This is a genomic window from Aliibacillus thermotolerans, from assembly GCF_027853235.1.
Lineage (GTDB): Bacteria > Bacillota > Bacilli > Bacillales > Marinococcaceae > Aliibacillus > Aliibacillus thermotolerans.
Map to the genome: position 1 here is coordinate 1 of NZ_WKJG01000024.1, position 55,764 is coordinate 55,764.

At 41.3% G+C, this 55,764-nt stretch carries 55 protein-coding genes, 1 tRNA gene, 2 rRNA genes and 1 pseudogene; 3 read left to right on the plus strand and 56 right to left on the minus strand.

Going from position 1 to position 55,764, the window contains the following annotated elements; translation table 11 throughout:
- The 37 genes from GJS40_RS02005 to ispE form a co-directional block, all read right to left on the minus strand.
- Window positions 1–87: ribosomal RNA gene (locus GJS40_RS02005) — 16S ribosomal RNA — on the minus strand; the annotation flags it as partial.
- A gap of 368 nt (window positions 88–455) precedes the next feature.
- Entirely contained in the window at window positions 456–1,946 is a 1,491-nt protein-coding gene (lysS, locus tag GJS40_RS02010; RefSeq protein WP_270895731.1) for a lysine--tRNA ligase, read from the minus strand.
- A 77-nt stretch (window positions 1,947–2,023) separates the two neighbouring features.
- Window positions 2,024–3,025: a tRNA dihydrouridine synthase DusB gene (gene dusB, locus GJS40_RS02015; protein WP_270895733.1), complete on the minus strand. Its 1,002-nt coding sequence runs from the start codon at window positions 3,023–3,025 to the stop codon at window positions 2,024–2,026.
- Between the two features lie 14 nt (window positions 3,026–3,039).
- Window positions 3,040–3,573 (minus strand): 2-amino-4-hydroxy-6-hydroxymethyldihydropteridine diphosphokinase, encoded by a 534-nt coding sequence (gene folK, locus GJS40_RS02020; RefSeq protein WP_270895735.1) that lies wholly within the window; start codon window positions 3,571–3,573, stop codon window positions 3,040–3,042.
- The gene (gene folB, locus GJS40_RS02025) at window positions 3,570–3,932 is read right to left on the minus strand and encodes a dihydroneopterin aldolase (protein ID WP_270895737.1); all 363 of its coding nucleotides are present in this window, start codon (window positions 3,930–3,932) and stop codon (window positions 3,570–3,572) included. The genes folK and folB overlap by 4 nt, the downstream gene beginning before the upstream one ends.
- Window positions 3,925–4,704 carry a dihydropteroate synthase gene (folP, locus tag GJS40_RS02030; protein ID WP_270895819.1) on the minus strand — a complete coding sequence of 260 codons (780 nt, stop codon included), beginning with the start codon at window positions 4,702–4,704 and terminating at the stop codon, window positions 3,925–3,927. Before folP ends, folB begins: the two co-directional genes overlap by 8 nt.
- A gap of 59 nt (window positions 4,705–4,763) precedes the next feature.
- On the minus strand, window positions 4,764–5,648 hold the full coding sequence (gene pabC / locus GJS40_RS02035) for an aminodeoxychorismate lyase (protein WP_270895820.1): 885 nt from the start codon (window positions 5,646–5,648) through the stop codon (window positions 4,764–4,766).
- Between the two features lie 14 nt (window positions 5,649–5,662).
- Window positions 5,663–7,072 (minus strand): anthranilate synthase component I family protein, encoded by a 1,410-nt coding sequence (locus tag GJS40_RS02040; RefSeq protein ID WP_270895739.1) that lies wholly within the window; start codon window positions 7,070–7,072, stop codon window positions 5,663–5,665.
- 131 nt (window positions 7,073–7,203) lie between these two features.
- Window positions 7,204–8,133: a cysteine synthase A gene (gene cysK, locus GJS40_RS02045; protein WP_270895741.1), complete on the minus strand. Its 930-nt coding sequence runs from the start codon at window positions 8,131–8,133 to the stop codon at window positions 7,204–7,206.
- 126 nt (window positions 8,134–8,259) lie between these two features.
- Window positions 8,260–9,147: an Hsp33 family molecular chaperone HslO gene (hslO, locus tag GJS40_RS02050; RefSeq protein ID WP_270895743.1), complete on the minus strand. Its 888-nt coding sequence runs from the start codon at window positions 9,145–9,147 to the stop codon at window positions 8,260–8,262.
- Window positions 9,144–9,944 (minus strand): type III pantothenate kinase, encoded by an 801-nt coding sequence (locus GJS40_RS02055; protein WP_270895745.1) that lies wholly within the window; start codon window positions 9,942–9,944, stop codon window positions 9,144–9,146. The genes hslO and GJS40_RS02055 overlap by 4 nt, the downstream gene beginning before the upstream one ends.
- An 80-nt stretch (window positions 9,945–10,024) precedes the next feature.
- A complete protein-coding gene (gene ftsH / locus GJS40_RS02060) occupies window positions 10,025–12,058 on the minus strand; it encodes an ATP-dependent zinc metalloprotease FtsH (RefSeq protein ID WP_270895746.1) in 2,034 nt (677 codons plus the stop codon).
- A 73-nt stretch (window positions 12,059–12,131) separates the two neighbouring features.
- Window positions 12,132–12,674: a hypoxanthine phosphoribosyltransferase gene (gene hpt / locus GJS40_RS02065; RefSeq protein WP_270895748.1), complete on the minus strand. Its 543-nt coding sequence runs from the start codon at window positions 12,672–12,674 to the stop codon at window positions 12,132–12,134.
- A 134-nt stretch (window positions 12,675–12,808) separates the two neighbouring features.
- Window positions 12,809–14,224, minus strand: a complete 1,416-nt coding sequence (gene tilS, locus GJS40_RS02070) for a tRNA lysidine(34) synthetase TilS (protein WP_270895750.1) — start codon at window positions 14,222–14,224, stop codon at window positions 12,809–12,811.
- A 62-nt stretch (window positions 14,225–14,286) separates the two neighbouring features.
- Window positions 14,287–15,273, minus strand: a complete 987-nt coding sequence (locus GJS40_RS02075; RefSeq protein WP_270895752.1) for a protein kinase domain-containing protein — start codon at window positions 15,271–15,273, stop codon at window positions 14,287–14,289.
- The gene (locus GJS40_RS02080; protein ID WP_270895822.1) at window positions 15,233–15,973 is read right to left on the minus strand and encodes a vWA domain-containing protein; all 741 of its coding nucleotides are present in this window, start codon (window positions 15,971–15,973) and stop codon (window positions 15,233–15,235) included. Before GJS40_RS02080 ends, GJS40_RS02075 begins: the two co-directional genes overlap by 41 nt.
- An 86-nt stretch (window positions 15,974–16,059) precedes the next feature.
- Complete coding sequence (gene spoIIE / locus GJS40_RS02085; RefSeq protein ID WP_270895754.1) at window positions 16,060–18,555, minus strand: stage II sporulation protein E; 2,496 nt, start codon at window positions 18,553–18,555, stop codon at window positions 16,060–16,062.
- Window positions 18,556–18,866: 311 nt separating this feature from the next.
- Window positions 18,867–18,943 (minus strand) — tRNA-Met (locus GJS40_RS02090).
- A gap of 199 nt (window positions 18,944–19,142) precedes the next feature.
- A complete protein-coding gene (locus GJS40_RS02095; RefSeq protein ID WP_270895756.1) occupies window positions 19,143–19,550 on the minus strand; it encodes a S1 domain-containing RNA-binding protein in 408 nt (135 codons plus the stop codon).
- A 151-nt stretch (window positions 19,551–19,701) separates the two neighbouring features.
- A complete protein-coding gene (locus GJS40_RS02100) occupies window positions 19,702–20,079 on the minus strand; it encodes an FtsB family cell division protein (RefSeq protein WP_270895758.1) in 378 nt (125 codons plus the stop codon).
- Window positions 20,076–20,666: a spore cortex biosynthesis protein YabQ gene (gene yabQ, locus GJS40_RS02105; RefSeq protein ID WP_270895760.1), complete on the minus strand. Its 591-nt coding sequence runs from the start codon at window positions 20,664–20,666 to the stop codon at window positions 20,076–20,078. Before yabQ ends, GJS40_RS02100 begins: the two co-directional genes overlap by 4 nt.
- On the minus strand, window positions 20,663–20,959 hold the full coding sequence (yabP, locus tag GJS40_RS02110; RefSeq protein WP_270895762.1) for a sporulation protein YabP: 297 nt from the start codon (window positions 20,957–20,959) through the stop codon (window positions 20,663–20,665). The genes yabQ and yabP overlap by 4 nt, the downstream gene beginning before the upstream one ends.
- A gap of 96 nt (window positions 20,960–21,055) precedes the next feature.
- A complete protein-coding gene (locus GJS40_RS02115; RefSeq protein ID WP_270895764.1) occupies window positions 21,056–21,313 on the minus strand; it encodes an RNA-binding S4 domain-containing protein in 258 nt (85 codons plus the stop codon).
- On the minus strand, window positions 21,300–22,790 hold the full coding sequence (yabN, locus tag GJS40_RS02120; RefSeq protein ID WP_270895765.1) for a bifunctional methyltransferase/pyrophosphohydrolase YabN: 1,491 nt from the start codon (window positions 22,788–22,790) through the stop codon (window positions 21,300–21,302). Before yabN ends, GJS40_RS02115 begins: the two co-directional genes overlap by 14 nt.
- 7 nt (window positions 22,791–22,797) lie before the next feature.
- Window positions 22,798–24,396, minus strand: a complete 1,599-nt coding sequence (locus GJS40_RS02125) for a putative polysaccharide biosynthesis protein (protein ID WP_270895767.1) — start codon at window positions 24,394–24,396, stop codon at window positions 22,798–22,800.
- Between the two features lie 106 nt (window positions 24,397–24,502).
- On the minus strand, window positions 24,503–25,042 hold the full coding sequence (gene spoVT / locus GJS40_RS02130) for a stage V sporulation protein T (RefSeq protein WP_270895824.1): 540 nt from the start codon (window positions 25,040–25,042) through the stop codon (window positions 24,503–24,505).
- Between the two features lie 152 nt (window positions 25,043–25,194).
- Entirely contained in the window at window positions 25,195–28,752 is a 3,558-nt protein-coding gene (gene mfd / locus GJS40_RS02135) for a transcription-repair coupling factor (RefSeq protein WP_270895769.1), read from the minus strand.
- Window positions 28,753–29,296: 544 nt separating this feature from the next.
- Complete coding sequence (locus GJS40_RS02140) at window positions 29,297–29,530, minus strand: anti-sigma-F factor Fin family protein (protein ID WP_270895770.1); 234 nt, start codon at window positions 29,528–29,530, stop codon at window positions 29,297–29,299.
- 67 nt (window positions 29,531–29,597) lie between these two features.
- Window positions 29,598–30,152 carry an aminoacyl-tRNA hydrolase gene (gene pth / locus GJS40_RS02145; protein WP_270895772.1) on the minus strand — a complete coding sequence of 185 codons (555 nt, stop codon included), beginning with the start codon at window positions 30,150–30,152 and terminating at the stop codon, window positions 29,598–29,600.
- A 144-nt stretch (window positions 30,153–30,296) separates the two neighbouring features.
- Window positions 30,297–30,938, minus strand: a complete 642-nt coding sequence (locus GJS40_RS02150; RefSeq protein WP_270895773.1) for a 50S ribosomal protein L25/general stress protein Ctc — start codon at window positions 30,936–30,938, stop codon at window positions 30,297–30,299.
- Between the two features lie 141 nt (window positions 30,939–31,079).
- Window positions 31,080–32,504, minus strand: coding sequence for an NAD-dependent succinate-semialdehyde dehydrogenase (locus GJS40_RS02155; RefSeq protein ID WP_270895775.1), 1,425 nt, complete (start codon window positions 32,502–32,504; stop codon window positions 31,080–31,082).
- Window positions 32,505–32,664: 160 nt separating this feature from the next.
- A complete protein-coding gene (locus tag GJS40_RS02160) occupies window positions 32,665–33,615 on the minus strand; it encodes a ribose-phosphate diphosphokinase (protein WP_270895777.1) in 951 nt (316 codons plus the stop codon).
- A 34-nt stretch (window positions 33,616–33,649) separates the two neighbouring features.
- Window positions 33,650–35,014, minus strand: a complete 1,365-nt coding sequence (gene glmU / locus GJS40_RS02165) for a bifunctional UDP-N-acetylglucosamine diphosphorylase/glucosamine-1-phosphate N-acetyltransferase GlmU (protein ID WP_270895779.1) — start codon at window positions 35,012–35,014, stop codon at window positions 33,650–33,652.
- 126 nt (window positions 35,015–35,140) lie between these two features.
- Window positions 35,141–35,431: a septation regulator SpoVG gene (spoVG, locus tag GJS40_RS02170; RefSeq protein ID WP_270895781.1), complete on the minus strand. Its 291-nt coding sequence runs from the start codon at window positions 35,429–35,431 to the stop codon at window positions 35,141–35,143.
- 153 nt (window positions 35,432–35,584) lie between these two features.
- The gene (locus GJS40_RS02175) at window positions 35,585–35,959 is read right to left on the minus strand and encodes a RidA family protein (RefSeq protein ID WP_270895782.1); all 375 of its coding nucleotides are present in this window, start codon (window positions 35,957–35,959) and stop codon (window positions 35,585–35,587) included.
- Window positions 35,937–36,797: a pur operon repressor gene (gene purR, locus GJS40_RS02180; RefSeq protein ID WP_270895784.1), complete on the minus strand. Its 861-nt coding sequence runs from the start codon at window positions 36,795–36,797 to the stop codon at window positions 35,937–35,939. Before purR ends, GJS40_RS02175 begins: the two co-directional genes overlap by 23 nt.
- A gap of 194 nt (window positions 36,798–36,991) precedes the next feature.
- Window positions 36,992–37,855, minus strand: a complete 864-nt coding sequence (ispE, locus tag GJS40_RS02185; protein ID WP_270895786.1) for a 4-(cytidine 5'-diphospho)-2-C-methyl-D-erythritol kinase — start codon at window positions 37,853–37,855, stop codon at window positions 36,992–36,994.
- Window positions 37,856–38,986: 1,131 nt separating this feature from the next.
- On the opposite strand from ispE, the gene GJS40_RS02190 reads away from it, so the two are divergent.
- Window positions 38,987–39,121, plus strand: a complete 135-nt coding sequence (locus GJS40_RS02190) for a hypothetical protein (protein WP_270895787.1) — start codon at window positions 38,987–38,989, stop codon at window positions 39,119–39,121.
- A 149-nt stretch (window positions 39,122–39,270) separates the two neighbouring features.
- On the opposite strand, the gene GJS40_RS02195 is transcribed toward GJS40_RS02190, so the two are convergent.
- The 7 genes from GJS40_RS02195 to metG form a co-directional block, all read right to left on the minus strand.
- The gene (locus GJS40_RS02195) at window positions 39,271–39,459 is read right to left on the minus strand and encodes a small, acid-soluble spore protein, alpha/beta type (protein ID WP_270895788.1); all 189 of its coding nucleotides are present in this window, start codon (window positions 39,457–39,459) and stop codon (window positions 39,271–39,273) included.
- 137 nt (window positions 39,460–39,596) lie between these two features.
- Complete coding sequence (locus GJS40_RS02200) at window positions 39,597–39,833, minus strand: Veg family protein (protein WP_270895790.1); 237 nt, start codon at window positions 39,831–39,833, stop codon at window positions 39,597–39,599.
- Window positions 39,834–40,058: 225 nt separating this feature from the next.
- Entirely contained in the window at window positions 40,059–40,937 is an 879-nt protein-coding gene (yabG, locus tag GJS40_RS02205; RefSeq protein ID WP_270895791.1) for a sporulation peptidase YabG, read from the minus strand.
- A 124-nt stretch (window positions 40,938–41,061) separates the two neighbouring features.
- On the minus strand, window positions 41,062–41,931 hold the full coding sequence (gene rsmA / locus GJS40_RS02210; protein ID WP_270895792.1) for a 16S rRNA (adenine(1518)-N(6)/adenine(1519)-N(6))-dimethyltransferase RsmA: 870 nt from the start codon (window positions 41,929–41,931) through the stop codon (window positions 41,062–41,064).
- Complete coding sequence (rnmV, locus tag GJS40_RS02215) at window positions 41,894–42,508, minus strand: ribonuclease M5 (protein ID WP_270895794.1); 615 nt, start codon at window positions 42,506–42,508, stop codon at window positions 41,894–41,896. The genes rsmA and rnmV overlap by 38 nt, the downstream gene beginning before the upstream one ends.
- 27 nt (window positions 42,509–42,535) lie before the next feature.
- Window positions 42,536–43,303, minus strand: a complete 768-nt coding sequence (locus GJS40_RS02220; RefSeq protein ID WP_270895796.1) for a TatD family hydrolase — start codon at window positions 43,301–43,303, stop codon at window positions 42,536–42,538.
- Window positions 43,304–43,321: 18 nt separating this feature from the next.
- Window positions 43,322–45,310 carry a methionine--tRNA ligase gene (gene metG / locus GJS40_RS02225; protein ID WP_270895797.1) on the minus strand — a complete coding sequence of 663 codons (1,989 nt, stop codon included), beginning with the start codon at window positions 45,308–45,310 and terminating at the stop codon, window positions 43,322–43,324.
- Window positions 45,311–46,639: 1,329 nt separating this feature from the next.
- Here metG and GJS40_RS02230 point away from each other — a divergent pair.
- Window positions 46,640–46,930: an AbrB/MazE/SpoVT family DNA-binding domain-containing protein gene (locus GJS40_RS02230; RefSeq protein ID WP_270895799.1), complete on the plus strand. Its 291-nt coding sequence runs from the start codon at window positions 46,640–46,642 to the stop codon at window positions 46,928–46,930.
- A gap of 184 nt (window positions 46,931–47,114) precedes the next feature.
- Here GJS40_RS02230 and rsmI read toward each other — a convergent pair whose 3' ends face one another.
- From rsmI to GJS40_RS02280, 10 genes are all read right to left on the minus strand, one after another.
- Window positions 47,115–47,981 (minus strand): 16S rRNA (cytidine(1402)-2'-O)-methyltransferase, encoded by an 867-nt coding sequence (rsmI, locus tag GJS40_RS02235; RefSeq protein ID WP_270895800.1) that lies wholly within the window; start codon window positions 47,979–47,981, stop codon window positions 47,115–47,117.
- Window positions 47,962–48,255, minus strand: coding sequence for a GIY-YIG nuclease family protein (locus tag GJS40_RS02240; protein WP_270895802.1), 294 nt, complete (start codon window positions 48,253–48,255; stop codon window positions 47,962–47,964). The genes rsmI and GJS40_RS02240 overlap by 20 nt, the downstream gene beginning before the upstream one ends.
- Window positions 48,242–48,979: a tRNA1(Val) (adenine(37)-N6)-methyltransferase gene (locus GJS40_RS02245; protein ID WP_270895826.1), complete on the minus strand. Its 738-nt coding sequence runs from the start codon at window positions 48,977–48,979 to the stop codon at window positions 48,242–48,244. Before GJS40_RS02245 ends, GJS40_RS02240 begins: the two co-directional genes overlap by 14 nt.
- A gap of 128 nt (window positions 48,980–49,107) precedes the next feature.
- A complete protein-coding gene (gene yabA, locus GJS40_RS02250; RefSeq protein ID WP_270895804.1) occupies window positions 49,108–49,464 on the minus strand; it encodes a DNA replication initiation control protein YabA in 357 nt (118 codons plus the stop codon).
- 20 nt (window positions 49,465–49,484) lie between these two features.
- Window positions 49,485–50,303, minus strand: a complete 819-nt coding sequence (locus GJS40_RS02255; protein ID WP_270895806.1) for a PSP1 domain-containing protein — start codon at window positions 50,301–50,303, stop codon at window positions 49,485–49,487.
- A 1-nt stretch (window position 50,304) separates the two neighbouring features.
- On the minus strand, window positions 50,305–51,294 hold the full coding sequence (holB, locus tag GJS40_RS02260; RefSeq protein ID WP_270895807.1) for a DNA polymerase III subunit delta': 990 nt from the start codon (window positions 51,292–51,294) through the stop codon (window positions 50,305–50,307).
- A 24-nt stretch (window positions 51,295–51,318) separates the two neighbouring features.
- Complete coding sequence (locus GJS40_RS02265) at window positions 51,319–51,648, minus strand: cyclic-di-AMP receptor (RefSeq protein WP_270895808.1); 330 nt, start codon at window positions 51,646–51,648, stop codon at window positions 51,319–51,321.
- 132 nt (window positions 51,649–51,780) lie between these two features.
- Complete coding sequence (gene tmk / locus GJS40_RS02270) at window positions 51,781–52,425, minus strand: dTMP kinase (RefSeq protein ID WP_270895810.1); 645 nt, start codon at window positions 52,423–52,425, stop codon at window positions 51,781–51,783.
- Between the two features lie 9 nt (window positions 52,426–52,434).
- A complete protein-coding gene (locus GJS40_RS02275) occupies window positions 52,435–53,880 on the minus strand; it encodes an aminotransferase class I/II-fold pyridoxal phosphate-dependent enzyme (protein ID WP_270895811.1) in 1,446 nt (481 codons plus the stop codon).
- Between the two features lie 75 nt (window positions 53,881–53,955).
- Entirely contained in the window at window positions 53,956–54,150 is a 195-nt protein-coding gene (locus GJS40_RS02280) for a sigma factor G inhibitor Gin (protein ID WP_270895813.1), read from the minus strand.
- Between the two features lie 122 nt (window positions 54,151–54,272).
- Between GJS40_RS02280 and GJS40_RS02285 the strand changes: the two genes are divergently transcribed.
- Window positions 54,273–54,944, plus strand: a complete 672-nt coding sequence (locus GJS40_RS02285) for a hypothetical protein (RefSeq protein ID WP_270895815.1) — start codon at window positions 54,273–54,275, stop codon at window positions 54,942–54,944.
- Between the two features lie 69 nt (window positions 54,945–55,013).
- Here GJS40_RS02285 and GJS40_RS02290 read toward each other — a convergent pair.
- Window positions 55,014–55,318: pseudogene (locus GJS40_RS02290) on the minus strand (KipI antagonist); the annotation flags it as partial.
- Window positions 55,319–55,639: 321 nt separating this feature from the next.
- Window positions 55,640–55,756, minus strand: a 5S ribosomal RNA gene (gene rrf, locus GJS40_RS02295).
- Window positions 55,757–55,764: the final 8 nt, after the last annotated feature.

Consider the following 55,764-nt stretch of genomic DNA (forward strand, 5'->3'; position numbering starts at 1 on the left):
GGGATCCAATAGGTGCACGCGCTCGACTTGCATGTATTAGGCACGCCGCCAGCGTTCGTCCTGAGCCAGGATCAAACTCTCCATGAAAGTTGATCTTGCTCTTTTTAAAATACTTCATTCCTCTAATGAAAAGAAGAAATTGACAGACGCTTGACTTTCATTCAATTTTCAAAGGACACATCCTGTCATTTTTTGACGACTTCTTTATACTATCACTGCTCTTTTTCGAAGTCAAGAGGTTTTTTATTTCTTCGCCGCCTCTCGACGACAGATAATAATATACCATTGCTTTCTTTTTTTCGCAACCCCTTTTTTTATTATTTTTTTAAAATCAGCTTATCCATCAGTTCTAAACAGGTGCTGGATGTTTTTCGCGTCCTAATAAAAAAACAGATAAAAGAAAGCACGTTTCATAGGAACCCATGAAACAATGCTTTCCTATTGCACATAAAAAATCATTCACTTTGCTTGCGCATTTGTGGGAATAAAAGAACGTCACGGATGGAAGGAGAATTGGTCAAAAGCATCACTAAGCGGTCCATTCCGATTCCTAATCCCCCGGTAGGAGGTAGTCCGTATTCCATCGCTTCTAAATAATCCTCATCCATCATGTGTGCTTCATCATCACCTTGTTCTCTTTCTTTCACTTGTGCTTCAAATCGTTTACGTTGATCAATTGGATCATTTAATTCAGTGAATGCATTGGCATGTTCTCGACCTACAATAAAAAGTTCAAAGCGATCTGTAAAGCGTGGGTCTTCATCGTTTTTCTTCGCTAATGGAGAGATTTCCACCGGGTGTCCATATACAAACGTTGGTTGGATCAGTGTATCTTCCACGAAGTGCTCAAAAAATTCATTCATAATGTGACCAACCGACATCGATTCTTTCACAGGAACTTGATGGTCATTTGCGAGCTGATGTGCTTCTTCGTCACTCATCTTTTTCCAAAAATCTACACCTGTCACTTCTTTTATAGCATCCGCCATGTGTAGCCTTTGCCACCGAGGAGCGAGATCTACTTCGTGCTCACCGTATGTTATCTTCGTTGTTCCTAGCACATCTTCCGCGATGTGAGCAATTAAGTTTTCGGTTAGCTCCATGATGTCTTGATAGTCTGCATAAGCTTCATACAATTCCATCATAGTGAATTCCGGATTATGACGAGTGGATATCCCTTCATTACGAAAAACTCGACCAACTTCATATACTTTTTCTAACCCGCCAATAACCAGTCGCTTTAAGTGAAGTTCTAGCGCAATTCGAATGTAGAGATCCATATCTAATGCGTTATGATGAGTGACAAACGGACGAGCAGCAGCTCCTCCCGGAATAGAATGAAGCATCGGAGTCTCCACTTCTAAATAACCACGTTCATCAAGATAACGCCTCATAGATTGCATAATTTTACTGCGGGTAATAAAAGTATCCTTTACTTCCGGATTGACAATGAGATCCAAGTAGCGTTGACGATACCGTTGCTCTACGTCCTTTAATCCATGGTACTTGTCCGGCAATGGACGCAGTGATTTCGATAAAAGTTCATAAGAGGATGCGCGAACGGATAGCTCTCCTACTTTCGTTTTAAAAGCTGTTCCTTTGACACCAACGAAGTCACCGATATCCGTTTGTTGAAATAATTCATAGGCTTCTTCTCCAACTTCGTCTTTACGAACGTAAATTTGTATTTGTCCGGTTACGTCTTGAATGTGCGCGAAACCGGCTTTTCCTTTTCCTCGTTTTGTCATCAATCGTCCGGCAATTGTTACTTTAATCGCCTTTTCTGCTAGTTCTTCTTTTGTATAACGATCAAACTGAGCGATCATCTCTTTTGTCGTATGGGTTCGTTCATATCGACCACCAAATGGGTCTTTTCCTTTTTCACGAAGGGCTTTTAACTTCTCTCTCCGGACAGTCATTTGATCATTTAATTCTTCTTGGTTCAATGTATTCACTCCTCAATCATTTCGAACAAACTTGCGACAGGGACTGTCCAATGGAGGCAGTCCCTGTATATCAACCATTAAGATATTGCAGTTACTTGCTGTTCTTGAGCTTCTAGCGCATCCACATAATCGTATAGTACTTTCTTTATTTCTTCTTTCGTGTTCAATTGATTAATCTGCGCTCTCACTTTGTTATTACCACGCATCCCTTTCAAGTACCACGCTGCATGTTTACGCATTTCTTGAATAGCGACTTTTTCTCCTTTCAGCGCAATCAAACGATCCATATGAATCATGCATACATCTATTTTTTCGCGAGGGGTCGGTTCCGGAGCGAGATCTCCAGTTTCTAAATAATGAATCGTGCGATATAACATCCACGGATTGCCAAGCGCCGCACGTCCAATCATTACTCCGTCAACACCTGTTGTATCTAACATGCGTCTCGCATCTTCTGGTGTCTTGACGTCTCCGTTGCCAATAACCGGGATATCTACGGCTTGTTTCACTTCTCGAATAATATCCCAATTAGCCACTCCCTCGTACATTTGTACTCGTGTCCGTCCATGAACTGCTACAGCTTTTCCTCCAGCAGCTTCCACCGCTTGCGCATTTTCTACCGCAAAAATATGGTCCTCATCCCAACCGATTCTCATTTTTACCGTCACAGGTTTATCCACTGCTTGAACGACTACTTTCACCATTTCATATATTTTATCCGGATCAAGAAGCCAACGAGCACCAGCGTCACATTTTGTTACTTTCGGAACGGGACAGCCCATATTAATGTCGATAATATCGGCATTTGTTTGTTTATCTACTACTCGCGCTGCTTCTGTTAACGTTTTTTTATCTCCACCAAAAATTTGTAAGCTAAGTGGCTTTTCCCTTTCATCGACGTACAACATTTTTAATGACTTTTCGTTTTTGTGCAAAATGGCTTTATCACTCACCATTTCAGCACAAACGAGCCCTGCACCAAATTCTTTCGCAATCAAACGAAATGCTGGATTACAAACTCCGGCCATTGGCGCTAAGACGACTTGATTTTTCATCGTAATATCTCCTATTTTTAGCAATCTATACACCTCCTCTACATACTTTTTATTCGATCTATTTCCACGCCCATTTGGTGTTTCCAAAGGACAACCGTTTCTTTTTCTCGTTTCGGTAGCGCATTGGCTAAGGTGCGCACCGAACACGATTGGGTCGGTACGTACGCATCCGCTGCAATTTCCACTAACGGAATGAGCACGAATGCTCGCTCATGCATTCTTGGATGTGGTATCAATAAATCATTCATCCTAATATTTTCATCATTGAAGAGTAAAATGTCAAGGTCTATTGTTCTTGGTCCCCATCGTACCGTTCTTACTCGTTTTAGCGCAGATTCAATACGTTGTGTAACGTGTAACAATGCGTGAGGAGAGAGCGTCGTATGAATTTCCGCTACCAAATTTAAAAACTTTCCTTGATTCGTAAACCCCACCGGATCGGTTTCATAAATGGAAGAGAATTTAGTCACTTGAATATTTTCGTGGCTTTCCAGCTGTTTTAATGCTGTTGTTAAATAAAAATAGCGATCACCGATATTTGAGCCAAGTCCAATATATACACGATGTGTCATGCTCTTTCCCTCGTCATTTCAATCGCAACATAATCGTAATGTCCTGGGATAGGTGGATTTTTCTTCATTACTTTTACAGTCACTCGCTTGACGATCGAAAACTTGTCCAAAACCGCTTCGCAAATTTTTGCTGTGACAGTTTCCACCAGGTCATACGTTCGTTCTTCCACAATCTCCTTAGTCGCCTCATAAGCTTCTGCATAATTAACAGTTTTTGTTACGTCATCGGTTTCAGCAGCTTCTGACAAATCAGCTTCCATCACAAGATCCACAACAAACATTTGACCTAGTTTATTCTCTTCTGAAAAGACACCGTGGTATGCGTAAAACTCCATTCCTGAAAGATGAATTTTATCCAATGGTCTCTACCTTCCCTTTTCCAAGCATCGCATCCATCATTTTGACTGTTCTTGCCATTTCTAACACATCATGGACGCGCACGATATCACAACCACGTTCAATTCCTAGACTAACCGTTGCCCCGGTTCCTTCTACTCGCTCATCGACAGGAAGTTGCAACGTTTTAGCGATCATTGATTTTCGCGATGTTCCTAATAGAACGGGATAGCCTAAAGTGGTGAATTCTTCCAAACGTCTCATCACTTCAAGATTTTGTTCATACGTTTTGGCAAAACCAATACCCGGATCAAGAATAATTTGATCATCCTTCACTCCGGCACGGTGGCAAATGGCAATGCTCTCCTCTATGTCTTTTAACATGTCGGTCATAATATCCCCATAATCCATGTTATCGCGATTGTGCATTAAAATAATCGGTACATTATGCTTTGCAGCAACATATGCCATTTCAGGATCTTTTTTCGCTCCCCAAATGTCATTAATCATTGCTGCTCCGGCACGAAGAGCTACGTCTGCTGTTTCTGCTTTGTACGTGTCAATCGAAATCGGAACGTCTACTGCTTCTTTTACTCCTTCAATAATCGGTAAAACTCGGGAAATTTCTTCTTTTGCTTCTACTTTTTCAAAACCTGGTCGAGTCGATTCTCCCCCAATATCGATCATATCCGCGCCGTCGGCAACCATTTGCTTTGCTCTTTCCACCGCTTTTTCTTTTTTATTGTACTTCCCTCCATCGGAAAAAGAGTCGGGAGTTGCATTTAAAATGCCCATGACGTACGTTTTTTTGGAAAAATCTAATGTCCATTGTTTTGCTTTTATCACATGTCGAGTCACTTTCTTTCATCCTTTCCGTCCAATAACTCTTTTGTTTGCCATAACGATGTGCAATAGGTTGTATATTCCTTTTGTAAAAAAGATACGAGTGAATCGGTCGAAGTCGAGTAACGATGCTGGTCCACCGCTGTTAACCGAACAATTCCTTGAATAGAATTGGCGGCAAAAGCTTCTTCTGCTTCAATGAGAAATGAAGGTTCAAAACGCCCTTCTCTCACGTATATCCCATGTTTTTTTGCTAGCGTTAAAATAAACTCCCTCGTGATCCCTTTTAAAATACCAGTTTCCACGCTTGGAGTATATATTGTGCCATCTTTTACCCAAAAAACGTTCGACACCACCCCTTCTGCCACATGTCCGGAAGCAGTTAAAAAAATCCCTTCCACGTCCGTTTCCTCCCCGATTTCCCGTTTCCCAAGCACATTGTTAAAAAAATGATGAGATTTAAGTCTCGTATGTCCTTCCGGTGTATTTCGACGTATGGACAACAGTTGACCTCTTTTCACCGGGAAAGTAGCAGCAAAAGAAGGGAGGGGTTTCATGTAAATAATCGTTTGCGGAGACGTATATTTCTCCGTCGTTAGTCCAAGGGAATCCATTCCTGCCGTAATATTATATCGAACGTAAGCATTGTTCCACTCATTTGCTTCTAACGTCATATGAAGAGCTTTCAATACAGCCTGGCGATCGTACGACCAAGCAATGTTCATTTCCCGAGCACTTTTTTCTAATCGGTAAAAATGGTCATCAAGAAGAAAAGGATGTCCGTCAAATACGCGAAAAGTTTCAAACAGACCGAGCCCATACATCAGTCCGTGATCCATGATGGAAAGCGTTGCCTCTTCCACCGGTTGTACTTCGCCATTCAGATACACGTACAGAACGATCACGCCTCCTATTCTAACAATTCTCTTTCACTCATTTCTTTTGCTTTCCATAATGCTTCTGCTTTCCGCAAGCATTCCATATACTCTGCTTTCGCATCCGACGCCTCAACGACTCCCGCTCCGGCTTGGACAAAAGCTGTCCCATCTTTTGCAAGCAACGTACGAATCAAAATATTAAACATGGCATCTTGTTGAAATCCAATCCAGCCGACAGAGCCAGTATAAAAACCGCGCGGCACCGGCTCTAGTTTGTCAATTATTTCCATCGTTCCTTCTTTTGGGATACCTGTAATCGTTCCCCCTGGAAAAACTGCTTTCATCATACCATAAACGTCTTGCTTATCCTTGAGCTTTCCTACAATATTGGATACTAAATGCATGACGTGGGAATATCGTTCAACGACCATCTTTTCATCTACTTGAATCGACGTTTTTTCACATATTTTTTCAAAATCTGCTCGTTCCACCTCGATGAGCATCTCATGTTCTTCTCGCTCTTTTTTCGTCATGACTAATTCTTTTTCCAGTAATTGATCTTCCTCTTCCCCCTTCCCCCGAGGGCGCGTGCCACCAATCGGGCGAGTGACAATTTCATTTCCCCTTTTTCTCATTAACAGTTCGGGTGAAGCGGACACGATTTGAAAGTGAGGGGTATGAAAATAACCCATATACGGAGAAGGATTCATTTCTCGCAATTTTTCATAAATATGAAGGGGAGGGGTGAGGAGCGGTTCTTCTTCCCGAATGGATATATTTACTTGTTTCGTTTCTCGGTGAGCAATATACGTTTTGATTTCGTGAACTGCCTCTTCAAAAGCAGCAGCAGAAAAAGAAGATTTTCGTTTTTTCGGTTGTTTTTTGTACAAATTGTTCCACGTGAAACATGGAGGATGTTGCCATTTCTTTTTCTCTTCTTGTAATCTCTTTTCTACTGATTCCTTTTTTTCCATTTCATCGTGAACGACCATCAGATAAAGTTGTTTCTCATGATGATCAAACACTGCCATGCGAAACGAAAGGACGAAATAAAGAAGCGGGAAAGCAGACTCTTGTTTTCGTCCGCAACCATAATCGTAACTAATGACCCCTACCACCCCCCCTTGGAAGTCCGGGAGCGTTTTGTTCGGGATAAAAGAGATGTGAGACAGCCATTGAAAAAGCACTTGCAGTGGGTCTCCCTCTTTTACAATCGTTTCTTTTCTTGTCTGAATTTGTAGTTGTCCTTCTTTTTCGGTGAGTACCATCGTCGGATGTAACAACGCAATGCTAAAACGGCCCCGCTTCCCACTTTCTAATAAGACGTGATGAGTCTCATGAGCAGTAAGCGCGCGGTACGTTTCATAAAATTGATTTTCTGGATAAGAAAAGTGGATTCCGCTTACTGTATATGTAGAATCTGGCGAGAGACATTCGTTCATAAAAACCTCCAATGATAAAAATCACTTTTTTATCAGTATAAAAGAATTAGTATCATTTCGGTAGTTTTTTCAACAAAAATAAAATAACACCAACGTGATGGCTTCATCTTTCGCTGGTGTTATTTTTATCATTATTCTTGATCTTCAAATTGATAGAGCGGTGTACTTAAATAGCGTTCTCCGTTACTTGGAATGACTGCGACGACTTTCTTCCCTTTTCCTAATTTTTTCGCTTCTTGTAAAGCGGCATAAATCGCTGCACCGGAAGAAATACCGCCAAGGATTCCTTCTTCTCTCGCTGCTCGTCTTGCGTACTCAAAAGCTTGTTCTGTGGTAACCGTAGTGATTTCATCATAAATTTCGGTGTCTAAAATCTTTGGAACAAAGCCCGCACCTATCCCTTGAATTTTATGCGGTCCTTTTTTACCGCCGCTAAGCACCGGGGAATCGGCTGGTTCTACTGCAATAATACGCAAGTCAGGGAATTTCTCCTTCAGCACTTGTCCAGCACCTGTAATTGTTCCCCCTGTACCGATTCCGGCCACGAAAGCATCTAGTTGGCCGTCCACTTGTTCTAACAATTCCGGTCCAGTTGTTTCGCGATGAATGTCAACGTTCGCTTCATTTTCAAACTGTTGAGGCATAAAATAACCGTTTTCTTTTGCTAATGCTTCAGCCTTTTTAATCGCACCGCCCATACCTTCTGCTCCCGGTGTAAGAACGAGTTCTGCTCCGTATGCTTGGAGGAGATTCCGACGTTCTATACTCATCGTATCCGGCATCACTAAAATAGCACGATACCCTTTGGCCGCAGCTACCATTGCGAGCCCAATCCCTGTGTTGCCGCTCGTTGGCTCGATAATCGTATCTCCTTCTTTCAATTTCCCTTCTTTTTCAGCAGCTTCAATCATGGAAAGCGCAATCCGGTCTTTGACACTGCTTCCCGGATTCATAAATTCCAATTTCAAATAAACATCTGCCTCATCTGCGCCAGTTAGTCGATTCAATTTCACAAGTGGTGTACGACCTATCAGTTCCGTAATATTATTTGCTACCTTCACACGAATCTCCCCCTAATTCCTAGTAAATTCATTTGTTTTATTGAAATTATATTATAGCTAAAAAAGAATGTCAATGTTCTAGAAAAAATTTCTGACAAATCTTCCTTCATCACACGTCCATTTTCCTCAATGCTTTCGTTTGTTTGCTTGGTCACGTAGCGACAGTAAGTCCTCTTTGGAAAATTGATAAATCTCATTACAGAAATGACATTGTGTTTCGGCCCCACCGTCTTTTTCAATCATGTCATCTAATTCTTCTGTTCCTAAAGAAATGAGTGCATTCGCGATTCGTTCTTTTGAACAGTGACAAGAAAACTCCACCGGTTGTGTCTCCAATATTTCAACGGAATTACCAAAGATAACATGGAGAATCTCTTCCGGAGTCTTTCCTTTTTCAATGAGTTTTGAAATAGGCGGCATATTCGCAATTTGTTGTTCTAATTGATCCACTACTGACTCTTCTGTTCCCGGTAAAAGTTGTACAATAAATCCACCTGCCGCTTGAATCGTATTGTCAGGGTTTACAAGTACCCCTAAACCAACGGAAGATGGTACTTGTTCAGAAGAAGCGAAGTAATAGGTAAAGTCTTCTCCTAACTCTCCAGATACAATTGGTACACTGCCGGTAAAGTGCTCTTTTAATCCTAAGTCTTTGACAACAGAAAACATCCCATTTGTTCCTACTGCCCGAGCAACATCTAACTTTCCATGTTCATTTAAATCAAAATGAACTTGCATGTTGTGTGCGTATCCTCTCGTTTTCCCTTGGGCATTACTATCGACAATAATCGGCCCCATCGGACCGCCGCCTTCGATTTTAATCGTCAGTTTATCTTCTCCTTTCAGCATGGCTGCCATCATCGTACCACCGGTCATCGCTCGTCCTAACGCTGCGGCTGCTGTTGGCCATGCTTGGTGGCGTCTTACCGCTTCATTCACCATGTCCGTTGTAGAAGTCGCATAAGCTCTCACTTGGCCATCAAAAGCAAGCGCTTTAACTAAATAATCATTCATTTTCTTTTGTTTCCTTCCTTTCTTTTTTCATTGTTGTTTTTTGTATAAATATAATAAAGCCCTTTTAACGTTAAATATGGATCCACTTTTTGAATCGTTTCTGATACTTGTGATACTAAGTGAGCCATCCTTCCTGTTGCAATGACAGACGGATTGCTGTTTGTTTCTTTTATCATATAACGGACAATGCCGTCCACTTGACTGGCACATCCGTAATAGATCCCGGACTGCAACGCATGAATCGTATTTGTGCCAATAATGCGCGCAGGCTTTTTAATTTCAATTTTTGGCAACTTTGAAGCTTCATGAAAAAGTGCATCCACTGATACACCGATTCCCGGTGAAATGGCCCCTCCTAAATATTGTTTCTTTTCATCGACGTAACAAAACGTCGTAGCTGTTTCCCCTAAGGCAACAATAATGACCGGGGCGGGATATTGCTGCATTGCTGCCACGGCATTCACAATGCGGTCTGTTCCGACTTCCCGAGGGTTGTCATAGCGAATATTCAGACCTGTTTTTACACCGGGCCCAACAATTATTGGATGTTGGTGGAGGTAGTGCTCACACATAAGAATAAGCGTATCGGTTAAAGGAGGTACAACGGATGAAATAATCACACCTTCTACCTCCGAAATATTGTAATTTGCATGGTGAAATAATTGCAAGATCTGTAAACCGTATTCATCTTCCGTCCGTCTTTCCTCCGAAGTAAGGCGCCAATGTTGGAGCAACTCTCCCGATTGGAACAACCCTATGTTCATATGCGTATTCGTCGCATTGATAGTAAGAATCACGCTTTTTTCTCCCTTCTTTTTACCCTTATCATATCCAAATAGGTGAGAAAAAGGGACGCCTGTTTCGTGAGGCATCCCTTTTACAACTTGTCGTCTTTTTTATCTGTTGCATCTGGAGTATCTGTGTTTGACGAAGCTTCCTGATGACGCTCGTCATTTTCATCACTTGACTCTGCTGTTTTCGATTGAATATTCACTTTCATTTCATCCTCAGCGGAAGAATCGTCTCCGAATGCACCGACTTCATCATCACTTTTATTCGTGTGATGGTCGTCCGGTAATTTACCGTGTTCAACGAGAGATTCAATTTGCTCAGCGTCTAATGTTTCGAGTTCAAGCAATTTTTGCGCCACTAACTCCAACTTGTCTTTATGCTCCGTTAAAATTTCTTTACAGCGCGTATGACATTCTTTAATGATGCGTTGAACTTCTAAGTCAATTTCATGAGCAATCGCATCACTGTAGTTTTGTTCGTTTTGAATGTCACGACCTAGAAACACTTGACCTCCGGAACTAGAGCCGAATTGAAGCGGACCGAGCTTCTCACTCATTCCGTATTCCATCACCATTTTGCGCGCAATATCTGTCGCCCGTTGGAAGTCATTATGAGCGCCGGTACTTACTTCCCCAAACATAATTTCTTCAGCAACGCGACCACCTAAAAGCCCGACAATTTTATCTAAAAGCTCTGGTTTTGTCATAAAGTAGCGATCTTCTTTCGGTAACATGACCGCATAACCACCCGCTTGACCACGAGGGACGATCGTTACTTTGTGAACGAGATCGGCATTCTCTAGTTTCACACCAACAACGGTATGACCAGCTTCGTGGTGTGCGACGATGTTCTTTTCTTTTTTAGAAATAACACGACTTTTCTTTGCTGGACCTGCAATCACGCGGTCAATTGCTTCCTCTACATGAGTCATGCGAATTTTTTTCGCATCGGTTCTTGCCGCGAGAAGTGCTGCTTCGTTTAATAAGTTTTCTAAATCCGCTCCAGAGAAACCAGGGGTACGTTGTGCAATTGATTTTAAATTGACATCGTCCGCAAGTGGTTTGTTGCGCGCATGGACATGTAAAATTTCTTCCCGACCTTTGACGTCAGGTCTTCCAACCAAAATTTGACGGTCAAAACGTCCCGGGCGTAACAAAGCCGGGTCAAGGACGTCTGCGCGGTTTGTCGCTGCAATAATGATGATTCCTTCATTTCCTTCGAAACCATCCATTTCCACAAGCAATTGGTTCAACGTCTGCTCTCTTTCATCGTGGCCACCTCCAAGACCTGCTCCACGTTGACGACCGACGGCATCAATTTCATCAATGAAGATGATACAAGGTGAATTTTTCTTCGCATTTTCAAACAAGTCCCGGACACGAGAAGCACCGACACCAACAAACATCTCCACAAAGTCAGAACCACTGATGGAGAAAAACGGAACTCCTGCTTCTCCTGCCACCGCACGAGCAATCAACGTTTTCCCTGTCCCCGGCGGGCCGACAAGAAGCACCCCTTTTGGAATACGCGCCCCGATATTAGCATACTTCCGAGGGTCTTTTAAGAAATCAACCACTTCGATCAGTTCTTGTTTTTCTTCGTCTGCTCCCGCTACGTCCTTAAAGCGGACTTTTTTCTTATCTTCTTGGACGAGCTTCGCTTTACTTTTACCAAAGTTCATCACCCGTCCGCCGCCGCCTTGAGCTTGGCTTAATAGGAAGAAGAACAAGATGAAAATAATAACAAAAGGAATAATGGAGGTAAAGAAGGTTACCCACGCACTCGGTTCTTCGGCAGGTTCCGTTTGTAATTGTAACGGTCCTCCATCTGCTCCTTGAGCTGTCATCAAACGTTGGGTATTTTCTTCAGAGATTGGCAAATACGTTTGGAAGCCTGCCTCTCCTTCCGCTGGATTTGCTTCTTCTCCTTCTACTAAGTACACTTCTCCTTCCGGCTGAAGCGTCACGGAGACAATTTCGTTATTATCAAGTTTTGTCCAAAACTCATCTGTCGTCATGATATTCATTTCTGCTTGATCATCACTTAGGAAACTAATAATTCCTATAATGACCAAAAATAAAAGCAAATAAAAAATGGTATTACGAAAAATCCGGTTCATACCTGACCTCCTCCTGCGGGCGTAAACAACTTAAACTTCAATAATCGTACCATATTTATTTCATATCCCACAATCAAGACTCCTTATAAATTTCAGGCTTTAATATACCGATGTAGGGGAGGTTTCGGTACCTCTCACTGTAATCCAGTCCATATCCTACCACAAATGCATCAGGAACTGTAAAACCAACGACATCCGGAACAAGATCTACTTGACGACCACTTGGTTTATCAAGTAAAGTGACGATTTTTACAGAATTTGCTCCTCTATGTTGAATCAGTGAGATTAAATAGTTTAACGTAATGCCACTATCAATTATATCTTCCAAGATAATGACATCTCGCCCTTCCACCGATGTATCTAAATCCTTAATAATTTTCACTTCTCCACTGGTAACCGTTCCCGAACCGTAGCTGGACACATCCATAAAGTCAATCTCTACGTGCGTGTCCATTTGTCTCGTGACATCGGCCATAAATGGAAGTGCACCTTTTAACACACCAATGACTAATGGAAATTTGCCTTCATATTCTTTCGTTAACTGATTTCCAATCTCTTGTACTTTTTGTTGTAATTCTTCTTCACTTATTAAAATTTTCTCTAATTCGCTATGCATGAGTAACGATATACCCTCCCACATTCATTCACAAAACCGACGTTTGCAGTGCTTTTACATGAATATAAAAAAAGTGGCATAAGTAAAGCGATTGACCACTATTTATCATACCATGATTGAACCTATTCTTTCATCTATTCTATATCGTGATTTTCATTTCTTTTCATATCTATGCATTTTAACACCACGTATGTTTTTCCTTTCTCTCTATATCGGCAATGATAAGATGACTTTTTTAAAAAAGGAATCCAAATCACTTCTCCTCTTGCATCCGTCACTACCGGCCATGTTTGTCGTTTCTTTCGCGGTATTTTTTCATCAATAAAAATACGATGCACTTTTTTATGTCCCTTCATCCCTAACACTTGTATCCGATCTCCCGGCTGAACAGTCCGTATAGTGAGTGGAAAAACAATATCTTCTTCTCGGACGATCAACACATCCCCATGACGTACTTGTGAAATAGGTTCAGTTTCTGTTTGTTTTGAAAAATGATAGTGATGAAAAGTGGCCTCTTCGAAGAATAGAAGCGATTGCAGATGTTTCGTATCATGATCGTTATCCTTATTTGTAGTAAAATGAAGGACGTGATAAGAGCGAAAGACGTAAACTCCACCGGGCCAATCGAGAGAAAAGGAAGGCTTATCTTGTTGAATCAGAGAAATTAAAGTATCTATATGTAATACAGATATCATTGGAAGTTCTTTCAGACAAAGATAATTTAATATTAGATGAATCGTCCTTCTTTGTAAAGGGAGAGGCCACGTTTGAAAGGATGCTAACGAAATCGTCACAAAACCGTCATTTTGTCGCACGATGATTTTTTCTAAGCGTCGTTTTGCTTCTTCTTCTATGTACGTTCGTTCTTCTTCTACCCAATCAGCAAATACTTGAAAGTGGTGATGGACTTTAGGATTTTCTTTTTTTAAAAAAGGCAGTATCATCTTCCGAAAACGGTTCCGTGTATAATCCATAGAAAAATTCGATCGATCGATCTGATATGGTAGATCGTTTTCTTCCAAGTATTGTAAAATTTCCGTTTTCGTCACCGATAAAAGGGGGCGAATCAGTCGGCCCGTTGAAAAAGGACGTGTATCTTTCATCCCCACTTCTCCCAGTAAACTTCTACCACTGGTTAGTTTCATGAGAATCGTTTCCACTTGATCATCTGCGTGGTGACCGGTGGCCAATACATCTAAACGATGATCTTTCATGAGCGAATGAAAATATTGATACCGTAGTCGGCGCGCTTCTTCTTGCACGGAGCCGCCAATTTTTACCGCACTTTTTACATCAATCGTCGTATGAAAAAGGGGAATGTCCCATTTTTGACACCACGTAATAACAAATTCTTCATCGGCTCGTGCGTCCTCTCTTAAGCCGTGATTGACATGAGCTGCAAACAACTGCAACTCCCATTTCTTCCGCAATTGATAAAAGAGATGAAGTAGCGCCATGGAATCCGGTCCCCCGGAGAGCGCAACAACGACCCGGTCCCCTTGTTTTAGTAACCGCCGTTCTTTGATCCAATCTTCAGTTTTATTCCTCACCAGTTCCTTCCCTCCATGTAGAGAGAAAAACTTGGCATATTGCCAAGTTTTTCTCCCCCTTTTTAAATGATTTGTCCTACTAAGTATAAAATAGATGACAAAAAGAGAAAAGAACCTGTCAAGGCAAGTTCTGTACGGTATGACGGTTTTTTCTTCTCTTTTATTCCATTGCTCCGTCCTGATACCGGTCGTGACCTTCGCTTCGACGAGACCGCTTGGGAAGTACTTCCTTTTTCAATGACGGTCATTATTTCTTTTTTCATCCATTGTGCATCGGAATACTTGCCAGTAAGAGCCCGATATATCACCTTTTTATACGGTCGAAGCGAGGAGGCAGACGTTACTTTCTCCATTAAATCGTCGAGATGCTGTTTTTTCTGCGACGCTTTTTGAAAACGATGAGGATAAACCGTTTCAATAAACATCATTGCCACCGCAAATAAATCATAACCGACGTCTGCTTTCCGATCTCCTAATCCCCAATACCCTCGATCATAAAATTCAGTATATTCTTTGATCGACCGTCCCATTTTCGTCGTCCCACCGACATCAAATAAACGAACACGCATCGGTGGACCCGTCACAATAATATTATCCGGCTTCAAATCCCCAAATACCCAACCCGCTTGATGAAAACGATCTAAATCCCCTAACAATTGAACGAGCAAGATAGGGACCCATTCTTGTCCTTTCTTGCGGGTAAAAGATAGTAACGAATCCCCATGTAAATATTCCATGCAAAAAAATGGATATGTTTCCCCGGCAATTTCAAGATCATCCACATCCAATAATACGGGGCAAAGCGTATGCTGTCCAAGGGATGAAAAATGTTTCAATACATTGACTTCCGACGTAAGAGACATTTTATTTTCGCCAATTTTGATGGCCCTTTCTCCCAATCTTGTTGCCACTAAGTAAACCGTCCCATTTGCACCGTTTCCAAGTTTTTTTATGATTTGATACGGGTTTCGATTCCATTTCCCCGTGAAAGTCGTCCCCGGGGAAAGATTAGAAACCCGGCTTTTCGATTGGAAAGTCGTCTTCTGCATCAGCGATAAGACTTCCTTTCTTCATTCGTTTTTCAAAATGGTGAAGCGCTTCCTTTAATGCCGGGCCTGTCGGAGTCACTCCTCCTGTCGTTAAACGTTGAAACGCAGTGGATAACTGTTCTATTTTTGGAGACCAGTCCAACACTTTTTCGACATCTTTTCTTTTCCCGGGAAATAAAAACAATGCAAACTCATTTTCTCCTTGGCGAGAATTGAGACTGACCGATAAATCGGTTAATGCTTCTTCTACCATTGGCAGTTTCGTTTTCATACTTGCACTTGTATCTACTAAAATAAACACTTCTAATCCTACAGTTTCTCCAAGTTCATCTACTACTTCCATCACTTCTCCGCGCTTCTCCGGAGAAAGATCTTCCATTTCTTTTTCTTCTCCGAGAATGCCGCGCAGTTCTTGCTGAACGACCCCGTGAAGCGTTTGTGTCATCGCCTGTCTCGTCACCATTTGAACAGTTTGTGATAATTGAGAAGTATACACTACTTGACTGACGCCCCCACCACAAAGGGCAATTTCTTTCACTTCTCTCATGCCATGCTCCCGCTCTCCATGATCCAATACACCAATGACATTGACGACAATCCCTTTTTCTTTTAAAAAGGAAGCGACAGCGGCTGGATCTTCCCCACGATTGGAACAGCCATCAGTAATTAGTAATACTTGTCTCAGTTTTCCTCTCGTCACAGCTACCATTCCCTCCAAATAGAATATATTCCCATCTTTGACGCAAAGGAAAAATTATATACTTTGAAGGGAGTGGTAAAACAACTCTATTGTGCTTTCTTTCTTAATGAAATCGATGGACGTACAGGTATCGCTTTCCACTCCGGTAGATTTCGGGTAATTTTTGCCGTCATAATTGTCATATCATCATCAATTGTTCCTTCTGACATGCGAAGCACCCTTTCTAATAATCGATCTGCCATTTCTTGCGGATCATTGGTATCCATCTGTCCAATCATTCGCTTCATCCAAATTTCCACATTTTCAATTGCACTTTGAATGTCAAAAATGCCATCGCTCATCATCACAAGTAGATCGCCATCTTTTAATTGTTCATTGACCACATCTACCTCCGCATGTTCCATCATTCCAAAAGGCAAATTGTTGGCTTCAATTTGAATCACTTTGTCTCCTCTTTTAATAAAACTCGGGGTGGAACCAATTTTAATAAATTTCCCCGAAGCATCTTGCAAATCAATCATTGCTAAATCCAACGTGGAAAACATTTCTTCCGTTGATCGTAAAGATAAAATGGAGTTGACAGAGCGAATCGCCATTTCTTCATCCATTCCTGAAGCAAGAATGGTTTTTAAAATATATAAAGCAGCACTGCTTTCTTCATGGGCTTTTTCTCCACTTCCCATCCCGTCACTAATTGCCACAGCAAATTTTCCTTTTCCGATATCCACCGCAGCATGACTGTCTCCTGAAATCCACCCTCCTCCTTTTGCCACAGCCGTTGTCCCGATATCTACTTGATATGTTTTCGCGGAAGAAAAAGTAATCAATGTATACTCTTTCCGATCCTCATACGGTTCTTCCTTTAAAACGATGATATGCTCTTTTAAAATATCCGAAAGCATCGGAGCAATAATTTTTTCCGCTTGTTCTCGGCCAATGTCCGCTAAAACACTCATTTCAATTTCCACATTTCCTTCTTCCAACCGGTAAATATCAATATGACCAATATGAAGACCTGCTTCAGAGAGGGCATCATGGATTTGTTCTTCTTGCCAAAAATGTGCTTCTTTTTCCCGGTGAATTTCTTTCACAAAGTCGTCCATCACTTTCGAAACACCGTCTAGTTGTGCTGCTACAAGCTTTCTACTTTCTTGTGCATGTTTCACAATCATACTTCTCGCTTCTGCTTCTCGCAATTCTTCTTTCATCATTTTTATCATTTGTTGATCGTAATGACAATGAGCTTTCCAACGGTTCCGCATACGGGTACTCAGCTTCCCCCTCGTTTCTATTTCATCCAACATTTGTGCCATCTGATCGTATGTGTCATCAAAGAGATTGACCCAACATTTTTCTTTCCGAAAGCACGTTTGACACGTCTTTTCTGTTATTTTACTTAATATTTCGTCTACTTCTTCCTCTTCCCTCTCCTTTTCCCTCTCTTCCGTCTGAAAAGCAAAACTTTTTGAAAGCGCTTGAAACAATTGTGAAAATTGCTCCACTTTTTGAGCGGTAATATCGCGCATTTTTTTCATTTGTTTCTGTTGTTCGTTGGCATATTCAAACGTTCCGGGAATATATTTCTCAATATAAAGAAAAACACTTTTTGGTGTCAGTATGAATAGCCCAATGGCAACGAGGGATTCCATAAAAGGAAGAGAAGCGCCATTTAACCCATCTCCATACAACGCAATCAACGCGGTTCCGATGAGTAATCCAACACTTACGCCAAACTTTTTACCATCTTTCAATAGACCTCCTAGCAAACCTGCAAAGGCAAGGAGACTCATTTGGTATAAATTTGCAACCGTTGCCAAACTTAAAACGAGACCTGCAATCACACCAGCAGAAGCACCGAGTAAAGCACCACCTGCGTAAGCAAACACCAACACGAGGTAACGTGCTAACATATGCTCTGCTTGTAATCCATAAATGACCCAACCGATTGCTCCTGTCATGACAGAGGCGAGTAAAATAATCAGGCAGATGATCTCTTCATTCTTTAACGGTTTCTTTCTTTTGTTCGTCATAAGGAGCGGGATACTTTGTAAAAAAATCATTGTTAAAATGACACTAATCCCTGCTTCGATTCCACTCATCGTTCCGCTATAAGAAGAAATTGTACCTTCTTCCAACCATATGACGGCAAGACGGGCGCTAATCGTTGCGAAAAATACAGTAAAAGGAACAACCCAAGCATAAGGCAACCATTTTTTTCGTGAGAGCCATTCATAAGACAGAACAAACAAAAGAAGCGCTAATAAAATAAACGCACCGTGCAAGATGGCACCTGAAAATGTACCGACGATGACCCCGGCTGCTGCCAGGACACTTTTTTCTTTTTGCCAAGCGTACACAACGGCAAAAAACGGGAGGGCAAAAGGAAATAACTCAGATAACAGCACCGCTCGTCCTAATAGTACGCCAAGTATAAAGATCAACGCTCCCCAACGAATAAATAATGTCTCCATTCCTTTAAGAAACGTCTGTTTTACTTGATCACTCTTATTTTTTGCCTTTCTCCATACGTAATCCCCAATTGGATCCAGTGCTCCTTTTTTTAACATTCCTTTTTCAATCAATCATCCCACCACCCACGTCTTATTTTTGCCATTCATTATAAGACGTGCGTTTTTCAATGTTTGTCAAAATAACTGACTTCGGAAAAAAATCGTTCGACTTTTTCTTTTTAGGGTAAAAGGAAGATGCCGCAAAGGTTTGCCGGAAATAGAAAGGGAAGGAAGAACAGAACTATACAAATGACTACAATTCGAAAATAGGGAATTTTAGAAAAAATAGTAAAAGAAATGAGAGAATTGTGACATCCTCTCTCATGGGGAAGGGAAAAAACTCTGAACCGGTATTCCAGTCCAGAGTGGGTAACATATATGTATGGTAGCGGCGGAGGGAATCGAACCCCCGACCTCACGGGTATGAACCGTACGCTCTAGCCAGCTGAGCTACGCCGCCCTATGTAAACAACAAAATTTATTATACAAAGAAAACTTCATATCGTCAACACTCTATTTTGCACACTTGTCAGAGCAGCAATCCTCTCCGTTATTCCCCATGACGACGTTTGTAGGCCGTTTCCAAACAGAAAAGGATCAGACGGTGTTGTCTAGATCCTTTTCCCATTTTCCTTGTATGAAGAGCCTGCAGCAAGCTGCTATCTTCTAGAACGTCCACCTCGACGGGCATCCGTTTGTTTCCGTAATGAAGCAAGGCGTTCCTCACTATCCTTCATAAAACGGCTCATTTTCTCTTCAAAAGATAATTCTCGCTGAGGTTTTCCGCCGCCGCGTCGACCACCTTTGGAACGATCCCTAGAACGTTTTTCAACTTCATTTGCTCTGCGGATGGATAAGCCGATTTTCCCATCGTCTTCTACTTTTAACACCTTCACAGTTACTTCGTCGCCGACCGTTAAAAATTGATGAATGTCTTCCACATATTTGTCAGCTATTTCACTAATATGAACGAGTCCTGTTTTCCCATCCGGCAGCTCTACAAATGCTCCAAAATTGGTAATGCCTGTAACCTTCCCTTGCAACTTGCTGCCTACTTCGATTGCCATTTAAAAAAAGATCCTCCTTGTATTTTCATTAAAAGCGAGAGATCGTTCAAAGGTGTTCTTTCTGTTCTTCGTTTAAAAATGAACAAACTTTCGAACAATCCCATTTGAATGACACTCGTATTACTATTATACTTGAACAAGAAAAAATGTGTCAATCGGAGGATTTTTCAGGAACACGGAATAATGTCTCGCCTGGTTTCGTTAAGTAGTAATCTTTTCGTGCAATGTCCGCTATGTAATTTAAATCGTTATAATTCTCTATATCTTGTTCCAAACGAGCTTGTTCCGCCTGTAAAGCCTCTAATTGTTCCTGTAAAGCAGCCTGTTCTTCGTTAATGGAATGAAGCGTCATCGTTTGAGAAACGAGGGTGACCGTAAAAATAGCCGCTAAGATCACCCCAATTGAACCAAGAACTATCAGGCGCCGGAAAAGCCCTCGCCGCCGTTTTTCCATCATGCGTTCTTCCTGTTCCTTTGCTTGGATATACGACTCGTGAATCTGTGTTACTTTTTTCTTATTTGCAATCAACGCCCATCCCTCCGATTTTTAAATGCCCATTCTTTCATTTTGAATGCCAATATGCGGACATGTTTCTCAACTGACGGTGGAACGACTAGTCGAATGAGTGGCTTTAATAGTACGTACAATCCTTTGAGTAAAAATAATAGACCATTTCCTATAAAAGTGAAAACACGAATGATGATTGTAACCATTATCATAACGAAGCTCGTGAATAGTTTCAATACAAATCGGAATGGTTGTATTATGAACAACCGTATCATGGAAACGACAAAACGCCTAATCGCCTGGCAAATCGATATGATGCTTTCCATGATTCGTAAAAAAGAAACCCGTCCCCACCGATAATAAAGAAAGAAGCCGAAAAGCAACGCAAGGAATATATAAAAGCGAAGTTCTCCTTCATTGACGCGCCATAATACATAAAAGACAACTACCGATTGAACGATCCAAAACAACAGATCAAAGAGCGCCCGCAGCCAAAACGATTGCAAGAGTCGCACGAGCAAACGATGATACACATCGATTTGGATTCCGACCATCATCCCCGTCGCAACCATCGCAAACATCGTTTGAAATTGCACGGAAAGACTCACTTAAACAACTTCCCTAAGAACCCTTTAGAAGAGTTACTCGTTTGATCGACATATACCAGGTCGTCCACTTTCCCTTCAATAGAAACGACACCTTCATGTAAATCTAAATTTTTCATGTGTAACTGATGCCCTCTCACCGACAAAAACCCAAGGGTTGTTTCTAATAGAAACTCTTCATTGTCAAAACTTTCTACTTCTTTCACGCCAGTGATTTCCAATGTCTTCCGATTTTTCATCACAATGTCGTGGGATACTTGTCCGCGTTGGAGCGTCGGGTCTTCTTTAAAAGACATACTATCCTCTCCCTTTATTGCTTCCTGTATCCCAACTATATGCTTGCCCTATGAAAAATAGTATGAAAAAGTTGCTCGTCTTTTCCGACAGAAAAACTAAGACAAAGATTCTTCTTTTCGTACGGTATACATGGACTCCGCATCTTCTTTTTTCGTCGAATCTTTTAGTTCCGTCACTTCGATCGTTAACACTTTATTTCCGAATTGAATGGATACTTCATCTCCTACTTTCACTTCCGTTCCGGCTTTTGCCTTCTGACCGTTAATTTGAATTCTTCCTAGGGATGCCACTTCTTTTGCCAATGTCCTTCTTTTAATTAACCGTGAAACTTTTAAAAATTTATCTATTCTCATCTCTGTTGCCTCCATTTTCTAACCCTTTTGCCTCTTCCCACAAGGCGTCCATTTGTGCAAGCGTCATTTGTTCCAACGAATCCCCACGCTTCTTCGCTTCCGTTTCGATATACGCAAATCTTTCTTCAAACTTTCGATTTGTCATATGAAGGGCTTCTTCCGGATGAATGCGATAAAAACGACCGAGATTGACGAGGGCAAATAACACGTCGCCAAATTCTTTTTTCATCGCTTCTTCTGCTCTGTTTTTCGTTTCTTTTTGAAATTCTTTTAGTTCTTCCTTTACTTTCTCCCAAACCGGCTCTATTTCCTTCCAATCAAAACCAACTTTTGCTGCTTGTTTTTGTAATTCATAAGCCCGCATGATAGGAGAGATAGAAGACGAGACCGAAGAAAGGAGAGAAGTTTCGGCTTTTTTCTCTTCTTGTTTGATTTGTTCCCAATTTATCGCAACATCCTCTGCCGTCTCGGCTTTTTTGTTTCCAAAGACGTGCGGATGGCGCCGAATCATTTTTTCTGTTAATGTTTCGATGACATCGTAAATATTAAAATAGCCGTTTTCTTCTCCAATTTCCGCATGAAGCATGACTTGTAATAACACATCCCCCAGTTCTTCTTGGAGGTGTTCATCATCTTCTCGATCAATCGCATCAATGACTTCGTACGTTTCTTCGATTAAATATTTTTTTAATGTATGGTGGGTTTGTTCCCGGTCCCACGGGCAACCTTCTGGGCTTCGTAACGTATGAATAACATCTTTCAAGGTAGAAAACTCATGATACAACAACTCTTTTTCTGTCACAGGAGGAACATACAGTGCCGTTACATTGTCCACCGTTATTTCCCGATCTAATTCGTACAGTTTCAATCGTTTCAACTGCTCGTTTGCTCCTCCTGCCTGGGTGACCAACGTCACTTCATAATCGTCGGGGTATTTTTCCATTAACGTCAGTTTCACCGATGAAGCAACTATTTGATCATACAATTGGCTAATAATGACGTGCTGGGTCATCACAATGTCTTTGCTTTGAAAAGCCGTGGCATCAAGTAATTGAAAACCGTCATTCGGATCGATGGAAAGAGCAGTAAAAATCGGATCAAGAAAGCTTTGTCCCCCTTCGATATGAAGCGTCAGTTCTTTTTTTCGTTCACGTTCTAAAAGCAATTGCACCGTTTGTTCCGCAACGAGAGGGTGACCGGGAACGGCATAATAAATGCGCCCTTCTTTTTTTGCCGCTTCCAATAGCTTTTTGACAATCGTTTCATACACTTTTTCAAACTGGTCGTAACTTTCATACAGAGAATCAAAACTTTGATACGTCACTCCCATTTGTTCTAATTCGGGAATGAGCGGGTGTTCTTTTGTTCGTAAAAACAAAGGTTTCGCCTGCTGTAACGTTTGATATACCCCATAAGGAAGTTGGTTCAAATCCCCTGCTCCCAGTCCGAGTACCGTAATGGTTGGTGTTGTCGTCATTTTTTCTTTACGACTCCTTTCTCCGTATGTATCGTTCCATTTGACTCAAAAGGGGAAGCCGAACTCGTTCTTCTTTCGTGAAAAGCGAAAACTGTATCGTAAACTGGAGAAACATCCAAGCACCTATACTTGCCACGACAAGAGAAATAATTGTCGCTCCAACTCTTCCATCAGGAACAATCCACTCGAGCAATGTTAGAAGGCCGTATACAAAGATCCCCATAAAAAACAAAGCTTTTCCCATTTTCCATAACCAACGAAGAGGAGGAAAGTCCATCCAATTTTTGTGATAAATCACATAGACGTTACTTCCTGCAGTGACTACGAAACCGATAACGGTCGCAATGGCGGCACCGACACCACCGGAGAGAGGAATGAATAGGGTATTCCCAACCGCTTTCACAAGTAAACCGAGCAAAAGAAAAAAAGCAGGCCGGACAAAATCATTGTGTCCTTGCATCACTGCGGAAGTCGTTGTAATCACACCGCTCGCAATGAGTGAGAATGCAAGGATGCGTATAAATATTGTTCCTTCCTTGTTTTCAAACAGCATCATATTTACCGGCTCCGCAATCAGGCACAGTCCGATGGCAGCAGCTGCCCCGATTAATAACGCTACCCGCACCGCCAAACCACCAAAGTAACGTGATCGAGCCATGTTATTCTCCGTGATTTCCCGATGAATGAGAGGAACAATCACCATGGCAAAAGTAGAAGCGATGACAGTTCCGAATTGCAGAAGTGGCTGTCCCCGATCAAACACTCCTTTTAACTCTTTTGCGTCCAGCGCCCCTAATCCGCTTGCTTGTAACAATCGGGGCAAAGTAAACGCGTCCACCATTTGATATAAAATAAACATCATGGACGTCATAGCAATGAGAAATCCTTGCACAAAAAGCGTCGTTGTCATTTCTCGAACGCGGTTTTTTACCCGCTGAAATGAGAGGGAGACAAATGAAGGTCGCGACCGAAACACGCGGTAACTTAAATAAAGAACCCCTGCCCCGCTCCCGAGAATCGAACCGAGCGCCGCTCCAATTCCAGCAGCATACGCATCTTTTCCGGCATATACAACGAAAGCCGCGAAAGATAAAATACAAGCAACTCGCACGAATTGCTCCGTTAAATGGGAAACAGCGGTAGAATGCATATCTCCAATTCCTTGAAAAAACCCCCGCATACTCGAAAAAAACGGGACAAATAAAAATACAACGGAAATAATTTGTAACGGTGTCGTAAGTTTTACATCTCCCATCCAATTTGCAATGATGGGAGCAGAAAAAAACAGGACAAAAAATAAAACAAAATGAAAAATACTCAACAACACAAAAGAAGCAAGAGCTGTTTCTAATGCCTCCTTGTCTCCGTTTTTTAACTCTGCTTCCGTCACCATTTTTGCAATGACGACAGGAAATCCGTACAGCGAAACGACCATCGCCGCACCGTAAAATGGATACACTTGTTGATAGACATAATACCCTAGATCCCCGGTCATATTTTGATAAGGAACACGATAAAGGGCACTCAGAACTTTCCCTATAAAAGTAGCAACGGTAACCAATAATACCCCGTTTAAGAAACGATTTCCCTTGCTCTTTTGCGTCATACGTCATTCTCCTTTTCCGTCCTCATTATATCAAAATATTGATATATTCGGGGAGAAAGGAAAAGACGCAATTGGCTTTTAACTTTTACCAATTGCGTCTTAAAGATTATTGTTCCATTTGTCGCGCTAAAAAGCTCGCTGCCGTTTCCAAGAGCTTGCCGGAGATTGCTTCATCTACTTTTCCTTCTTTCGCAATCATCACCACTGCCCCGATTGGATCACCATTTGCAATAATTGGTGCCACGGCGTATCCTTTCATCGTTTCTTCGTGGTCACTGACAAGATTGTACTCCCCTTTTATCGAGGTCACTTTCGTTTTACGTTCTTGAATCGCTTCTTCCACGACGCGGCCAATGCTTTTGTTTGCATATTCTTTCCGCGCACCGCCTGAAACAGCGATATACGTGTCGCGATCTGCGACAAGAATCGGATGGTGAAGAGTATCATATAAGGCCTCTGCATATTCTTTCGCAAAATCGCTTAACTCTGAGATAGGAGAGTATTTTTTCAAAATAACTTCTCCTTCTCGGTCCACAAAAATTTCTAAAGGATCTCCTTCACGGATACGCAACGTACGACGAATTTCTTTCGGTATCACTACCCTTCCTAGATCATCGATACGGCGCACAATGCCTGTTGCTTTCATCATGGAAGCGCCTCCTTTTCCTTTCGTTGTTGTAATTCTTGATGTATGCGAGGCAAATAAAAACTTTTTGCCTCTTTTTGTATTGTTTTTATTATCCACCAATGGAAAAGAACTATTCATGATTGAGAGAAAAGTTGGCATTTCTTTAAAATTTATCGATTGTTATGAAGTCTGCTCTTTTTTTCTTTTTTCATCTCTGGTATATGTTCGATAATATGGGACAGAACATCTAAAAAGCGCCGAGTTTGTAAGCGGGTGTGATGAATTGCCAACTTCATCTTCCCACCGCTTGTACCAATTCCGACTTGCCGTGCATCTTTTCCGAGTTGGTCAATGACTTGAACCAATTTCGCTCCATCCGTTTGAGCGCTCGTCTCTTCTCCTAACAGAATCGTCGTTTTCTTCCCTTCTTGCACGATGGATTCCACTCCATACTGCTCAGCTAACAATTTGATTTTTGTTAAAGTAAATAAATCTGCGGTTTCTTGTGGAAATTCACCGAAACGATCAATCATTTCATCTTGTAAATCTTCTAGATCCGACATCGTTTCTAAACCTTTGAATCGTTTATACATTTCAATTTTTTGTTTAGAGTCACGGATGTATGATTCCGGAATGTACGCATCTACCGGTACTTCTAATTCGACGCTCACTTTTTTCTCTTCTTTCTCTCGGATTCCTTTTCGTTCTTCGATTGCTTCTTTTAACATTTGGGAGTATAAATCAAAACCAACGGAATCAATAAATCCATGTTGCTCAGCTCCAAGAAGATTTCCCGCTCCTCGAATCGATAAATCGCGCATCGCAATTTTAAATCCTGAGCCGAGCTCGGTAAATTCTTTAATCGCTTGCAGTCGCTTTTCCGCCACTTCCGTCAACACTTTATCTCGTTGGTACGTAAAATAAGCGTAGGCAATTCGATTGGAACGACCTACTCGACCACGGATTTGATACAGTTGAGAAAGTCCCATTTGATCTGCGTTGTAAATGATGAGTGTATTTACATTCGGGATGTCGACTCCTGTCTCAATAATCGTTGTCGTCACTAACACGTCTTTTTCCCCTTCTAAGAAATCAAGCATGACCGCTTCTAGTTCTTGCTCATTCATTTGTCCGTGCGCATAAGTTACTTCCGCATCCGGAACGACTGATTGAATCTGTTCTGCCATGCGACTAATATCTTCCACACGGTTATATAAAAAGTACACTTGTCCTCCGCGGGAAATTTCACGTTCAATCGCCTCTTTTACTAATTGGAGATTGTACTCCATCACATACGTTTGCACAGGAAAACGATTCTCAGGTGGCGTTTCAATTAAAGACAAGTCGCGCACCCCGATCATCGACATGTGTAACGTTCGAGGAATTGGTGTCGCTGTAAGGGTTAACACATCCACGTTCGCTTTCATTTTTTTTATTTTTTCTTTATGGGTCACACCAAAACGTTGTTCTTCATCGACGACAAGTAAACCTAAATCTTTAAAAACAACATCTTTGGATAATAAACGATGGGTTCCAATCACTAAATCAATTCCTCCGGTTTTTAAGCTACGGATTGTTTCTGCCTGTTCTTTTCTGGTGCGAAATCGACTTAATAAACCGATATTGATTGGATAATCGCGGAATCGTTCAGCAATCGTATCATAATGTTGTTGCGCTAAAATGGTCGTAGGAACAAGCATGGCAACTTGTTTTCCGTCTAAAATCGCTTTAAACATGGCACGAATTGCGACCTCCGTTTTACCGTAACCGACATCCCCACAAAGCAGTCGATCCATGGGACGGTCTCTTTCCATATCTCGTTTAATTTCTTCAATAGCTTTTAACTGATCTTCAGTCTCTTGATAAGGAAAAGTCGCTGCAAATGCTTTCTCTTCCGCTTCATGATTGGAAAAAGCGTAACCTTTGGAAGCTTCCCGTTCCGCATACAATTTAATTAAATCATCGGCGATATCTTGTACGGAAGATTCTACTTTTCTTTTCACTCTCTTCCATTCATTTCCGCCTAGCTTATAAATTTTCGGAGTCGTCTCTTCTGAAGCGACATATTTTTGCACTTGGTCAATTTGTTCGACAGGGACGTACAATTTATCATTGCCGGCATACTGAATATGCAAATAATCTTTATGGACCCCATTTACTTCTAACGTTTGCATGCCTAAATATTTTCCAATCCCATGGTTGACGTGCACCACTAAATCGCCGACTTGTAATTCAGAGTAACTTTTAATTCTTTCTGCGTTAGATAACGTTTGTTTACGTCGTCTTCTTTTTACTTTTTTCGTAAAAATCTCTTGTTCTGTAATGACGACTAATCGTTCGTCCGGAAGTTCGAAACCACTATTTAACTGTCCTTCTACAATGGAAGGGCGTCCAGTGGACAACTCTCCATCTTTTGGAATCATGTCCGCTTCGATACGATAATCGTGTAACACATTTTGTAGACGTTCAGCCCGCTCTTGGTCAGAAGCAACAAAGACAATTTTATATTTTCCTTTCTGCCAACGTCCTACTTCTTTTTGAAGAACAGGCATTTGACCGTGAAATTGTTGCATCGCTTTACACGTCACATTAGCAATGTTTTCCAGTTGCATGGAAGAGAATTTTTTTATAAAGAGAGAAAAATAGACACGGCTCCCCTCAAAATACGTCATTAACCGCTCACTATGAAGAGACATCGAAAGATCCGTTGGAATATCTCCTCGTTCCACAGTAGCAACCATCCATTCGGCTTCTTCCTTATCTAATCTTTCCGCCATTTCTTGCACTCTCGTTACTTCATCGATAAACAAAACAAATTTGTCAGAAAAATAAGATAAAATGGTGACCGGATTTTCATAAAATAATTGCACATATTTGTATATAGAATCAAACCGATGTTGCTCTTTTAATTCTTCAATTTCAAAAGTAATATTTTCTCTTAATTGTTCTTTCAGTTCTTTCTTTTTTACTTTTTTCAACGTATTCGCTAATGCTTCTTCTAATTGTTCGCTTGCTCGATCAAAATGTTCTTTATAAAGTATCAGCTCAGAAGCCGGGCCAAAGGTGACTTCTTGAACGGGATCCAGTGAACGTTGGTCTTCTACTTGGAAATAACGAATCGAGTCAATTTCCGTATCAAACAACTCTATCCGAAGCGGATGTGCTTCGGTTAAAGGATAAATATCAACAATGCCACCACGGATGCTATATTCCCCAGGCGCAGATACCATGTCACTACGAACGTAACCGAGCGAATTGACTTGTTTTATAAACTCGTCTAAATCAATGTCGTCTCCATTCTTAAGCGTTATTTGAGCAGCTTTCCAAAGATGAACGGGCGGCAATAATCTTCTAAGTCCTGCTACAGGCACGATCACGACTCCGCTAAAATCATCCCGTGTTAACTGATTTAATACCTCCACTCGATCCGCTCTCATTTCCGGACTTGCTATCGCAATTTCTGACGCAATTAATTCATTTACGGGGTAAATATAAACGTCTTCATCAATCATATCAACGAGATCGTCGTACATTTTTTGTGCTTGGTATAAAGTATGCGTCACGATGACAACTGGTCGTGAAAGGGATGATTTCGTTAATGAGATAAAAAAAGACCGAGCCGAACCACTTAACCCAGTAACAAGTTGTTCCTTCAGCCCTTTTTTCATCCCTTCGACCACTGCCTTCAAGTGATCATTTTTGGCAAGGGCTTGCTCTATACCCTTCATGTATATGTTCCTCCTTCAATTCTTTCCGTCAACTGCTTAAAAACTTTCATCTTATAAATAACAACTTATGAAAAAAGACAATTTCCATGCCTTCTATCGATATCTCTACTCGGTAACTCTTTTTACGATTTTAATGGAAAAAGGGACCGATCCACTTTCTTTATATCAAGGGATCCGTCCTTCACTTTTCATTTTATAAACCATGTTTTCCTATAGTGATAAGAAGTGTTGGATGGATTGCGTGAATGTATCTCGAATTCGCGTGCAGCGATCGCTTTGACTTCTACTGTTTGACTTGTGCAAGTCAGGTCAGATAAAGGAAGGAAAAACTGCTTGTTAAAAAGGACGTCGCCTAAACCCCCTCACGTACTGCGCGTAACACAGAGGTCCATACGTCCTGCACCTGCGATTACTCGGTGCAAAAAGAGTCATTGAAGTATCTCCAAATAGATTTTGTGTAAGTCAGAACGTGACAGAAGTCAAAAAGCGACTTCTGACCCCGTTCTTCCACCGCCTTCGCGCCTAAGCGGTTGCTTCAGCTTTTCTAGTGAATCCAGCGGTCTTGGGCGAACAAGTCTGGATTTTTTTCTAGGGCTTCTTCGCAATATTCACACGTTATTCGGATATGAACGTCTCCATCAGAACCGTAATGAATCATTCGTTGTTGTTCTTCATCGGTTAATTGGTCAAGGCCAAGTTTTGGGGAAACAAGCCATTCTTCCTCTTCTAACATACCAATTGAATTCCCGCAATGTCTACAATAATAACGTATTGCCATTTGAATCTCCTTTTTCCGACTATTTTTTTATTAGTATGAGCTGGAAAAAAAGGAGATATACTACGTGTCAATTATATTTATTCATTACTTCATCAAAAGAAACCGAGAGCCATTCCTCTGCTGCACGGGCCGAGCGCTCAATCACGTCTTGCATCACGGTTTGTTCTTGACGTGAAAATGTACCTAACACGTGTTGTATGACAGAATTCCCATTCTTTGGACGACCGATGCCAATCCGAATTCGTTTAAAATCTTTCGTCCCAAGATGATCAATGATCGATCGAAGTCCATTATGTCCTCCGTGACCGCCTTTTAGTCGAAGGCGAAGGGTCCCTGGTTCCAAATCTAAATCGTCGTAAATGACTAGTAAATCTTCATGAGAAATATGGTAATAAGATAAAAAAGGGCGAATGGCTTCTCCGGATAAATTCATAAACGTTAAAGGTTTTAAAAGAAAAACTTTTTCTTCTCCTACGCCTGTCGATGCAACCATTCCCCATTTTTCTTTTTTCCACGAAAGGCCAAGCTGATGACATAATTGGTCCACTACTTCAAACCCGATATTATGGCGCGTTCTTTCGTATTTTTTTCCTGGATTCCCTAATCCTGCTATGACTTTCACTACTGCATCTCCCTTCCGCTTTCCTCTCTATATTTAAGGAGAAGAAATGAGAAATAACGCAGACAGCTCCACTGTCTGCGTTTTCACTCATTATTTACCCGCTCAAAAAGGCATAACCAAATGATTGGTTATACCTTTTTAGGCTTATTCTTCTTCTTTTTCCTCTTCTTTGTCTTCTGCACCAACTAACTCGGGCTCAGCGACTTCCTCTGTTTCTTCTGTTGTATCATGTTGTTCTGGAGGAAGTACAGTAACAATGGTTTCTTCTGGTTCATTCATGATTGTGTACTTAGAATTTTCCGGAAGATCCCCTACTTGAACAACGTCTCCGATATTCAAGTCCGAAATATCAACCTTAATTTCTTCTGGGAATTCTGCTGGTAATGCCCGAACGGTGAGTGTATAAAGAAGGTGAGATACGATTCCACCATCTCTTTCACCCGGTGCGTCACCAACCAGTGTGACATTTACTTCTGATTCCATTTCTGATTTCATATCTACTTCATAGAAATCAGCATGAATAAGCTCGTCCTTTATGTTGTCCACTTGTAAATCATGAACAATGACTTGATGTTTTTTGTCTGTTCCTTCAATGTTTAAATCAATAATTCCATTTCTACCTACTTCACGGAGTGTTTTAATTAACTCAATGCTTGGAACAGCGACAGTAGTGCTTTCCGTTTCTTTTCCGTATAGAACAGCAGGTACGTAACCTTCTTTACGCAATTTTTTCGATACAGATTTTTTTAAATCCGGACGTGGTTTTGCTTCTAACACGTGTGCCATGATTGATTCACCTCAATATTTTATCAACGTTCTCTTTTTTATTTGCGATAACGTGTCCGTCTATCGTTCATACAATTTCGTCCACCATGAAACAAAATTTTATCACTTATTCCTAATCAAATCAAGTCTCACCACTTGATGCTAGCGGTTAAATCTTACCGAGACCAATTTTGTTTCTAAATATTCTTCTAACCCGTAAAAACTTCCTTCTTTACCTAGACCGCTCTCTTTAACGCCTCCGAAAGGTGCTTGGACAAGAAACGGAGCAGGATCATTGACTCCAACCATTCCGTATTCTAAACGCTCCGACACCCGGTACATCCGCCCGAGATCATTGGTATAGAAATAAGAAGCAAGTCCGTAATTCGTGTTATTCGCTTTCTCAATCACTTCTTCTTCGGTCGTAAAGCGAATTAATGGAATGACCGGGCCAAATGTTTCTTCATTGACAACTTTCATGTCTTCTTTAATATCCGTTAAAATCGTTGGTGCATAAAAGTGGCCATTGTCATATTCTTCCCCGGTGAGTCTTTCACCACCGTGAAGAACACTCGCGCCTTTATTGACCGCATCGACTACTTGATCATGGACTTTATTTAAACCTTCGCTATTGACAAGCGGACCAACATTTGTGTCTTTCTCAAGCCCGTTTCCTACTTTTAAAGCAGCTACTTTCTCTTTTAATTGAGCGGAGACTTCGTCAAAAATGGAGTCATGAACGTAAATTCGGTTTGCACATACACATTGCTGACCACTGGAAGCGAATTTACTTTTCATGATGCCATCAATGGCAAGATCAATATCTGCATCTTCAAATACGATAAACGGTGCATGGCCGCCCAATTCCATTGAAACTTTTTTCACCGTATCAGCAGATTGTCGGATTAATAGTTTACCAACTTCTGTGGAACCAGTGAAAGTAATTTTTCGGACGTCACCGCTTTCCATAAAAACTCTGGCAATTTCTTCTGCTTCCCCTAACACTAAGTTCACAACCCCATTTGGCAAGCCTACTTCGTCGAACACTTTAAATAGTTCCATGGAAGATAACGGTGCTTCTGGTGCTGGTTTTAAAATAATCGTACAACCAGCGGCAAGTGCTGGGGCAAATTTTCTTGCTGCCATCGATAATGGGAAGTTCCACGGGGTAATCGCACCAACTACTCCTATCGGCTGTTTTACCGTTGTCAAGCGTTGCTGCGGGTGAGAAGAAGGAATCGTTTCTCCATAGACTCTGCGTGCTTCTTCAGCATACCAATTGAAGTAATCGACCGTTTGTTTCACTTCTCCTTTTGCGTAAGGAAGGGCTTTCCCCATTTCTTTCGTAATCAGTTCGGCAAATTCATTTCTTCTTTCTTTTATTTTGTCGGCAATCGCACGCAAGTACTTCGCTCGTTTTTCCGCTGGCAGTTGAGACCATTCGTCAAACGCGCTCTTCGCTGCTTGGACGGCACTTTCTGTTTCTTTCTTCCCTACAAGAAATACTTCCCCTACTTTCTCGTTTGTAGCAGGATTATTTACTTGTAACGTTTTCTCTGTTTGTAACCATTCTCCGTTAATGTACATCTTTCTATTCCCCTTTCCATTCATCGACAAGATGACCCCTCTTGATTTGTTCACCATCAACAAAAAAGAGGGGCGTGACATTCTATATGAGCTGAAAAAGACGGATAACACTGCAATCCATGGAACATCATACATATGATTTTATGTAATAGAAAAGATTTTACTCAAACAAAGTACTGACGGATGTCTGTTCATGGACGCGAATAATGGCTTCTGCGATGAGCGGGGCTAACGATAACTGCGTAATTTTACCAATATGTTTTTCTTCCGGTAATACGATTGTATTCGTTACCGCAAGCTCTTTAATGTTTGAATTCTCAATCCGTTCAATCGCTGGTCCGGAGAGAACAGGATGGGTACAACAAGCATAGACTTCTTTTGCACCTCTTTCAACCAAAGCATCTGCAGCAAGCGTCATCGTACCTGCAGTATCAATGATATCATCGACGATAATCGCTGTTTTTCCTTCCACATCTCCAATAATATTCATCACTTCAGAAACATTTGGACGGGGACGTCGTTTATCAATAATCGCAATCGGTGCTTTTAAGCGATCTGCCATTTTTCGCGCCCGAATCACTCCTCCATGGTCCGGGGAGACGACGACGATATCATCAATGTCTTTATCTTGAAAATGCTTCGATAAAATTGGTTCTGCCAGTAGCTGATCGACAGGAATATCAAAAAATCCTTGAATTTGTGTGGCGTGTAAATCCACGGTGATCACACGAGTTGCTCCCGCGGTCTCGAGTAGATTCGCAACTAATTTTGCCGTAATTGGTTCCCGAGAACGTGCTTTGCGATCTTGACGGGCGTAACCATAATACGGAAGTACGACGTTAATATTGCGGGCAGACGCTCGTTTCACCGCATCAATCATAATTAATAATTCCATTAAATGTTCATTCGCCGGTTCCGATGTGGATTGGACTAAAAACACATCACAACCGCGAATGCTTTCTTCAATTCTTACTTGAACTTCTCCGTCGCTAAATCTAGTAACAGAGCTTTTCCCCATTTCCACGCCGATGTTTTTTGTCACTTCGTGGGCTAATTCTGGGTTTGAGTTAAGAGTGAACACTTTTAAATATGGGTCATCATAAGTTGGCATGCTATTCCCTCCGCATTCATATTAAAAATTCTTTTTACTTTTTCTTGTTAACGTAACCTTCCTTGTTCGTTTGCCGGGCGCGTGCAATGGATAACGATTCTTTCGGTACATCTTCCGTAATAGTAGAACCGGCTGCAATATAAGCTCCTTCTCCAATCGTGACAGGAGCGATTAAATTAGAGTTACACCCAATAAATGCGCCATCTTCAATTTTCGTTAAATGTTTATTTACCCCGTCATAATTCACTGTAATCGTACCACAGCCAATGTTAACATCTTTTCCTACTTCTGTGTCTCCTATGTAACTTAAATGAGAGGCTTTACTTCCTGTGCCAAATGTCGATTTTTTCACTTCAACAAAGTTACCGATTCTCACTTTGTCCTCGATCAAAGACTCCGGACGAATGTGAGCATATGGGCCAATACGAACCTGATTCCCAACTTTACTATTGACAACGACGGATTGTTTAATTTCTGTTCCATGACCGATGACACTATCGGTAAGCTCTGTATGTGGCCCAATAACAGCTTTTTCTCCAATCTGTACCGTACCTTTCATCACAACACCCGGGTAAATAACGGTATCTTGTCCAATCACCACATCCGTAGAAAGATATGTATGATCCGGATCAATAATCGTAACCCCTTGTCTCATCCAATATTCATTTAATCGCTGTTGTAATGCCTTTTCTGCTTTCGCTAAAGCAACGCGATCGTTTACACCTATTGTCTCAGAAAAATCAGGTGTCTTCCATGCAGAAATTGTTTCTCCCCGATCTTTTAAAATTTCAATGACGTCAGGTAAATAATATTCTCCTTGAGCGTTGTCATTACCGACTTTATGTAGCACTTCAAATAAAACTTCATTGTCAAAACAATACGTACCGGTATTAATTTCTTGCACGAGGCGCTCTTCTTCTGTTGCATCTTTTTGTTCGACAATTTTTTTCACGTGGCCGTTGATGTCACGAATAATCCGACCGTATCCTTCCGGCTGTTCTGTATGCGCTGTCAGTATCGTCGCTCGGGCATTTGTTTTTTCATGGTGATCCATCAGCTGTTGAATCGTTTCCGCACGAATTAAAGGAGTGTCTCCACATAAGACGACAGTCATTCCTTTTTTATCTTTCAGTATCGGTTCTGCTTGTAGCACTGCATGACCTGTCCCCAGTTGTTCTTTTTGTAGAACATAAGAAACCCGATTTCCTAAATGTTCTTTCACTGCCTCTGCCCCGTGACCAATCACCGTAATCACTTCGTCCATTTGAGCTTTTTCCACTTGGGCTACGACATGCTCCACCATCGGCTTCCCGCCTACTAGATGAAGTACTTTATATAAGTTCGATTTCATTCGCTTTCCTTGTCCTGCCGCTAAAATGACTGCATAACGACTATTCATCATCCGTCCCCCAAACGTCCAGTTTTCCCTTTCGAATATATCCTAAAACCCTTATGATTTCAAGAACCCAAAAAAATAGACGGTCATTACGACCGTCATGTTTGTAAGTATCTATTTTGTTAAAATTTATGCACCTGCTTCCTCGTAAGCAGAATTTTCTTTTTCGCCTTGTCTGTGGTATTCTCCCAACACGGCCGTTTGAATTTTTTCCCGTGTCTCGGAGGAAATAGGGTGGGCGATGTCTCTAAATTCTCCATCAGGTGTTCTTTTGCTTGGCATAGCTACAAATAAGCCATTGTTTCCATCAATCACGCGAATATCGTGAACGACAAACTCCTCATCAATTGTAATTGAAGCGATGGCTCGCATACGCCCTTCCGTATTCACCCGACGAAGTCTTACGTCAGTTACTTCCATTTCTTCACCACCTTCTACCAATTAAAAATAGTTCTGTCATACATTTCTACAAGAGAAGAAAAATTCCTTCTTAAAATCTAAATATTTTAAAATTAAAAAGAGCTTGTGATAGATATTCTCCATCTATCCAAGCTCTTCCTGCTGAAAATCAATTTATTTTACTAGAGCGATGACTTCTATTTCTACCAAAACATCTTTTGGTAGGCGTGCTACTTCTACACAAGAGCGAGCAGGTTGGTGTTCATGAAAATATTGTCCATACACGTCATTCATGGCTGGAAAATCTTCCATATTTTTTAAAAAAACAGTTGTTTTCACCACCGTATCCAGCGAAGCGTTTGCTTCTGCCAAAACCGCTTGTAGATTTTGAAACACTTGGTGGGTCTGCTTTTTAATATCCCCTTCCACTAATTCACCCTCGGCAGTAAGGGGGATTTGCCCGGAGCTATAAAACATATTGTTTACAATGATCCCTTGTGAATACGGCCCAATGGCCTCCGGTGCTTTATTCGTATGAACGCTTTTCATCGTAACTCACCTCTTTTAATTGATGAAGAACATTTCCTGGTCCTGCTTGCACTCGTTTTTCTTTTTCATTGACTTCTTCTAAACGAGCAATCGACACATAATCATCGACGAGCCGTTCTTCCACATCTTCCGCTTCCACGAGAACTCCAATTCCCACTACTTCCGCTTGGAATTCTTTTAATAAATTAATCATTCCTCGGGCGGTTCCCCCTGCTTTCATAAAGTCATCGACAATCAACACTCGACTTCCTTCTTGTAAACTTCTTCGTGCAAGCGACATCGTTTGAATCCGTTTCGTCGATCCAGAGACGTAGTTAATGCTCACCATCGAACCTTCCGTCACCCGGTGGTCGCGGCGGACGATACTAACCGGTACATGTAGATGAGAAGCAACAGCATAAGCTAAAGTAATTCCTTTTGTCGCAACCGTTAGCACAGCGTCAATTTCTTGTTTCGCAAACACGGATGCAAATAAACGGCCCACATGATTCATCCATTGTGGACTCCCTAAAATATCCATCATGTATAAATATCCACCCGGGAGTAGTCGTTCTTTGTTTTCTAACATCCGACACAAATCTTCCACCAGTTGGACACTTTCTTCTTCCCCTGCCATTGGAATATATTTTACCCCACCACTCGCTCCAGCAATCGTTAAAAGATAACCAATTCCTTCGGATGCAAATATTTCTTTCACAATCGTCAAATCTTCACTAATGGAAGATTTAGCCGCTTGATATCTTTCGGAAAAGAAACTGAGAGAGATGAGCTGATGAGGGTGTTTCAATAGATAATGCGTCATATCTACAAGACGCTCGCTTCTTTTTAATTTTTTCATACACGCCTCCATAAAATCCGAATATTATAACTGAAATATATCATTTTTGTACGGATTTTATCAAGCGATAATAATTTCTTTTCATGTTCAGTAAAAAGTTCGACAACAATTATTTTAGCGGCGTACCTTTTGTAGTTGAGTAATCGCATCGGACTATTTCTAAGACGCTCTCTTTTTTGGCACGGAAAATGTACTTACTTTTTGATTTTATCGGTAATTAAGCGTACTGCATATACTTGGTCACAAAATCCTCTTAACGCGTTGTAGACTCGACGCACTCGAGATTCTTTTTGAACAAGACCAAATACCGTTGGACCACTGCCACTCATTAAAGCAGCATCTACCCCGGAAGAAATCATTCTTTCTTTAATTCTCCTCACTTCCGGATGAAGGGATAGAGTTACTTCTTCAAGAGCATTGTATAATGTGGCGCACATTTTATTATAATCACGTGCTGTTATTGCTTGAATCATTTTTTCCGTCGCTTCCGCTGGATGAAAGGATTGGATTCGCTGGTAAATATCTTTTGTAGACACACTAATTGGCGGCTTTGCTAAAATGACCCAACAAGGAGGAGGAGAAGAAATGGGTTGAATCTTCTCTCCCCGCCCCGTTGCCAAAGCAGTATTTCCATATACACAAAAGGGGACATCTGAGCCTAACGTGGCGCCCAAATGTGCAAGACGCTCTTTTGATAAACTTAGCTCCCATAATTGATTGAGCCCTTTTAACGTAGCGGCTGCATCGCTACTTCCACCAGCAAGACCAGCCGCGACAGGAATATGTTTATGTATATAAATAGAGGCCCCTTGTGTCGTACCTGTTTCCTTTTGTAGTAATAACGCCGCTTGATAAGCAAGATTTCTCTCATCTAGAGGCAACGAGCCACCAGAAATCTCCACAACAATCTTACCATCACTACGATGTTCAAAATCAAGCCGATCCGCAAGATCCACTTGCGTCATCACCATTTTCACTTCATGAAAACCATCATCCCGTTTGTGAAGGACATCCAAGGTTAAATTAATTTTGGCAGGAGCTTTCACTGAATACTTCACCATTCCATTCTCCTTACTTACATCCGACATACACTGTTTCATCATAACATTTTAGACGAAAACAAAAAAACTGTACAGACAGAAAAGCGGAGAAAGCCGGGTAGCCGCGATAAGCGATGGAGGAGCGGTGAAAGAAGCCTTTCTTTGGCTTCTTCAGCGATCCGAAGCGCTCGAGCGGCTGGCTTTCGGAGCTAGACAGGAGAAAAGCGGAGAAAGCCGGGTAGCCGCGATAAGCGATGGAGGAGCGGTGAAAGAAGCCGTTCTTTGGCTTCTTCAGCGATCCGAAGCGCTCGAGCGGCTGGCTTTCGGAGCTAGACAAAGAAAAGCGGAGGAATCCGTTTAGGTGCGAAGACGCTGGACTTGTACAGGATGTACTGACTTCTGCGTTGCAAACAAAATCTACCCTGCAATACTTCTATGTTTTTTTGCGCCGAGTAATCGCAGGCGCAGGACGTACGTTTCTTTAGCAGAAGTTCCTTAATCCTAAGCAACTGGATTCCAAGGCTAACACCAAAAAACGAAATGTAGAATGTCATACGACCACTCATTGAGTTTGATATGAAAAAATTGGTCGTATGAAATCATCATGCGACACTTATTTGTCCTTTCTTAGCAGTAATATGTCGCATGAGCAGTAAAATAAGCATTTTATCTCCTAATTATTTCCATTTTTTCTTTCATGCGACACTTCAATAGAACTTTTGAGAGAAAAGCGGTTCCATGAAAGGGTCATACGACATCTATTTTTCTTTCCGAGCAAAAATTGGTCGCATGAACCGAAAACTTAAGCATCAATCACCTAATGATTACCATTCGCCTCCTTCATACGACGCTTAAATTTTTATACAAAGAAAGCTTCCATTAACAATTCATGCGACACTTTTTCAAGATTCTTATGGAAATAGAAGGAGCTATCCAAAAAGTCATGATTGGTGACTTTTTGAACATTTTTTTGTTACCGCTTCATCAACGCCTCTTGGCCGAATCATGGCATGTTTCCAACACCAAATTGTTGATGGAAGTAAGTCATGGATAGTCATGCCATCGTTTCATCAAAGTATTGCTTGTGAAAGCAAGCCATGGATGGGTCATAACACTATTTCATACAAAAATAGCTAATGGAAGCAGGCCATGGATCGCTCATGCCACCGTTTCATTCAAAAATATTTGTGGAAACAAGCTATGAACGGTTCATGGCACCGTTTCGATCCAAATACCATTGTGAAAGCAATCCATGCACGATGTATGGCACCGATTCAGCGCTAAATAATTGTTGAAAGGACGCTCGATTTATTTTTCAGGACTTATTAGACAGCCTCATCTTTTTTTATTTTTTTAATGAAAACAGGTCCCATGAACCATAAATATGACATAAAAAATCCCCGGGAAAATCCCGGGGTATCCACCCATGACAGTTATTCATTTCCTTGTTGCCTGTTAGCGAGACTTTCTTCTGCCATTTCGACTGCTCGTTTTACCATGTTCCCCGCATCACGAGCTTTAATGCCACCCCAGCCTTCTTTCTGTACTGTCTCATAAAAACCGAGTTCTTTGGCAATCTCTTCTTTCAGTCGATCCGACATGATACCGCGTCTCCGGCCCATGAATACACTCTCCTTCAAAAAAGAGTCACCCTGCCCTGGGTGTATGTAATAGCATGCACAAAATTAGCATAAATATAGCTTTCTGTGCTGATTACAGAAAGCTAATTTATACCGTTTCGACGGATTTGAACATTTTCCTATTCACACATGGTTAGTTCCACCGTTTTTGTAAGCACGTCTGTATAACTGAAAGAAACTCGTTCCACAGAATGCTTGTCTTTGTCCAATTTAATCACGAAAATAGAAGGATACGTTCCTTCTATCATTCCTGAGCGTTCAATTGTTTTTCGACGCCCTCCATTCGCAACGACAGTGACTTTTTTCCCGACATTGGCATCCAAGGTTTCTTTAATTTCCATTAACGTTTTTCCCATGGTTTTCAAATCCACCTCACTCGTATTATATTCTAACATGCATTTTTATTTAAGTCAAATAAAATAAATAATTATAACAATGACCTGAACTCATGTCAACGAATAAATTTCATTTAATTCATCTTATGTAGTATTCGTTTCTTTTTGATTTTTATACAAAAAAGCGATAGTCCTTTTCCTTTGTAACGAAGAATGGAAAAGCTGACTATCCCTTTTTCGATCCCTTTATTCATCTAAAATTGGTTCATTTGCTTCTTTCCATGGCAACCCTTTTCTTAATACGCCTTTCGTTTCAATCCCACCAAGGCCTTCTTGTCCTGTGAATGTATGTCGAATAATATCGATAACACTTACGCGCTCCATAAAAGGAGTAAGACTAATTTGAGCGGCGGCGTATACTGGGTCTAGCGCGTGAATATTGATTCGATCTGGAGAACTAGCGAAATTTGCCCCTGCTCTCAGCAACCATTCAAAATAAGACTGACAAGCTCCTGCAAAAATAACTAATTGGTCTAATTGAGGAATGACTTTTCGTGCTTCCCTTACCGTTTGACCAAAAAATTTCGAATGTCTATATGCTTTCAAATCATTTTCTTTTCCTCGCGTCGGTAAATAAGCATCATGTCCGGTAACGACTAATATGTCTGGTTGTACCATGGACAGAAGGGAAGCGACTTGTTCAGGCATCTCTTTTTCTTTCACGTGAACGCCATACACGGGAATTCCCAGTCGTTCGTATAAAGCAGTACATTTTTCTAAATAACGAGCATCTCCATCCATGTGCAAGACGCGTCCTCTCATTTCGAAATAAGTCGTTTTTTCTTTATATCCTTCCGAGACGTCATACTCGTTTTTCTCTCTCATTAACCGTGCTTGTTGCCGAAAGAGGCGATAGCTGTTTTCTTCTTGTTTGCGGAAATTTTTTTCATATTCTCGCCATTCTTTATCATTGATTTTCTTCAAATCAGATAAGGGAGCATCTGCAGCTAATCTTACTTCTTCTCCGACTAAATCTGCTACTCCATTCTTTATTTGCACCACTCGAAAGATAATGTCGCAATGGTAAGAATAACGTGCAACAAGATCCCCTTCTTTTATTTCCATCATTGCCTCCCTCCTTTTCCCACTAGTGTATGCGCCCTGCCAACAACCGTGACATTTCCCCACCACAATAAAAAGCTGTCTAAAAAGTCGTTACAACTTTTTAGACAGCTTCATCCGTTCTTATTTATTCAAGTAAGGCATTGCTTAATTCAGCAAATTCTTCCATCGAAAGGGTTTCTCCACGCCTGCTCGGATCAATTTGACACTTTTGAAATGCCTCTTCCATTCGTTTCTGATCTTCTTTATCTGTTAGTAAATTATGTTGCAAGTTGTTTCGAATGGTTTTGCGACGTTGCGCGAAAGAGGCACGGACAACTTGGAAAAAGAACGTTTCATCTTTTACTATTACAGGCGGTGTTTCTCTTTTGTTTAGGGAAAGAACGACGGAATCTACTTTCGGACGTGGTACAAACACGGTTCGGGGTACCGTTAATACACGAGTTGCTGCGGCATAATATTGGACAGCAATCGAAAGCGATCCATAATCTTTCGTATTTGGGCTTGCTTTCATCCGATCCCCAACTTCCTTTTGTACCATGAAGACAAAACGGTCTACCGGAAGACAAGCTTCAAGCAATCTCATAATAATCGGAGTGGTAATATAGTAAGGCAAATTACCAACGACAGCAATTTTTTCTACATTCGTAAGACGCTCTTCAATGATTGAAGAGAGGTCTACTTTTAATATGTCTTGATGATGAATCGTTGTGTTTGGGTACGGCGCGAGAGTTTCTTCCAAAATCGGAAGAAGACGGTCATCAAGTTCGAAAGCTTCCACGCGCCGTACACGCTGTGCAAATTGTTCCGTTAAAGCGCCAATTCCTGGACCAATTTCGATGATGCCATCGTTTTCACCCATCCCGGTCGCCTCAACGATACGCATAAGAATATTATGATCGATTAAAAAGTTTTGCCCTAAACTTTTTTTAAAAGAAAAACCGTGTGCTTGTAAAATTTCATTCGTCCGACTTGGGGTTGCGATTGGTTTTTGCACGCGCTTCTTCCTCCTCTAACACCCGTTGTAATGCTTGCGCAAATTCTTCCCGTGAAATATGAAACATGTCGAGTCGTTTTAAAAATTGCTTGGCGTTCGCATAACCGATATTCAATATTTCACCGACTCGAGCCCGAAGAGATTTCGCCTGATGTCCATACATCATCCCTGCATCCATTAAGTCTTGCCGAGTAATGATTTCTCTTTCTGGTTCGCTTTCTTCCTTCGTTTCCCGTACTTTGCTTAACGCACGACGGATCACTTCCGGCTTTGCATATTCCACGCCAAAACGTTGTCCGTCTGGAGAGAGCGCTTCTTTTCTCGTTAAAAAGGCATGTTTACAGCCAGCTACATGGGTGCTGACAATCCTACGAATTCGCTCACCGGCAACATCCGGATCCGTCAAAATGATCACTCCGCGTCTTTCTTTCGCAAGGGCGATTCGCGCGAGAACATCTTCACCAATCGCAGAGCCGTTCGTTTCAATCGTGTCCGCTTGAACCGCTCTTTGAATCGCTTTCGTATCATCTTTCCCTTCTACAACAATACATTCTTTCCACTTTTTTTCTTCTTCCATCGATGCAGCCAACTCCAATTTTATCTTTCATTCCAAGCGAAACAATGTTTTTGCGTTTTGGGTCGTTTGTTGTGCGAGTTCTTCAAAAGACATCCCTTTTAATTCTGCCAATTTTTCAGCAATCAATGTGACACGCGCTGGTTCATTTCTTTTTCCGCGGTACGGATGAGGAGAAAGAAAGGGGCTATCTGTTTCCACCAGAAGGCGATCGATCGGTATATCCCGCGCTACTTCTTTCGGCAGTTTCGCATTTTTAAACGTCACCGGACCTCCGAAAGAAATGTAGAATCCTAAATCTAAACACTCCTTGGCCATTTCTATATCTCCTGAAAAACAATGCATAATGCCGCCAACTTCTTCCGCTTTTTCTTCTTTTAAAATGTCGACGATATCTTGATCTGCTTCTCGGTTATGAATGACAATTGGCATATTTACTTTGCGAGCGAGACGAATTTGCGCGCGAAACACTTCTTTTTGCACGTCTTTCGGAGACTTCTCCCAATGATAATCAAGGCCCATCTCCCCTAAAGCAACAACTTTTTCATGTTTGGAAAGAGACGCTATCCATTCTAAATCCGTTTCTGTCATATCGATCGCGTCGACGGGGTGCCAGCCAACTGTTGCATAAATATACGGGTATTTTTCTGCAAGATCCATTGCTTTTGTGATCGTTTCCCTGTCAAATCCAACGACATTAAAAAGCGTCACACCGTTTTCTCGAGCCCGCTCAATCACATCTTCAACTTCTCCGGCAAATTGCTGGACGTTTAAATGAACATGAGTATCAAATAACATGTTTGAACATCCTTTTCCTTAATTAACGATCGCACCGTTTGGTAAATGATCATCAATTGTCGCTAAGGTGAGTTTTTTGTCTTTTTCTGCTGCTAAAATCATTCCTTGCGATAATTCTCCACGTAATTTCACCGGCTTTAAATTTGTTACACAAATGACTTTTTTTCCGACAAGTTCCTCCGGTGTATAGTGTTCAGCAATTCCTGAAACCACTTGACGGGTCTCATCTCCCACATCTAACTGCAGTTTCAACAATTTATCAGCATTTTTCACCGGTTCTGCTTTCAACACTTCCGCTACTTTTAATGTTACTTTTGAAAAATCATCCATCGTAATTTCATCCGTTTTTTCTGTCTTTTCTTTTTGTTCTTGTTCTTCTTTCGTGAGCACGGTACCGCCCATATCTTCAATAATATTTTTCACTTCTTCTTCAAAATCCAAACGCGGAAAGATTGGCTTTCCTTTTTTAACAACTTTCGTACCTTTTGTCAGTTGCCCGAAAGAGCGCATCGTCTCCCAGTCAGTCAAAGACGCTGGAATACCGAGCTGTTCCCATATTTTCATTGGAGTAGTGGTCATAAACGGTTGAATCATAATAGAGATGAAACGAAGAGATTCCGCTAAATGGTACATGACCGCTTCCAATTGCTCTTTTTCATTTTCATCTTTCGCGAGAATCCACGGTTCGGTTTGATCAATATATTTATTCGTCCGGCTTACTAATTGCCAAATGGCTGCAAGCGCTACGGAAAATTCCATGTCTTCCATTGCATTTTCCACTTTTTCCACCGTGGCATAGACAGTTTCCACAAGAGAAGCATCATATGGGGTACCATCTTTAACGTAAGCTGGTATTTTTCCATCGAGATATTTGTTTACCATTGCCACGGTACGATTTAACAAATTCCCTAAGTCGTTGGCTAAATCATAATTCAAGCGTTCGACAAAACTTTCCGGTGTAAACACGCCGTCCGAACCAAATGGTACTTCTCGGAGCAGATAATAACGCAGTGCATCCAATCCGTAACGCTCAATTAACGGAATCGGGTCAACCACGTTTCCTTTCGACTTCGACATTTTCCCGTCTTTCATTAACAGCCATCCGTGCCCGAAAACTTTTTTCGGTAGTGGTAAGTCTAGCGCCATTAACATGATCGGCCAGTAAATCGTGTGGAATCTTACAATTTCTTTTCCAACTAAATGAACATCTGCCGGCCAATATTTTAGAAATGCTTCCTCATTTTCCGTTCCGTAACCGAGAGCAGTAATGTAATTCGTTAAAGCGTCAATCCATACATAGACGACATGTTCTGGGTCACTTTTCACTGGAATTCCCCATGAAAAAGCGGTACGGGAAACAGCTAAATCCTCAAGACCCGGTTTAATAAAGTTATTAATCATTTCATTTTTCCGGGACTCCGGCTGAATAAATTGCGGGTTCTCTTCGTAATATTGAAGCAGACGATCTGCATATTTACTCATACGGAAAAAATATGACTTTTCTCTCACCCATTCCACCGGGTGTCCACTATCCGGACTTTTTCCACCAACGATTTTGCCGTCTTCATAAATAGGATCTGCCAGTTGACTTTCTGTGTAAAACGTCTCGTCCGGAACGGAATACCAACCTTCATATTCCCCTAAATAAATGTCACCTTTCTCTTTTAACTTCTCAAAAATTTGCTGTACCACTTTTTTGTGGCGTTCTTCTGTTGTCCGAATAAAATCATCGTAGGAAATATCTAGCTTGTCCCATAAGTTTTTAATCCCTGCTACAATTTCATCGACAAACTGTTGTGGTGAGACTCCTTTTTCCGCCGCTTTTCTTTCGATTTTTTGACCGTGTTCATCCGTCCCTGTTAAAAAATGAACATCATAGCCGCGAAGGCGTTTATAACGTGCCATCGCGTCTCCTGCTACCGTCGTATAAGCATGGCCGATATGCAGTTTATCACTTGGATAATAAATAGGTGTTGTTAAATAAAAAGTTTTCTTTTCCTCTGACATGATGCTCCTCCTTTTTCTATTACTGTAGCGCGCCGGATTCCTCCGTTTTTCTTTGTCTAGCTCCAGCAACCAGGCGCTTAACGCGGCAGAAGTCAAAAAGCGACTTCTTGCCTCGTCCTTCCCCCGCCTTCGCGCCTAAGCGGTTGCTTACGCTTTTCTTTGTCTAGCTTCGGCTCCTACTCGCTCGAGCACTTCGGGCCATCTCGGAAGCCGATGAACTGCTTCTGTCGATGTCCCTCCAGTGCTTATCGCTCGTAAACAGTCGCCTCCGCTTTTCTTTGTCTAGCTTCGGCTCCTACTCGCTCGAGCACTTCGGCCATCTCGGAAGCCGATGAACTGCTTCTGTCGATGTCCCTCCAGTGCTTATCGCTCGTAAACAGTCGCCTCCGCTTTTCTTTGTCTAGCTTCGGCTCCTAGGCGCTCGGATTCTTCAGGTCAGATAAAGAAAGTAAAGAGCGCTTTCTTTCCTGCCCTTCCAGAATCTATCGCGCCTGAACAGTCGCCTCCGCTTTTCTCTCTGTCTAGCTCCGAAAGCCAGCCGCTCGAGCGCTTCGGATCGCTGAAGAAGCCAAAAAACGGCTTCTTACACCACTCCTCCATCGCTTATCGCGGCTACCCGGCTTTCTACGCTTTTCTTTGTTCCAACAAAAAACTCTCCTCCCTTTAAGATAGGGACGAGAGTAAACACTCACGTGGTACCACCCACATTTCTCCGTTCTTGAAAAACGAAGCTTTCACGTTTTTTCTACTTACATATAAGACAAGTAGAAGAAACGATTTTTTCCGTAACGTGGATCACGTTCTTCCCTTACTTACTTTCGTAAGCTCGAAAAGAAAGCCCTCCCGGGACCATCTTCAAAAGCGCTTTCTGTACTGGTTCTCAGCCCTCCCAGCTCTCTGTAACAGCAGCCTTTCTTTTTACTCATCCCTTCATCGGACGTATGTATATATCCATTCTAAACTATATCGAAGCGAATTTTCCCTGTCAAGGCAAGCCCCGTATGGTTTTCACCAATGAATGGTGTTTCATTTTTCAACAATATTCTCATTCGTTCTATAAAAAATATAATTATGTTCATTAAAGCGAAAAAACACTTGTAAAAATGAAAAAAGTTCGTTATCTTTAATGTACTGTATACATTCCTATTGTTCCCTATTATGGTAGGAAGTGAACCTTTTTGTATTTTTTTCAATCCGTCATAAGCATGAAAATTGACATGTTTTGGCAAGCATTGATACGCTGAGCATATAAAGAGGCCTTTGTCTTGTCGAGATAGAGAGAATCAGCAATGTAAACACGCAAACCAACAATTTGAGGAGGAACGAAATATGAAATCGACAGGTATTGTAAGAAAAGTGGACGAGCTTGGCCGGGTAGTTATTCCTATTGAACTTCGTCGTACGCTGGATATTGAAGAAAAAGATGCTCTCGAGATTTACGTTGATGATGACCGCATCATTTTAAAGAAATACAAACCGAATATGACGTGTCAAGTAACCGGGGAAGTAAGCGATGATAACATTTCTCTTGCGGATGGCAAAATTATTCTTTCTCCAGAAGGGGCACGACAAATCATACAAGATTTGGAAGCATATTTGGAAGATAAAGAAAATAAATAACGTAGAAAATAAAGCAGGATATCCGCTATTTAAGAAGAAACTGTCTCCAACTTGATTCAGACGAGACAGTTTCTTTTTTATTTTTCCTAGGTAAACATCCTCGGACGGTTGTATGAAGCTTATTGTACACTTGACATACTTGAAGCAACAAGATTTTATCGAAGGTGGGGCGTCACGCTATCTGTCATTTCGTTAAGTCATGATAGATGTGATATACTTCCCGTTTAGGCATATTGCGCTCTTTTGCGGTTTGTTTAATGGCATCTTTTGACTTCATTCCTTGTTGAATATGATGGGAAACATGTTCTTGTACCGTGAACTTTTCCCACCAATCGCCGGTAGCACTTTCCGTTCCACCTTCAATAATTAAACAACATTCCCCTTTGATCTCTTCTATTTGTAAAATGTCCTGCAGTTCAAATAGTGTACCGCGATACCATTCTTCAAATTTTTTCGTTAATTCCCGTGCGAAAACAACGGGACGGTCTCCCCATTCGCTTGCAACATCTGCAACCGTTTGTTTGATTCGGTACGGTGACTCATAAAAAATGACTGGGACGGAAATAGTTTTTAACTGCTCAAGCTTCTTTTTGCGATCGGTTTTTTTTCGTGATAAAAATCCATGGAAATAAAAGCCCCCTCCTCCAAGACCGGAACCGGCAAGGGCAGTGATTGCCGCATTCGCGCCCGGTAACGGAATGACAGGAATGTCTTTTTCGACACATTTTTTTACTAAGTCTTTTCCGGGGTCGGAAATTAAAGGCATCCCTGCATCGCTCACAAGAGCAATCTTTGTTCCATTTCGCAATAACTGAATAATCTTCTCTTCTTTCTCTTCACTACTATGTTCGTGATAACTATCTAGCGGAGTGGAGATATCAAAATGACTGCAAAGTTTTCGTGTATGGCGCGTGTCTTCCGCAATAATCAAGTCTACTTCCTTTAACGTGCGGATACCGCGAAAAGTCATGTCTTCCAAATTTCCAATGGGAGTCGGAACGAGATAGAGAATTCCATCCCGCTCTAACTGGCTATTCTTTTGCCGTTTCATCGTGCCACTCTCCTATCTGTTCATGTCGGAAAACGAGTTGTTCTTTTTCTTTGCGCGAACGTTGTTTCAAGCGATACTCCGCCCGTAATGCTTCCGATTTCGAATCGTATTCTCTCTGATAAACAAGTCGAAAAGGACCACGCCCTCGCGTATACTTCGCACCTTTTCCGGCGCTATGCTTTTTCATCCGTTGGTCGATATCGGTGGTGTATCCGGTATAAAAGGTGCCATCTTTGCATTCGAGCATATATACATAATGCTTATTTTCCTTCATAATATCGTTGAAACTCCTCGGTATAATTTCCATTTTCATCGTAAACAACTAAAGCAGGAAGCGTTTTTAAACCTGGTTTTCCATGTTTGATCCCTTCTAACAGCACGATATTTGCGTTTTTTTGTTTTTTCGGATGGACAAATAAGAGTCGTTTCGGCTCAATATGATATTTTCGATAAGCATCCATTAATTCAAGCAATCTTTCCGGACGAAGCACCATCGCAACCTTTCCTTTTTCTTTCACGAGACGCGCAGAAGCTTGGACGATTTCGTCTAGCGTACCGTTTCGTTCATGTCGAGCAATGGTTAGATAAGGATTATCATTCCACTCCTTAGACCGCGCTGTTTTGAAATAAGGGGGATTACACGTCACAAGCTCTGCCTCTCCGTCCACCTCACTGACAAGCACATCCCGTACGTCTTTTTTCATCATCGTAATTTGATTCTCTAACCGATTGTAACGGATGCTGCGTTGGGCCATATCGACAAGGCGCGCTTGAATCTCTATCCCGATCATCGGCACCGTACTTCTCGTCGACAATACAAGGGGAATAATGCCATTTCCACTACACAAATCAATAATTTTTCCTCTCGTTTTCGGAACAGAACAAAAACGGGCTAACAACACCGCATCGATTGAAAAAGCAAACACACGATTTGATTGAATAATATGTAAAGAATCACTCACGTAATCCAAGCGCTCATTATCGTCTAAAATCATCATTTTATTCGCTCCTGCTGAAAGTGTATATACCACATAACAAATCCCCCGCTTCATCATGCGGGGGAAGTATTTTTATTATACAATGAAAAACTTCCCTTCTCAAAAATGTTGGAGAAGGGAAGTATGTTTTACTCTTCTTCTTTTGTTGGGTTGAAAAACGATAAACAAAATAAACAATCTTCATCGGTTCGAAGCGTTCCGTAATGCATACTGCAGATGTGGAAACCTTCTTGGTACAAACGGGCAAGATTGTCGTATCCTTCCCCAAAGGGCGGGTGAGATTTAGGCGACTTTTCTTGCTTGGATGATGCTTTCTCTTCTAATTCTTCCATCCGTTTCCGCAAATGCTGATTCTCAAGCACAAGGGCTTGATTTTCTTCAATTAGCATTGCCAATTGTTCTTTTAACTCTCCTAATTCATCATGCAAAATACCGATGCGCTCTTCCATATGAATTACTTGCGAAAATATCTCTTTCTTCTTCACAACCACCCACCTCAATCACCCTATGAACGAACGATGTGACCTTCTGCCATTAATTCATCCAAACTATATTCTAAAATATGTTGTGTTTCGTTTAATTCTACTTCTACTAACCGCTCTAAAATATTAATCCCAGCCACTTTTCCATGCCCTGCCGGCGTCGAAATCGGCTCTCCCACGTCAGGAAGCTCTTTTTTTGCTTCTTCGTAATGGTCATTTTCATACTTCAGACAGCACATTAACCGACCGCATAAACCGGAAATTTTCGCTGGGTTTAAAGATAAGTTTTGATCTTTCGCCATTTTAATGGATACCGGTTCAAAATCCCCGAGAAACGAAGAACAGCATAACACGCGCCCACAAGGACCGATTCCTCCGAGCATTTTTGCTTCATCCCGTACACCGATTTGACGAAGCTCGATGCGCGTTCGAAAAATGGATGCTAAATCTTTCACTAACTCACGAAAATCAATTCTTCCATCTGCCGTAAAATAAAACAATACTTTATTGCGATCAAAGGTATATTCCACATCTACTAAATTCATTTCCAATTGATGTTCTTCAATTTTTGTTAAACAAATGGAATAAGCACGACGGGCAAGATCCATATTTTCTTGCATCGTCTTCCGATCTTCTTCATTTGCTATCCGAATCACTTTTTTTAATGGAAGCACGACATCGTCCTCGTCCACTTGCTTTTTCCCAATGACTACTTTCCCGTACTCTACGCCTCGAGCCGTTTCTACGATGACGGATTGATCTTTTTTTATATCTAAATCACCAGGAGAAAAATAATAAATTTTTCCTGCTTTTTTAAAACGAACCCCAACTACATCATGCAATCTACAATCCCTCCTGTAGACGGAGCAGTAATCGCTCCATGAGAAGCTGGGAGTTAACATGGGCTAAAAGCCATCGTTTGGCTTCCAACACTTGCTGCATCCGCATGGCGATTGCTGACTCTGACAGTTGTAAAGCCATATTTTTTAGCAATGTTTCTTGATCTGGATACGCCAGATCAGCTTGACCATGTTTTACCGCTAAACAATCGCGATACCAGAAAAGCAGCAAATCCAGCCCAAGCTCCAGCTCTTCTCTATCTTTAAAATGGGCAAGCCACTTTTCCTGTAAAGTGAACAACACTTGTGGAGATTTCTTTTCAACCTCCTGTACTAATTGTATCACTAGACTTCTTCCCTGTACAATCCAATCGGACATATCCAGCAAGTCTTTTTCCCTAAATGGATTGGATAGTCTCGCAAGGAGCGGTGCAATTTCCTTTGTTCCTTTTTCCTCATACAAGGCGATACGCGTAGATAATGACGGAGGAGAAAAAGAAAGTTTTTGCGAGCGTGATAAGATCGTCTCTAAAATAAATTGGGTATTTTCGGTGAGCAAAATGGCCAACGTCGGGCTTTCAGGATCTTCTAAAAACTTGAGTATACTATTGGCAGCACTTGCGGTCATTTTGTCCGCCTCATTTACAATATATACTTGTAGCCGAGCTTCCATGCTTTTATAGGAAAATTGCTTTTGTAACTCCTCCACTTGATGTTTTTTAATCGTCGCACCGTCCGGGTCTATCATCAGCACATCCGGATGATTGCCGTGCTCAATGCGACGGCATTCTGCACACATTCCACAAGGAACAACACCATTTAGCTCAGAACAAAATTGACTTTGTGCGAGAACAAGCGCAACTTCTTTTTTTGGCGTGCCAGCTTCTCCTTCAAACACGTAAGCGTGAGCAAGTCTATTTTTTTCGATGCTTTTCTCTAACATGCGCATGACGACCGGTTGTTCTTCTTTTAATTGATGCCACATGATCTTCATCCCTCTATCTCATTCCATCCGGTGTTACAATTGGTGAAATTGTTCCACTTGTAAAACAAAAACCGTCGCTCCCCCGACTTCCACCTCAATCGGATAGGGAACATAAGAATCGACATTTCCGCCCATAACCGAGACAGGAGAGACTGTTTGTTCCCGTGAGCGACAGTTTTCTTGAATAATATCCAATACATCATTTATTTCATCATCTTTTACTCCAATAAGAAACGTTGTATTTCCCTCTTTTAAAAATCCACCAGTACTTGCCAGTTTCGTAGCGCGATATCCTTTTTTCACCAAATGTTTAGACAATCGGTTACTATCCTTATCTTGCACCACCGCAATAATAAGTTTCAATATCGACACCTACTTTCCTTTGTGGTTTGTTATTATTTTACGCAAATTCATACAAAAAAGATAGTTACCGGGACGCTAAACCTTTTCGGTAATATCTTGCTTGGAAAAGCGTTTTCTCGCTGATAAAATGACTCACTTTAAAACATCTCGTTCAAGTCGAGAGGTGATAAAATGAATGACTTGTTGAGTGACTTCATCTAGCGGTGGTTCAGCGGAGAAAGTATGTATTCTTTCCGGGAATTTCTTTGCCAATTGATGATATGCTCCGTGTACTTGTTCATGAAAATGAAGCGTTTCTCGGTCGAGTCGATTCACTTCTCGCTCCTTGTTTTGATGAATTCTTAACAATCCCTTTTCAGGAGAAATATCTAAGTAAATGGTGATATCCGGCATAAATTCGTCAATGGCAAACTGGTTTAATTGATACACCTCGTCCATTCCAATCCCTCGGGCGACTCCTTGATACGCCAAACTGCTATCAATAAAGCGATCACATAAAACGATATATCCGTCTTCTAAGGCCGGAATGATTTTCTCTACTAAATGTTGCCTACGTGCTGCCGCATAAAGAAGCGCTTCGGTGCGTGCATCCATCGTCGAATGATCCGGGTTTAAAATAATGGCGCGAATTTTTTCTGCAATGTCAATGCCACCGGGTTCTCTCGTTTTTAAAAGACGATACCCTTTTTCCTTGAAATCAAGGTACACTCGATCCATTACCGAGGTTTTCCCAGCCCCGTCGCAACCTTCAAACGTAATAAATGTTCCTGTTTTCATGATAAAAATTCATCCTTCATTTTGAATAATTGGTACGAACCACTTTCCCTGATCATCTTGAAGCCCCCCTTGTACGCGACCACCTTGACGTAACCATTGTATCAATGCTTCATATCTTTTCCCCGTTAACAGCTCTCCTTTGAAAAAAAGAGGTATTCCAGGAGGATAGGGAATAAGATCAGTAGCAGTTCTTTTTCCGTATGCTTTCTCAAGCGGAATATCCATTTGTTCCTTGATGGGAACAGAGAGCTGATCAAAAGGGGCAAGATCGAAAGAAGGGATGATGATATTTGGAAACTCGGTCCGTTTCACTTCTTTCTTCATCTTAGTTACTGCTACTTTTATTTTCTCATACAATGTCGTTGAGAGCGGTTGTATGCTTAATGGTAAAATGAGTAACACATGTTTATTATCTGCCAGTTCCGGATACAAATCATTTGCTTCTAAATATCGTGCGAACGTCCATCCACTATAGCCAGTGGGGGCTTGTAACACACACTTCAACAAGTCTCGCTTGATCGGTGCCGGTGGAGTGACGCTTTTAAGACCGGTTTCTCGTTCCATTCTTTTAGAAGTCTCAACCAATGTTTCTCTTAGTGCATGTTTATCTATCTTCGCTACATCATATACGTATTTTCGGGCAAGATCTAAAGATGCCATAATTGGATAGGAAGGACTGCTCGATTGAATAAGAGCAGCTTTTTCTTTTACTGATTGACGGAGATTCGTATCGGTAGTACCAATATGTAAATACGCTCCCATCGTCAATGCTGGTAACGTTTTATGAGCGGATTGGACAACGACATCTGCACCAGCTGCAAGAGCACTTGATGGAAAACAATCATTCGCGACAAAATGAGCGCCGTGAGCCTCATCTACCAAAACAATTGCATCGTATGCTTTTGCAACTTGAATGATTGGTTCAAGGGGTGGCGTCCAGCCATAATAAGTTGGGGACGTAATAATCAGTCCCTTTGCCTCAGGATAACGAAGAAACGCTTCTTTTACTTTGTCTACTGATAAACCAAGGGAAAGGTGACTGGACTCTTCATACTCCGGGAAAATAAAGACAGGTCGTGCGTTTGCTAAGCGAAGACCATTGATGACGGATTTATGGACATCTCTTTGGACAAGCACCGTCTCTCCTTCCCGAAAAGCTCCCATAATCATCGCCAGATTTCCTGATGTTGAACCACCTACAAGAAAGATAGATTCCACTGCTCCAAATAGTTCAGCCGTCAGCATCTGCGCTTCTTGAATTGGTCCTGTTGGGTCATGTAAATCATCAAGCCCTGTTAACTCCGTTTGGTCTATCGCAGCAATTTCCTTGAAATACTTTCCATAAGTTGGAGGGAATAAAGTACCATTTTTATGACCCGGCACATGAAAAGACACCGGTTGTCGTTTTAAATGATTCTCTAAAGCCTGTAATAAAGGCATTTTCTCCTGATCCATCTCTTAGCCTCACTTTAATATGCTATCTACTAGAATGATGACGAATGATTGCGCTTTTCTCAAATATTTCAATCGTTACTTTGATAAAAGACCTGACATATTTAACTTGCGAAGCTTTTTCACCGTTTCTCTATAAGCAGGATCTTCCGGCTCTAATTGGACAATTTCCTGTTCGCATTGAAGGCAAATAAATGAATGAAGTACATATATTCCTTCCTTTTTTACTTTCTCACAAACAATACAGCAATCCCCTTTCACAGACATTTCCATCATTATAACCTCCTCTTCCATGCTATGAAACTATTCTTTCCTAAATGAAAAGAAAATATACATTTTCAGAGAAGGAAATGGTATAATAACGCAAAATAATTTTATTTGAAAGGATGATTGCTTTGACCGACAGAGAAATCTTGGAACAAATGCTTCATAAAATGACGAATGTGGAGAATCATGTAGAAAACATGGATAGCCGTTTATCAAACGTTGATAGTCGATTATCAAATGTAGAGAGTGACTTAGCAAACGTTAATCAACGTCTTTCTAGTGTTGAGAGTGGCTTAGCAAACGTTGATAGTCGTTTTTCTAATGTGGAGAACGACTTTGCAAACGTCAATCAGCGCCTTTCTAGTGTTGAGAGTGGCTTAGCAAACATTGATAGTCGTTTTTCTAATGTGGAGAACGACTTTGCAAACGTCAATCAGCGCCTTTCTAGTGTAGAGAGCGGTTTAGCAAACATTGATAGTCGTTTTTCTAATGTGGAGAATGACTTTGCAAACGTCGATCAGCGCCTTTCTAGTGTAGAGAGCGGTTTAGCAAACATTGATAGTCGTTTTTCTAATGTGGAGAATGACTTTGCAAACGTCGATCAGCGCCTTTCAATCGTGGAAAAGGATGTCTCCGAGTTAAAAGAAAATCAGAAACAAATCGAACGTGCAGTTTTAGAAACAGCTGAAACAACGAAAAGAATAGAAAAAAAACAAGATAAACACGAACCTCTCCTCAATCTTCTCTCTCGTCGGTCGATTGAACTAGAAGCGGAAATGAAACGTATAAAAAGTTTCTAGCCACTACTGCTTGAATAGAAACCACTTTTTTAGCACATCCCCCGTCATCACTTTTCAAAAAAATTCCCGTTAGATATTGTTGCTCAGCTGTTTTAATAACTTTTCACGTCTTGCGTATAGTTTTTGAGCATGGAATAAATCCACTACTTCAAAAGTGATTTCCTCCCCTGGAAGACTTTGGGCAATGCGAGGAATGTCTTCAGAAATAACCGTAGCAATTCTTGTATACCCACCTGTCGGCTGTCTATCTGCCAATAAAACAATCGGTTGTCCATTTGCCGGCACTTGAATGGTACCAGGCAATATTGCCTCCGAAATAATATCCGCTCCGCTTTTGTGTTCAATTTTTCCCCTTCCAAACGAATTCCCATCCGATCGGTTTGGGGCTTTACTTGATAGCTTTTTGTTAAGAAATGATGAAGTCCTTTTGAATCGACTTTTTCTTATTGTTCTCAATATGTCAACAACTCTCTACCATTAAAACATTTCATCTAGAATATCTCAACCTCACTATTTCCTCGCGTTACGAAGATCTATCTATGTATCTCGAAATAAAATAATAGAAAGACAATTAAAACTGCAGAACATATTTACAAAATCGATAAAACGACAAAAAAATCTCCAGCGGTACCATATGATTTATAGTAGATATCGCTGGAGATTGTTAGAAGGGGTTATAACCCCTTTTTCTTGTTGCCCGGCAACGTCCTACTTTCACAAAGGGTCGCCCCTTCATTATCATCGGCGCTAAAGAGCTTAACTTCCGTGTTCGGCATGGGAACGGGTGGGTCCTCTTTGCTATGGTCACCGGACAAGTATG

Excerpts from the sequence above, each read along its gene's own strand:
- yabN (WP_270895765.1), bottom strand. The coding sequence starts at position 22,790 with ATGACGACAACACCAACCATTACGGTACTCGGACTGGGAGCAGGGGAT.
- GJS40_RS02125 (WP_270895767.1), bottom strand. The coding sequence starts at position 24,396 with ATGACGCAAAAGAGCAAGGGAAATCGTTTCTTAAACGGGGTATTATTG.
- GJS40_RS02160 (WP_270895777.1), bottom strand. The coding sequence starts at position 33,615 with ATGCCAACTTATGATGACCCATATTTAAAAGTGTTCACTCTTAACTCA.
- rnmV (WP_270895794.1), bottom strand. The coding sequence starts at position 42,508 with ATGGAAGAAGAAAAAAAGTGGAAAGAATGTATTGTTGTAGAAGGGAAA.
- GJS40_RS02175 (WP_270895782.1), bottom strand. The coding sequence starts at position 35,959 with ATGAAAAGCGTTCATACGAATAAAGCACCGGAGGCCATTGGGCCGTAT.
- GJS40_RS02245 (WP_270895826.1), bottom strand. The coding sequence starts at position 48,979 with ATGATGATTTTAGACGATAATGAGCGCTTGGATTACGTGAGTGATTCT.
- tmk (WP_270895810.1), bottom strand. The coding sequence starts at position 52,425 with ATGAAAACAGGAACATTTATTACGTTTGAAGGTTGCGACGGGGCTGGG.
- folP (WP_270895819.1), bottom strand. The coding sequence starts at position 4,704 with ATGGGCATTTTAAATGCAACTCCCGACTCTTTTTCCGATGGAGGGAAG.
- GJS40_RS02275 (WP_270895811.1), bottom strand. The coding sequence starts at position 53,880 with ATGGATCAGGAGAAAATGCCTTTATTACAGGCTTTAGAGAATCATTTA.
- GJS40_RS02200 (WP_270895790.1), bottom strand. The coding sequence starts at position 39,833 with ATGGGAAAAACGTTAATGGAAATTAAAGAAACCTTGGATGCCAATGTC.
- GJS40_RS02155 (WP_270895775.1), bottom strand. The coding sequence starts at position 32,504 with ATGTACATTAACGGAGAATGGTTACAAACAGAGAAAACGTTACAAGTA.
- glmU (WP_270895779.1), bottom strand. The coding sequence starts at position 35,014 with ATGAATAGTCGTTATGCAGTCATTTTAGCGGCAGGACAAGGAAAGCGA.
- mfd (WP_270895769.1), bottom strand. The coding sequence starts at position 28,752 with ATGAAGGGTATAGAGCAAGCCCTTGCCAAAAATGATCACTTGAAGGCA.
- spoVG (WP_270895781.1), bottom strand. The coding sequence starts at position 35,431 with ATGGAAGTAACTGACGTAAGACTTCGTCGGGTGAATACGGAAGGGCGT.
- GJS40_RS02075 (WP_270895752.1), bottom strand. The coding sequence starts at position 15,273 with ATGCAGAAGACGACTTTCCAATCGAAAAGCCGGGTTTCTAATCTTTCC.
- GJS40_RS02280 (WP_270895813.1), bottom strand. The coding sequence starts at position 54,150 with ATGGAAATGTCTGTGAAAGGGGATTGCTGTATTGTTTGTGAGAAAGTA.
- GJS40_RS02240 (WP_270895802.1), bottom strand. The coding sequence starts at position 48,255 with ATGAAGGAAAATAAGCATTATGTATATATGCTCGAATGCAAAGATGGC.
- folK (WP_270895735.1), bottom strand. The coding sequence starts at position 3,573 with ATGACACATCGTGTATATATTGGACTTGGCTCAAATATCGGTGATCGC.
- GJS40_RS02140 (WP_270895770.1), bottom strand. The coding sequence starts at position 29,530 with ATGGCAATACGTTATTATTGTAGACATTGCGGGAATTCAATTGGTATG.
- GJS40_RS02115 (WP_270895764.1), bottom strand. The coding sequence starts at position 21,313 with ATGAGAATAGATAAATTTTTAAAAGTTTCACGGTTAATTAAAAGAAGG.
- GJS40_RS02195 (WP_270895788.1), bottom strand. The coding sequence starts at position 39,459 with ATGGGCCGGAGACGCGGTATCATGTCGGATCGACTGAAAGAAGAGATT.
- yabP (WP_270895762.1), bottom strand. The coding sequence starts at position 20,959 with ATGTCTTTTAAAGAAGACCCGACGCTCCAACGCGGACAAGTATCCCAC.
- hpt (WP_270895748.1), bottom strand. The coding sequence starts at position 12,674 with ATGCATAGCGAATTAGAGAAAATTTTAATAAGTGAAGAAGAATTACAA.
- rsmI (WP_270895800.1), bottom strand. The coding sequence starts at position 47,981 with ATGAAACGGCAAAAGAATAGCCAGTTAGAGCGGGATGGAATTCTCTAT.
- GJS40_RS02150 (WP_270895773.1), bottom strand. The coding sequence starts at position 30,938 with ATGGCACACGTGTTAGAAGCAAAACCACGTCCGGATTTAAAAAAATCT.
- hslO (WP_270895743.1), bottom strand. The coding sequence starts at position 9,147 with ATGAATGATTATTTAGTTAAAGCGCTTGCTTTTGATGGCCAAGTGAGA.
- metG (WP_270895797.1), bottom strand. The coding sequence starts at position 45,310 with ATGTCAGAGGAAAAGAAAACTTTTTATTTAACAACACCTATTTATTAT.
- yabG (WP_270895791.1), bottom strand. The coding sequence starts at position 40,937 with ATGGAAATAAAAGAAGGGGATCTTGTTGCACGTTATTCTTACCATTGC.
- GJS40_RS02230 (WP_270895799.1), top strand. The coding sequence starts at position 46,640 with ATGAAATCGACAGGTATTGTAAGAAAAGTGGACGAGCTTGGCCGGGTA.
- purR (WP_270895784.1), bottom strand. The coding sequence starts at position 36,797 with ATGAAAAAATTAAAAAGAAGCGAGCGTCTTGTAGATATGACGCATTAT.
- GJS40_RS02095 (WP_270895756.1), bottom strand. The coding sequence starts at position 19,550 with ATGGCAATCGAAGTAGGCAGCAAGTTGCAAGGGAAGGTTACAGGCATT.
- GJS40_RS02190 (WP_270895787.1), top strand. The coding sequence starts at position 38,987 with ATGGATCGCTCATGCCACCGTTTCATTCAAAAATATTTGTGGAAACAA.
- holB (WP_270895807.1), bottom strand. The coding sequence starts at position 51,294 with ATGAAGATCATGTGGCATCAATTAAAAGAAGAACAACCGGTCGTCATG.
- GJS40_RS02220 (WP_270895796.1), bottom strand. The coding sequence starts at position 43,303 with ATGTTATTTGATACTCATGTTCATTTAAACGTCCAGCAATTTGCCGGA.
- ftsH (WP_270895746.1), bottom strand. The coding sequence starts at position 12,058 with ATGAACCGGATTTTTCGTAATACCATTTTTTATTTGCTTTTATTTTTG.
- spoVT (WP_270895824.1), bottom strand. The coding sequence starts at position 25,042 with ATGAAAGCAACAGGCATTGTGCGCCGTATCGATGATCTAGGAAGGGTA.
- GJS40_RS02040 (WP_270895739.1), bottom strand. The coding sequence starts at position 7,072 with ATGAACGAATGTCTCTCGCCAGATTCTACATATACAGTAAGCGGAATC.